General features: G+C 54.8%; 53 protein-coding genes, 1 tRNA gene and 1 other RNA gene. 28 read left to right on the top strand and 27 right to left on the bottom strand.

Going from position 1 to position 57,178, the window contains the following annotated elements:
* Nucleotides 1–475: 475 nt before the first annotated feature.
* Nucleotides 476–1,408, bottom strand: a complete 933-nt coding sequence (locus tag QHG98_07185; GenBank protein MDH7597500.1) for a mechanosensitive ion channel — start codon at nucleotides 1,406–1,408, stop codon at nucleotides 476–478.
* Between the two features lie 124 nt (nucleotides 1,409–1,532).
* On the opposite strand from QHG98_07185, the gene QHG98_07180 reads away from it, so the two are divergent.
* Together QHG98_07180 and guaA are read left to right on the top strand one after the other, a co-directional pair.
* On the top strand, nucleotides 1,533–1,679 hold the full coding sequence (locus QHG98_07180; GenBank protein MDH7597499.1) for a hypothetical protein: 147 nt from the start codon (nucleotides 1,533–1,535) through the stop codon (nucleotides 1,677–1,679).
* 212 nt (nucleotides 1,680–1,891) lie between these two features.
* A complete protein-coding gene (gene guaA / locus QHG98_07175; GenBank protein MDH7597498.1) occupies nucleotides 1,892–2,800 on the top strand; it encodes a glutamine-hydrolyzing GMP synthase in 909 nt (302 codons plus the stop codon).
* Nucleotides 2,801–2,915: 115 nt separating this feature from the next.
* Here guaA and QHG98_07170 read toward each other — a convergent pair whose 3' ends face one another.
* Together QHG98_07170 and QHG98_07165 are read right to left on the bottom strand one after the other, a co-directional pair.
* Complete coding sequence (locus QHG98_07170) at nucleotides 2,916–3,557, bottom strand: MBL fold metallo-hydrolase (GenBank protein MDH7597497.1); 642 nt, start codon at nucleotides 3,555–3,557, stop codon at nucleotides 2,916–2,918.
* A 104-nt stretch (nucleotides 3,558–3,661) separates the two neighbouring features.
* Entirely contained in the window at nucleotides 3,662–4,198 is a 537-nt protein-coding gene (locus QHG98_07165) for a hypothetical protein (GenBank protein ID MDH7597496.1), read from the bottom strand.
* Nucleotides 4,199–4,604: 406 nt separating this feature from the next.
* Here QHG98_07165 and QHG98_07160 point away from each other — a divergent pair, with 406 nt between their 5' ends.
* Nucleotides 4,605–6,401: a PINc/VapC family ATPase gene (locus QHG98_07160; GenBank protein MDH7597495.1), complete on the top strand. Its 1,797-nt coding sequence runs from the start codon at nucleotides 4,605–4,607 to the stop codon at nucleotides 6,399–6,401.
* An 11-nt stretch (nucleotides 6,402–6,412) separates the two neighbouring features.
* The gene (locus QHG98_07155; protein MDH7597494.1) at nucleotides 6,413–6,949 is read left to right on the top strand and encodes a nitroreductase/quinone reductase family protein; all 537 of its coding nucleotides are present in this window, start codon (nucleotides 6,413–6,415) and stop codon (nucleotides 6,947–6,949) included.
* 212 nt (nucleotides 6,950–7,161) lie between these two features.
* Here the strand turns inward: QHG98_07155 and cofG are convergent, their stop codons facing one another.
* From cofG to QHG98_07130, 5 genes are all read right to left on the bottom strand, one after another.
* Nucleotides 7,162–8,169, bottom strand: a complete 1,008-nt coding sequence (gene cofG, locus QHG98_07150; GenBank protein MDH7597493.1) for a 7,8-didemethyl-8-hydroxy-5-deazariboflavin synthase subunit CofG — start codon at nucleotides 8,167–8,169, stop codon at nucleotides 7,162–7,164.
* The gene (locus tag QHG98_07145) at nucleotides 8,124–8,573 is read right to left on the bottom strand and encodes a UPF0179 family protein (GenBank protein MDH7597492.1); all 450 of its coding nucleotides are present in this window, start codon (nucleotides 8,571–8,573) and stop codon (nucleotides 8,124–8,126) included. The genes cofG and QHG98_07145 overlap by 46 nt, the downstream gene beginning before the upstream one ends.
* Nucleotides 8,574–8,603: 30 nt before the next feature.
* Nucleotides 8,604–9,668, bottom strand: a complete 1,065-nt coding sequence (locus tag QHG98_07140; GenBank protein MDH7597491.1) for an NAD(P)-dependent glycerol-1-phosphate dehydrogenase — start codon at nucleotides 9,666–9,668, stop codon at nucleotides 8,604–8,606.
* 16 nt (nucleotides 9,669–9,684) lie between these two features.
* Complete coding sequence (locus QHG98_07135) at nucleotides 9,685–10,440, bottom strand: ABC transporter ATP-binding protein (protein ID MDH7597490.1); 756 nt, start codon at nucleotides 10,438–10,440, stop codon at nucleotides 9,685–9,687.
* 300 nt (nucleotides 10,441–10,740) lie between these two features.
* The gene (locus QHG98_07130) at nucleotides 10,741–11,946 is read right to left on the bottom strand and encodes a DUF4139 domain-containing protein (GenBank protein MDH7597489.1); all 1,206 of its coding nucleotides are present in this window, start codon (nucleotides 11,944–11,946) and stop codon (nucleotides 10,741–10,743) included.
* A gap of 155 nt (nucleotides 11,947–12,101) precedes the next feature.
* On the opposite strand from QHG98_07130, the gene argS reads away from it, so the two are divergent.
* From argS to QHG98_07090, 8 genes are all read left to right on the top strand, one after another.
* Nucleotides 12,102–13,796, top strand: a complete 1,695-nt coding sequence (gene argS / locus QHG98_07125) for an arginine--tRNA ligase (protein ID MDH7597488.1) — start codon at nucleotides 12,102–12,104, stop codon at nucleotides 13,794–13,796.
* Between the two features lie 287 nt (nucleotides 13,797–14,083).
* Nucleotides 14,084–14,575: a hypothetical protein gene (locus QHG98_07120; protein ID MDH7597487.1), complete on the top strand. Its 492-nt coding sequence runs from the start codon at nucleotides 14,084–14,086 to the stop codon at nucleotides 14,573–14,575.
* Nucleotides 14,576–14,616: 41 nt separating this feature from the next.
* Entirely contained in the window at nucleotides 14,617–14,925 is a 309-nt protein-coding gene (locus QHG98_07115) for a DUF5611 family protein (protein ID MDH7597486.1), read from the top strand.
* A gap of 1,357 nt (nucleotides 14,926–16,282) precedes the next feature.
* Nucleotides 16,283–17,455 carry a glutamine amidotransferase family protein gene (locus tag QHG98_07110; protein MDH7597485.1) on the top strand — a complete coding sequence of 391 codons (1,173 nt, stop codon included), beginning with the start codon at nucleotides 16,283–16,285 and terminating at the stop codon, nucleotides 17,453–17,455.
* Nucleotides 17,433–18,929 (top strand): glutamate synthase-related protein, encoded by a 1,497-nt coding sequence (locus QHG98_07105; GenBank protein MDH7597484.1) that lies wholly within the window; start codon nucleotides 17,433–17,435, stop codon nucleotides 18,927–18,929. The genes QHG98_07110 and QHG98_07105 overlap by 23 nt, the downstream gene beginning before the upstream one ends.
* Nucleotides 18,930–18,972: 43 nt before the next feature.
* Nucleotides 18,973–19,746: a hypothetical protein gene (locus QHG98_07100; GenBank protein ID MDH7597483.1), complete on the top strand. Its 774-nt coding sequence runs from the start codon at nucleotides 18,973–18,975 to the stop codon at nucleotides 19,744–19,746.
* 119 nt (nucleotides 19,747–19,865) lie between these two features.
* Nucleotides 19,866–20,057: a hypothetical protein gene (locus tag QHG98_07095; protein ID MDH7597482.1), complete on the top strand. Its 192-nt coding sequence runs from the start codon at nucleotides 19,866–19,868 to the stop codon at nucleotides 20,055–20,057.
* A gap of 13 nt (nucleotides 20,058–20,070) precedes the next feature.
* On the top strand, nucleotides 20,071–20,367 hold the full coding sequence (locus QHG98_07090; GenBank protein ID MDH7597481.1) for a hypothetical protein: 297 nt from the start codon (nucleotides 20,071–20,073) through the stop codon (nucleotides 20,365–20,367).
* Nucleotides 20,368–20,901: 534 nt separating this feature from the next.
* Here the strand turns inward: QHG98_07090 and QHG98_07085 are convergent.
* The 6 genes from QHG98_07085 to QHG98_07060 form a co-directional block, all read right to left on the bottom strand.
* Complete coding sequence (locus QHG98_07085; protein MDH7597480.1) at nucleotides 20,902–21,315, bottom strand: DUF126 domain-containing protein; 414 nt, start codon at nucleotides 21,313–21,315, stop codon at nucleotides 20,902–20,904.
* Nucleotides 21,316–22,476, bottom strand: a complete 1,161-nt coding sequence (locus tag QHG98_07080; protein MDH7597479.1) for an aconitase X catalytic domain-containing protein — start codon at nucleotides 22,474–22,476, stop codon at nucleotides 21,316–21,318. It abuts the gene before it with no gap.
* 95 nt (nucleotides 22,477–22,571) lie between these two features.
* The gene (locus tag QHG98_07075; protein ID MDH7597478.1) at nucleotides 22,572–23,084 is read right to left on the bottom strand and encodes a nicotinamide-nucleotide adenylyltransferase; all 513 of its coding nucleotides are present in this window, start codon (nucleotides 23,082–23,084) and stop codon (nucleotides 22,572–22,574) included.
* Nucleotides 23,081–24,037: a 5,10-methylenetetrahydromethanopterin reductase gene (gene mer / locus QHG98_07070; GenBank protein ID MDH7597477.1), complete on the bottom strand. Its 957-nt coding sequence runs from the start codon at nucleotides 24,035–24,037 to the stop codon at nucleotides 23,081–23,083. Before mer ends, QHG98_07075 begins: the two co-directional genes overlap by 4 nt.
* Nucleotides 24,025–24,777, bottom strand: a complete 753-nt coding sequence (locus tag QHG98_07065; GenBank protein ID MDH7597476.1) for an SAM-dependent chlorinase/fluorinase — start codon at nucleotides 24,775–24,777, stop codon at nucleotides 24,025–24,027. Before QHG98_07065 ends, mer begins: the two co-directional genes overlap by 13 nt.
* A gap of 110 nt (nucleotides 24,778–24,887) precedes the next feature.
* A complete protein-coding gene (locus tag QHG98_07060; GenBank protein ID MDH7597475.1) occupies nucleotides 24,888–25,505 on the bottom strand; it encodes a DUF2284 domain-containing protein in 618 nt (205 codons plus the stop codon).
* Nucleotides 25,506–25,671: 166 nt separating this feature from the next.
* Between QHG98_07060 and QHG98_07055 the strand changes: the two genes are divergently transcribed.
* Nucleotides 25,672–27,036 (top strand): radical SAM protein, encoded by a 1,365-nt coding sequence (locus QHG98_07055; GenBank protein ID MDH7597474.1) that lies wholly within the window; start codon nucleotides 25,672–25,674, stop codon nucleotides 27,034–27,036.
* A 13-nt stretch (nucleotides 27,037–27,049) separates the two neighbouring features.
* Nucleotides 27,050–28,504 (top strand): radical SAM protein, encoded by a 1,455-nt coding sequence (locus tag QHG98_07050; protein MDH7597473.1) that lies wholly within the window; start codon nucleotides 27,050–27,052, stop codon nucleotides 28,502–28,504.
* Nucleotides 28,505–28,614: 110 nt separating this feature from the next.
* Here QHG98_07050 and QHG98_07045 read toward each other — a convergent pair whose 3' ends face one another.
* From QHG98_07045 to cfbC, 4 genes are all read right to left on the bottom strand, one after another.
* Nucleotides 28,615–29,832, bottom strand: a complete 1,218-nt coding sequence (locus QHG98_07045; GenBank protein MDH7597472.1) for an Nre family DNA repair protein — start codon at nucleotides 29,830–29,832, stop codon at nucleotides 28,615–28,617.
* A gap of 414 nt (nucleotides 29,833–30,246) precedes the next feature.
* Entirely contained in the window at nucleotides 30,247–31,266 is a 1,020-nt protein-coding gene (locus QHG98_07040; GenBank protein MDH7597471.1) for a deoxyhypusine synthase, read from the bottom strand.
* Between the two features lie 500 nt (nucleotides 31,267–31,766).
* Complete coding sequence (gene cfbB, locus QHG98_07035; GenBank protein MDH7597470.1) at nucleotides 31,767–33,167, bottom strand: Ni-sirohydrochlorin a,c-diamide synthase; 1,401 nt, start codon at nucleotides 33,165–33,167, stop codon at nucleotides 31,767–31,769.
* A 50-nt stretch (nucleotides 33,168–33,217) separates the two neighbouring features.
* Nucleotides 33,218–34,012, bottom strand: coding sequence for a Ni-sirohydrochlorin a,c-diamide reductive cyclase ATP-dependent reductase subunit (gene cfbC, locus QHG98_07030; GenBank protein ID MDH7597469.1), 795 nt, complete (start codon nucleotides 34,010–34,012; stop codon nucleotides 33,218–33,220).
* 60 nt (nucleotides 34,013–34,072) lie between these two features.
* Between cfbC and QHG98_07025 the strand changes: the two genes are divergently transcribed.
* On the top strand, nucleotides 34,073–36,697 hold the full coding sequence (locus QHG98_07025) for an S-layer protein domain-containing protein (GenBank protein MDH7597468.1): 2,625 nt from the start codon (nucleotides 34,073–34,075) through the stop codon (nucleotides 36,695–36,697).
* Here QHG98_07025 and QHG98_07020 read toward each other — a convergent pair.
* Nucleotides 36,684–38,555: a threonine--tRNA ligase gene (locus QHG98_07020; GenBank protein MDH7597467.1), complete on the bottom strand. Its 1,872-nt coding sequence runs from the start codon at nucleotides 38,553–38,555 to the stop codon at nucleotides 36,684–36,686. The two genes, QHG98_07025 and QHG98_07020, sit on opposite strands and share 14 nt — an antisense overlap.
* Nucleotides 38,556–38,941: 386 nt before the next feature.
* Between QHG98_07020 and rnpB the strand changes: the two genes are divergently transcribed.
* An RNA gene (gene rnpB / locus QHG98_07015) (RNase P RNA component) lies at nucleotides 38,942–39,242 on the top strand.
* Here rnpB and QHG98_07010 read toward each other — a convergent pair.
* The 6 genes from QHG98_07010 to QHG98_06985 all read right to left on the bottom strand — a co-directional run bounded on the left by QHG98_07010 (nucleotide 39,228) and on the right by QHG98_06985 (nucleotide 42,408).
* Nucleotides 39,228–39,944 (bottom strand): DUF99 family protein, encoded by a 717-nt coding sequence (locus QHG98_07010; protein MDH7597466.1) that lies wholly within the window; start codon nucleotides 39,942–39,944, stop codon nucleotides 39,228–39,230. The two genes, rnpB and QHG98_07010, sit on opposite strands and share 15 nt — an antisense overlap.
* Before the next feature lie 259 nt (nucleotides 39,945–40,203).
* The gene (gene ndk / locus QHG98_07005; GenBank protein ID MDH7597465.1) at nucleotides 40,204–40,653 is read right to left on the bottom strand and encodes a nucleoside-diphosphate kinase; all 450 of its coding nucleotides are present in this window, start codon (nucleotides 40,651–40,653) and stop codon (nucleotides 40,204–40,206) included.
* 3 nt (nucleotides 40,654–40,656) lie between these two features.
* Nucleotides 40,657–40,827, bottom strand: coding sequence for a 50S ribosomal protein L24e (locus QHG98_07000; protein MDH7597464.1), 171 nt, complete (start codon nucleotides 40,825–40,827; stop codon nucleotides 40,657–40,659).
* A 5-nt stretch (nucleotides 40,828–40,832) separates the two neighbouring features.
* Nucleotides 40,833–41,045, bottom strand: a complete 213-nt coding sequence (locus tag QHG98_06995; protein ID MDH7597463.1) for a 30S ribosomal protein S28e — start codon at nucleotides 41,043–41,045, stop codon at nucleotides 40,833–40,835.
* 10 nt (nucleotides 41,046–41,055) lie between these two features.
* A complete protein-coding gene (gene rpl7ae, locus QHG98_06990) occupies nucleotides 41,056–41,424 on the bottom strand; it encodes a 50S ribosomal protein L7Ae (protein MDH7597462.1) in 369 nt (122 codons plus the stop codon).
* Nucleotides 41,425–41,532: 108 nt separating this feature from the next.
* Nucleotides 41,533–42,408 (bottom strand): hypothetical protein, encoded by an 876-nt coding sequence (locus QHG98_06985; protein MDH7597461.1) that lies wholly within the window; start codon nucleotides 42,406–42,408, stop codon nucleotides 41,533–41,535.
* 108 nt (nucleotides 42,409–42,516) lie between these two features.
* Here QHG98_06985 and QHG98_06980 point away from each other — a divergent pair, with 108 nt between their 5' ends.
* The 7 genes from QHG98_06980 (at nucleotide 42,517) to QHG98_06950 (ending at nucleotide 47,445) form a co-directional block, all read left to right on the top strand.
* Complete coding sequence (locus QHG98_06980; protein ID MDH7597460.1) at nucleotides 42,517–42,978, top strand: hypothetical protein; 462 nt, start codon at nucleotides 42,517–42,519, stop codon at nucleotides 42,976–42,978.
* 197 nt (nucleotides 42,979–43,175) lie between these two features.
* Nucleotides 43,176–44,072, top strand: coding sequence for a cation diffusion facilitator family transporter (locus QHG98_06975; GenBank protein MDH7597459.1), 897 nt, complete (start codon nucleotides 43,176–43,178; stop codon nucleotides 44,070–44,072).
* A gap of 189 nt (nucleotides 44,073–44,261) precedes the next feature.
* Entirely contained in the window at nucleotides 44,262–44,816 is a 555-nt protein-coding gene (locus QHG98_06970; GenBank protein ID MDH7597458.1) for a TMEM165/GDT1 family protein, read from the top strand.
* A gap of 390 nt (nucleotides 44,817–45,206) precedes the next feature.
* Nucleotides 45,207–45,770 (top strand): DNRLRE domain-containing protein, encoded by a 564-nt coding sequence (locus QHG98_06965; protein ID MDH7597457.1) that lies wholly within the window; start codon nucleotides 45,207–45,209, stop codon nucleotides 45,768–45,770.
* A gap of 373 nt (nucleotides 45,771–46,143) precedes the next feature.
* Nucleotides 46,144–46,806 (top strand): metallophosphoesterase, encoded by a 663-nt coding sequence (locus tag QHG98_06960; protein ID MDH7597456.1) that lies wholly within the window; start codon nucleotides 46,144–46,146, stop codon nucleotides 46,804–46,806.
* A 52-nt stretch (nucleotides 46,807–46,858) separates the two neighbouring features.
* A complete protein-coding gene (locus QHG98_06955) occupies nucleotides 46,859–47,245 on the top strand; it encodes a CBS domain-containing protein (protein ID MDH7597455.1) in 387 nt (128 codons plus the stop codon).
* Between the two features lie 115 nt (nucleotides 47,246–47,360).
* A tRNA-Ser gene (locus QHG98_06950) sits at nucleotides 47,361–47,445 on the top strand.
* 334 nt (nucleotides 47,446–47,779) lie between these two features.
* Here QHG98_06950 and QHG98_06945 read toward each other — a convergent pair.
* Together QHG98_06945 and QHG98_06940 are read right to left on the bottom strand one after the other, a co-directional pair.
* Nucleotides 47,780–48,694: a UDP-2,3-diacylglucosamine diphosphatase gene (locus QHG98_06945; GenBank protein ID MDH7597454.1), complete on the bottom strand. Its 915-nt coding sequence runs from the start codon at nucleotides 48,692–48,694 to the stop codon at nucleotides 47,780–47,782.
* A 506-nt stretch (nucleotides 48,695–49,200) separates the two neighbouring features.
* Complete coding sequence (locus QHG98_06940; protein ID MDH7597453.1) at nucleotides 49,201–51,282, bottom strand: ATP-dependent DNA helicase; 2,082 nt, start codon at nucleotides 51,280–51,282, stop codon at nucleotides 49,201–49,203.
* A gap of 82 nt (nucleotides 51,283–51,364) precedes the next feature.
* Between QHG98_06940 and QHG98_06935 the strand changes: the two genes are divergently transcribed.
* The 5 genes from QHG98_06935 (at nucleotide 51,365) to QHG98_06915 (ending at nucleotide 56,970) form a co-directional block, all read left to right on the top strand.
* Nucleotides 51,365–52,519, top strand: coding sequence for an LL-diaminopimelate aminotransferase (locus QHG98_06935; GenBank protein ID MDH7597452.1), 1,155 nt, complete (start codon nucleotides 51,365–51,367; stop codon nucleotides 52,517–52,519).
* 11 nt (nucleotides 52,520–52,530) lie between these two features.
* The gene (gene leuS / locus QHG98_06930) at nucleotides 52,531–55,383 is read left to right on the top strand and encodes a leucine--tRNA ligase (protein MDH7597451.1); all 2,853 of its coding nucleotides are present in this window, start codon (nucleotides 52,531–52,533) and stop codon (nucleotides 55,381–55,383) included.
* An 89-nt stretch (nucleotides 55,384–55,472) separates the two neighbouring features.
* Nucleotides 55,473–55,964, top strand: coding sequence for an IS1595 family transposase (locus QHG98_06925; GenBank protein MDH7597450.1), 492 nt, complete (start codon nucleotides 55,473–55,475; stop codon nucleotides 55,962–55,964).
* On the top strand, nucleotides 55,927–56,400 hold the full coding sequence (locus QHG98_06920) for an IS1595 family transposase (protein ID MDH7597449.1): 474 nt from the start codon (nucleotides 55,927–55,929) through the stop codon (nucleotides 56,398–56,400). The genes QHG98_06925 and QHG98_06920 overlap by 38 nt, the downstream gene beginning before the upstream one ends.
* A 69-nt stretch (nucleotides 56,401–56,469) precedes the next feature.
* Nucleotides 56,470–56,970, top strand: coding sequence for a hypothetical protein (locus QHG98_06915; protein ID MDH7597448.1), 501 nt, complete (start codon nucleotides 56,470–56,472; stop codon nucleotides 56,968–56,970).
* Nucleotides 56,971–57,178 lie beyond the last annotated feature (208 nt).

The following is a 57,178-nucleotide window of genomic DNA, read 5'->3' as shown; positions in this document are numbered from 1 at the left end:
CGCCCACGTCCTGCACTGTACTGAGGTGCGCGAGCCCTCGGGAAATGCAGGTCGCTGCCAACTCTCAATAATAACAATTTTCTGATAATTCTGTCTGTCATGATCCTTTTTGTCACTTCATGTAAATCCATTTAAAAACTGATGATACGTTATACTTCGTAGATAATTTTATTTAATATATAATATTATATCAACTCATGAGGGATACTATAGTCGCCGGGGAAAGCTTGGGCCGTCCCCTTTTCCAGTGTCGGGCAACAAAATGTCACAATGATATAAAATTCGCTCTTATCCATTTGATGACTTGTCTGAAGGGGCAGAGGTCATGCTATGCGTTCGTTTCGACGAATGAATGCTTTCAGCGACCACATTGCATGCTTTGCAAGTTGCTACGCACATAAGAGCGATAAAATTTTATCAATATTATTACGCAGGCAGATCAATAGGTTGGGGGCTAAATGGGCGAGGGCAAATTCTAGCTTATACCCTCTCTCAAGAATATCTTCTTCGCCTCCTCCAGTATCTGACATCCTGTGTCGAACGCAAGATCCCTGTTGGGTGAGTTGAAGTACAGACGCAGCCTGTTGCCGTCCTTACTGCTCTCCACAAGAAGAACCTTGATCTCCATCTCCTTCAGAACGTGTGGCTGGCTCCTTGCAATCTCAAGAACTATCGACTTTGCTCGGTCTATCTTCGATGCATCCTGTATCAGGAAATCTACCGTCCATACCGACACCGGATCCCGCATGGACCAGTTCACTATGACCTCTGTGGAGATCACGCTGTTCGGAACCACAATCCTCCTTTTATCCCAGGTGCATATGACTGTGTGTCTCAGGGTGATATCCTCCACGTACCCATAGTCGTTGCGGAAGGTGACGTAATCGCCGACGCGTATCGGCTGGAAGACCGCTATGAACAGTCCCGATATCAGGTTTGAAAGAGCATCCTTTGCTGCGAAGCCTATCGCCAAGCCTGCCAGGCCGGCGCCGGCGAGCAACGCGACTGCTATCCTGTAAAGCTGCGGGATCTGGAGTATGACCAGAGCAATGCCGGCCAGGTAGATCGCCGCAACCACGATCCTTCTTATTATTATATGAAATGTCCTGGTCCGCTCCTCCTCGACATGCTCCGCTCTGAGTATGTTGTTCTTCAACATCCTGTCAGCAAAGCTCAAAAAGTACCTCTGAAGCATTTGATCCGCGATCTTTGCGGCGATCTGTGTTCCGATAAGAATTATAATTATTATTACAAGGTTTGTGATGAGAGCTATGGGATCTATCCTGCTCACGGCGCTGTAGAGCACTGTGAGGGAACTGTTGCTGCTCTGCGCTGCTATTGTTTCTATAGTGTCATTGACGACAGCAGCTGGGTAAACAGTGACATTCTCGAGCGTGTAGGTGACCATCGCTTCCAGATGCGAGAAGCATGAGATAAAAGTTATGCCATGGAGTTATAGGGAACCATGAGATGAAATATCAAGAGTTCACAGCAAGGCCGTCCGCTCACTGGCTGAGCCCCTTCAGCTGGGAATGGACAACGGCGCCAGGTGCGCGCTGATACCGATCGAGAACAAAATGCACTTCCTGGAGGTGTCTGCAGATATCGCCGAGCGGGTCGACCCAATCTTCTACGGCGATCCCGTGATCGCAGCAAGGAAGGCGATCGGGCTGAAATGATAGTGTACGTCTGCACTGCCAGCAGCATTTGACCTGGCTGGGTTTACTGCTGATCGCCGAATTGTGACCGTTCAGCTGTTCCAATAAGCTGTTCGGGCCAGCTCATTAGAGACTGCCAGTCATTCCATTCGGTCAATGGATGCGGTTCTCTGCATGCGCAACACCCTGAACCACCACAAGCCTATTATCCGGTGAGATCTCCTGCTATTAGTATGGATGTTCAGCGTTTTATCGACAACGCAATAGATGAGATAAGGCGTGAGGTGAAGGGCAGGGCGATAATAGCCCTCTCAGGCGGTGTCGACAGCTCTGTCTGTGCAGTTCTCGCTCACAGGGCTCTTGGGGAGAATCTGATACCGGTCTATGTCGACAGCGGTCTCATGAGGCGTTTCGAGTCGGAGCGGATCGTGGAGCTCTTCAGCCATCTCAATCTCATAAAAGTGGATGCATCAGAGAGATTTCTGAACGCGTTGAGGGGAGTGACAGATCCGGAGCAGAAGAGGAAGATCATAGGCGAGACGTTCATCAGGGTTTTCGAGGAGGTTGCATCCGAGGTCGGCGCAGAGTATCTGATCCAGGGCACGATCTATCCTGACAGGATCGAGTCCGAGGGCGGGATAAAGTCGCATCACAATGTGGGCGGGCTGCCTCTACACATCGAGTTCAAGGGCATAATCGAGCCGATGCGCGATCTCTATAAAGACGAGGTCAGGGAGGTCGCAAGGGCGCTTGGCTTGCCGATGGAGATAAGCGAGAGGATGCCGTATCCAGGGCCAGGTCTCGCGGTCAGAATCGTTGGTGAGATAACAAAGGAGAAGCTGGAGGTCGTGCGAACCGCAAACGCGATAGTCGAGGAGGAGATCTCTTCATTCAAACCGTGGCAGGCGTTCGCGGCTGTTATCGGAAAGGCCACAGGCGTCAAGGGTGATAACAGGATCTACGGCTGGGTCGTCGCAGTGAGGGCAGTGACGTCGAGAGATGCCATGACGGCTGATGTCCTCGAGCTCCCCTGGGATGCGCTCAGAAGGATATCCTCAAGGATAACAGGCGAGATACCCGGGGTATCCAGGGTGGTGTACGACATCACCCCGAAACCGCCAGGCACAATAGAGTTCGAGTGATACTCGCCGATCTGCTGCATCGTCTGAGAAGAATCCGGTAAACACAGGGTGCTCCGGCCAGAGCGCATAAAGCAAAGGCCGCAAAGAGGCTGAGCCCCATCATGCAGCACCCCTTCTACGAGACGTACTCCAGGAGCACGATCCTCTGCTGAGAAAGATCCTCTCTGGATACGTGAAGAAGCTTCTCAGGCCCGAGAACCTTCCGCCCTCTCGCTGCCTTCAGGAACTTGTCCACAGGGTCGAGATCGAACGCCAGAGCCGGCGTCCTGTAATGCATGGGGATCACGAGCTTCGGCCTGAGCTTGTCTATGACTGCAAGAGCACCGCGCGCGTCTATCGTGAATGTCCCCCCAACAGGGATGAGAAGAATGTCCACATCGCCTATCGCCCTCGCCTCGCTGTCACTGAGCACATGCCCCAGGTCGCCCAGGTGACACACCCTGATGTCATCCATGGTGAAGCAGAAGACCGTGTTCATGCCCCGCAATTTACCTCCTGCATCATCATGATATGTAGCAACGCCCTTTACCTCGATGCCAGCTGCTTTATAAATCCCAGGATGCTTTATCACAATCGGCGATCCCATCACCGCCTCCACGTTGTTGTGATCGAAATGATCGTGGCTCACTAGAACGACATCCGCTCTGATCGGCGGGAGCGTGTAGCCGACGCTCTCATCGGGGGGATCGGTCACGACGGTCCTTCCTATGGAATCGGTTATCTGAAAGCAGGAATGCCCGAACCATTTTATATCCATGCTCCATCACCCTCTGTACTGTCTATTCCGCGCACATCAGGCACGGTATCTCAACCTGCCATCTCAGCTCTTACAAAAAAATGTTTTGCAGTTCTGCCGGCAGCTCACATGCCGGTTGCGGCTGCCAGCGCCATGCTGCTCTCGCGCGAGCCGTTGCCCTCAACGAGCACAACGCTGCTGCTGTTGGTCCAGAGGTACAGGAACCTTATCGATGGGCCCCGGAGATCCCTAACCATGTCTCTTATCTCGAGGGCATCATGGCCGTTTATGGTGGCATTTGCGAACCTGTCGATACCTTTAATGGGCGGGTATTTGAACTCCTCCCTGCTCCTGTAGTTCTCATATGCTGCCCTTGCATATGCGTCGTCCTTCAGAGAGAGTATCGTGATCTTGGCATCGTAGTCCACGCCCATCTCTCCCCAGATGTATTTACCGATGGATACATCACTCACACTGCCGATGTCCCTCGCGCCGTAAAAGTCGTTTATCTCCTCGGATATGTTCACTCCTGTGGTGTTCGCATCGATCACGCCCAGCAGCCTGAATCCCGCGGGAAGATTCTCGGTGGGCACACTAACAGCATGCACCAGCCCTGATGCAATTAACAGAATTGAGATGACCGTTACGGATCTGGATATCATGGTCATAGCCATGGGTTATGGAGAGATAAAGGTTGCTATCTGCTCAAGGGACGTGTCCGAATAAGGATCAAATGTTTCTGACATGAAGAAGCAGTAAGGTCAAATTTCTGGATTCTGCTCTTATCTGGACAGGTCCTGCTCAAGCAGAGGATGATCTGCCGGGACAGTAGATGCCCCATCATGTAAGCATCATCCAGATCTTCATGCTTCATGTGATACCTCCGGCTCCTGCTGTCCTTCACATTCAAGCCCAAGCTGAGGTGCGAGGGAGGCTGGACGATCCATGCGCCGCATTTTGGGCCGCATGTGTGCAGAAAATATATATTTGAATTTCACCGATATAAAAGTGGAAAAGAATCTGATGGATACCATAAAAAGAAGGATGTTTCGGACGATGAAAGATTGTGTGGTACCTGATACAAGCGTCGTCATCGACGGCAGAATTTCGGCCAGGGTCAAGTCCGGCGCGCTCGCCGGCAGGAGAATCGTGATACCGGAGGCGGTTGTCGCTGAGCTCGAGGCTCAGGCAAACCACGGGCGCGAGATCGGGATAAAGGGGCTCGAGGAGCTGAGACGCCTCTCAGAGCTCGCAAAGGCCGGGAAGATAGAGCTTGAGTATGTGGGTGTGAGGCCTGATCTGGATCAGATCAAGCTCGCTGGTGGCGGCGAGATCGATGCCATGATCAGGGATGTCGCCCTGGAGCTGGGCGCGTCGTTTCTTACAAGCGATACGATTCAGTACAAGGTAGCTCAGGCCATGGGGCTGGATGTGGAGTACATAAGACCGGAGAGGGATGAGATAAAGAAGCTCAGCATAGAGAAGTTCTTCACAGAGGATACGCTCTCCGTTCACCTCAAGGAGGATGCGATCCCGATGGCCAAGCGCGGCGGGGTGGGCGCGTTCAAGCTTGTGAAGCTCGACGACAAGCCCATCAGAGAGAAGGACCTGCGCGAGATGGCCAGGGAGATCATCGAGCGCGCAAAGCTCGATCCTGAGGGTTACATAGAGATAGAGAAGAACGGGGCCACGGTTGTTCAGCTCGGACCCATGCGCATCGCAATAACCAGACCACCCTTTTCAGATGGTCTTGAGATAACAGCGGTCAGGCCTGTCGCAAAGGTCGATCTGGACTCGTACAAACACGCTGACGAGCTCAAGGCGAGGCTGAGCGAGGGCCAGAGGGGCATACTTATCGCAGGTCCTCCCGGCTCAGGCAAGTCAACGCTTGCAGCAGGCATAGCCGAGTACCTGCTGAAGTGCAACTACGTCGTCAAGACCATGGAGTCTCCCAGGGACCTCCAGGTGCCTCCTGAGGTGACGCAGTACGGCCCGCTCGAGGGATCGATGGAGGCCTCGTCGGAGATACTGCTCCTGGTCAGGCCCGATTACACGATCTACGACGAGGTCAGGAAGACCCAGGACTTCGTGGTCTTTGCGGACATGCGGCTCGCCGGGGTTGGAATGATAGGGGTGGTGCATGCCAACAAGCCGATAGATGCGCTCCAGAGGCTCCTCGGCAGGGTGGAGCTGGGCATGATCCCCCAGGTCGTGGATACCGTGGTCTTCATAGAGCGCGGCGAGGTCACCAAGCTTCTCGATGTGGAGTTTGTCGTCAAGGTGCCTACCGGCATGGTCGAGGCAGATCTCGCCAGACCTGTCGTTGTCGTGAGGGACTTCGAGACCGGGGCTGTGGAGTACGAGATGTACAGCTATGGCGACCAGATCGTGGTGATGCCTGTAACAAAGCCCGGAAAGAAGCCGGTATGGCGTCTCGCCTCCAAGGAGATCGAGAAGGAGCTAGCGCATCATGTCAGAGGCCCTTTTGAGGTCGAGATGATCTCCGACAGCAGCATGGTCGTCACGGTCCCTGAGTCCCAGATCCCCAGGGTCATCGGAAAGTCGGGGCGGAACATAGAGCAGATAGAGAGAGCACTTGGAATGCACATAGACATACGCGGACGCAGAGAGGAGCCGGATGTCATAACCCCCAGGGTGGAGGAGAGCGACAGGCATCTCATACTCTGGGTGGGGGCCGGCGCTGGAGCGAGTGCTGAGGTCTTCGTGGGAAGCGAGCCGGTGTTCACAGCTACGATCGGCAGGCGTGGGGACATAAGAATCGCAAAATCATCAGAGATCGCACGACTGATGCTGAACAGGCTCAAGAGAGGGGAGAGGGTCGAGGTCAGGCTGGTAGAGGGGTAGCCTGTGGACAGATGCACGCATGGATATACCGGCTTTTCTTCAGGCTCCTGAACAATCTCATCGTTGTGCCCGCCTTCAGGATCGGTCTGGGGCGCATCGTCTCAAATCCTGTGACAGGCCGGGTCATGGTGCTCATACTGAAGGGCAGAAGGACTGGAAGGACGCGGTACACGCCTGTGGGCTACGCCATCATGAACGGGAGAATCTACTGCTACCGTGGTGAGAGGTCGCAGGGCGCCTGGTACCTCAACCTCCTGGCAGAGCCCCATCTTGAGATCATGCTTCCGGACGGGAGGATCAGAGGTCACGCTGAGGAGGTCAGCGATGACGATGATAGATTCACAGCGCTGCGCCAGATACTGAAGAACGGTGGACTGAGCGGACTCATCTACGGCTTCAACCCGTGGACCGTTGAGGAGGGCGTGCTCAGGGAGAGGATGAGAGGGGTGACGGTCATCCGCATAACTCCAGAAATCTCATCGAGCTCGCAACAGGCGCTGAGATCCTCAGGAGTGGTTTCTGCAGAGCGACCTCATGAGAATTCCTAAATAAATGCTTTTTTGATATAAAACAGCATCTATACAACTGCTTAGCGAAATGGGAAGATCATAAAAGGGGTTAATAGGATTACCGCTCTTATGTATTCAGCAACTTGGAGGCCATGCAGGCCGGTTGCTGAATGCACTCATTCGCTCGCCACGAGCGCACAGCGTGACTGGTGCCTCTTCGGGCAAGTTATCAGATGGATAAAAGCGTAGGATTACTCCCATGTGTGCGTGTAAAACGATCCGGTTTTTCTCAGCCCCCTCTCGTCTGCGAGCTGCCTGACGAGCTCCTTCGTCCTGCTTCCGTACCATCCGAGCTTCACGTATCTCGGGTAGACCGGCAGCCTTTCCACGAGCACGATCCCCCTCAGCTCATCGATCTCAGGCCATCTCCTTTCCGGATTGATCCAGTCAGGGGTCACGGGGCTGATCCCACCGAGATCATCTGCTCCGGCCCTCAGGAGGGGAACCGGATCAACCAGGTTTGGGGGCACCTGAATTGATATCTCCGGCGGCAAAATCCTCCTGGCGATGTGCACCAGCTCCTCAAGATCCTCCACTGGGGGAGGCTGCATGCCCTCTGACTCCGTCCCGGGCTTGGGATCCAGCGGCTGGATTATGACCTCCTGTATGTGGCCATGCTCCCGGTGGAGCTCTGCGATTGCCTCAAGCGATCTCATCCTGTCCTCGGAACTCTCGCCTATTCCCACGAGTATGCCGGTGGTGAACGGTATCCTGAGCTCGCCTGCATCGGATATGGTCCTGACACGAACCTCCGGTCTCTTCCCCGGCGATCTCTCATGGATTTTAAGATGCGCTGTGCTCTCAAGCATCAGGCCCATGGATGCGTTGTAGGGCGCCAGAAGCTCCAGCTCCTCGCGGGTGAGTATGCCTGCATTCGTATGAGGAAGAAGATCCCTCTCCAGGGCGAGCTCGCAGAGTTCGATGAGATACTCCAGGAGTTCCAGCCGGTTGCCGCGCACCTCCCAGGGCCTGTCTCCCATCGTGAAGAGCGCCTCTGAGCAGCCCGCCCTCTGCGCTCTGTCCATCAACCTCAGGGCATCGCTTCTCGATATCACCCTGGCGCGATCCGGATCCCGTCTGAAAGAGCAGTAACCACATGCGTTCCTGCAGAGGTCGGTGACCGGTATGAAGACATTTCTCGAGAAGGTCGCCCTCAGCGCCTCAGCTCGACGAGCTTCAGCGTGTATCCCCTCGCGCACTCCTCCGGTGCCTCTCCAACGACCTCCACTATTGTGCATCTGTCGCCCCTCTTGAGCCCGGCGGGGTGGCATATGTCGTACATCCTGCAATCGGTCACATCACAATCGATCGGCTCGTAGATTATCTTCGATCCTGCAAACGATTTGCGTGCATCCATGGCCGCGATCGTGGGGCTCTCTGTAACCTCAACAGCGCGCACACCCTCCTCATGCAGCGGGCAGTCATGGACCAGCTCCCCCTTTATTCCCAGTATCCTGTACCTCCTTCCGGGCTCGAGGTTCATGCATGTGTTTCTGAGCTTGCAGCTCTCGCACTCCGGCGTGGGTCCGTTGAATATGAACTCCATGCCGATCGTTGCGAGCTTTGTTCCTATCAGGGTGATCTGAGTTGTCGGCTCAGCCATATTTTAACCTCCTGAATAATATTCATATTATCATATCACCTTCGTTGTCTCTGCAGCCGCCCTTGCTGCATCTGATGTCAGCCCACTGCCGAGTATCGTGTACCTCTCGGGCCTGATCGTGTGCGCCTGGGTCAGGGCCTCAACCACCACATCCTCCGGTATCTTCAGCTCCTGCGCTGATGTTGGCGCGCCAAGGACCTGGAGCGTCTCCCGGATCATCCTCCAGTCCCCGCCGTGCAGGTACATCATTATGATAGTCCCAATGCCACAGAGCTCGCCGTGGAGTCCGCGTCCTGGGGCGATTCTGTTCAGGGCGTGCGCAAACATGTGCTCCGAGCCGCTTGCAGGTCTTGATGATCCAGCTATGCTCATCGCAACACCGCTGGATATCAGCGCCTGGACCACAATCTTCGCAGAGGGCTCATGTCCTGGCTTGATGCCCGGAGCCATATCGACGACCATGCTCGCGGTCATGCTCGAGAGTGCAGCTGCATACTCGCTGTAGTCCTCACACCTGAGCCTCTTCGCGAGCTTCCAGTCGAGGATCGCCGTGTAGTTCGATATTATATCCCCACATCCAGCTGACATCAGCCTCGGAGGGGCTCTGGATATTATCCCCGTGTCGGCTACGATCGCAAGAGGCGCGCGTGTGGGAATCGACTTCGTCTCGCCGTCCATGTTGAGCGATGCCATCGCTGAGGCGATCCCATCGTGAGACGCAGCCGTTGGTACGCTGAGATACGGTATGTCGAGATGGAATGCGGCGAGCTTTGCTATGTCTATCGATCTGCCGCCGCCCGCGCCTATCAGGAAATCCGCCTTAAAGTCCAGGGCGGATGACTTCACCCGATCGACCTCTGCTGGCCTGGAGTCCCTTGTTATCACAACCTCTGCCTCAAAGCCGCGCTCTGTCAGACATGCTGCGAGATTGTCTCCAGCCACTGATCGGGTCTGTGGACCTGTTATGACAAGCGCCCTGCCGGAGAGGCGGAGATCCAGGCAGACATCTCCGATATCCGCCAGAGCTCCAGCGCCTGCAACGACTCTTCTGGGCAGCTCCATCCAGCTCGCACTTCTGCTTCTCATTCTCCGCATCCACTCGCAGTTCTCTTCAGATTTTGATCTCGGTTCTGAGATCCTGAAGTATCTTATCCCTGATCCTGTTGACCTCGAGGCTGGTCCTCTTCCTCGGCCTGGGCAGATCTATGCCTATGATCTCCTTCACCCTGCCCGGCCTCGCGGAGAAGACGATGATCCTGTCACCGAGGTATATCGCCTCGTCGACGCTGTGCGTGACGAATATGATCGTCTTTCTCTCCTGCTCCCATATCCTGAGGAGCTCTGACTGCATCACATTTCTGGTCTGCGCATCCAGCGCTCCGAACGGCTCGTCCATGAGCAGTGCCTTGGGATTGTTGACAAGAGCCCTCGCAATCGCGACCCTCTGCTTCATGCCTCCGGAGAGCTCATGTGGGTACCTGCTCTCAAACCGTTCCAGCCCGACCATCTTCAGGTACTCTCTTGCGAGCCGGTAGCGCTCCTCCTTGGGAACCCCCCGGATCTCGGGGCCGAATGCAACATTGTCCAGAACTGTGCGCCACGGAAATAGCGAGTACTCCTGGAAGACCATGCCCCTCTCAGGCCCAGGACCTCTTATGGGGGCTCCATCGAGCAGCACACTTCCAGACGATGGGAACTCGAGACCTGCGATTATCCTGAGCAGGGTTGTCTTGCCGCATCCAGAGGGGCCTATGAAGCATACGAACTCGCCCTCATCCACAGACATGCTTATGTCTCGAAGTACTTCCATGGTCTTTCCATCGACATCGAAGACCTTTGATACCGATCTGACCTCCAGCAGGGACATTCGCTCAGGTGTTCCTCCAGCATACCGTATAGAGCTTTCCGTAGGGTGCACAGCTGGGATGCAGATGTTGAACAGGAACTGTATTGAATCCAGCTACAGACCGGGTTCCTCAGCATGATTCCGGCGCATGATACAGCACACTAGACCGCAGCTGATCCATCACCCATAAAACAACCGCAAAAAAAAAGATGGGTCATCCCCTGCGACGCTCACAGCTTGTCCTGGCGATGCCATCCGTCAGATCGTCAGCGGCAAAAGAGGATGGGGCGTCCCCTGTGACACTCACAGAGGGTGAGCCCATCACCTGTCGATGGTCTCCAACGTCACAACTCTGTATGAGTATCGTATCTTCATCTCCTCTCTCGGTGCCACCTTGAGGTTCCACTTGAGGAGAGTGGCAGTCATCTCTGATGGCTCCGGAGAGATATCGGTCACCTTCGCCTCCATCGGTATGACGTCCTTAACCTCGAGATCCATCTCTTTATCGGTGTTGGATTTTATCTCGAGCTGGTACGTCCAGTTCTCCGTGGTCACCTTTGCGGTGCCGTTTCCAGAGGAGACCACATTTTCAGTGATGTTGTAGTCCATGAGCTTCTTCGAGAGCTTGAGATCAGCAGATGGCCCCAGGCTCAGTGACACGTTGGCCCCTTTCGCGGTGTACGGCATGCTGAGGGTGGTCACATACTCCCCATCCCTGAACACCTGCGCGTTCCCATCTGGCCATGGATGATCGGCTGTGTTGTTCGCCCTTATCTCCTCCCTCGCAGGCCCGTCCGGATTGTAATATGCATCCCACGTGTAGACCCGCCAGGCAGGGGCCAGATCCTCGAAGAGAGGCAGCCCAATAGATTTCCCGGCGACAAGATCCGTCCTGTTCTCCAGAACGAATACGAAGAGCGTCTCGAGCTCGCCTGCTGGAGCACCTGCTGCGATATCATACAAGGAGAACTCCACGGGGAGCTCCTCAGCTTTGGCGGCTGTCGGGGCCGGGGCCCTCATCAGAATCGGGGTCTTCCTCTCCGGCATGGCCACGAGCCTGATCTGGACGTTCTTCAGGTCCTCCCTGAGATCGACGTTTATGAGGGCGTTTGCGGTCAGGAGCATCGAATCGTTGAGGAGGTGTATGTAGTAGTTTGGTGCCCAGTGTCCCCCATCTCTGACCAGGTAGCTCAACAGGAAGCTCTGCCTTGCAGTTGATGAGACGTTCATGGTGTACACAGGCATCTTATCGTAGACTATGCGCTCCAGCGAGGAGTTTGTGACAAGGAAGAGAACAGAGCTCGTATCAGCATTCTCCGGAAGGTCCACAACAAATTTGTGTACGCCCTCCGTCAGATCCATGCTGCCCGTCCTCTTTACGAACACAAGCCCGTCCTGATAGATCGTCACAGAGTCGACCGGCAGGCTTATCGCGGTTGTGGCCACGACCTCCTTCGCGCTATCCCCTGCGGTTGCGCAGGACGAGACTGTGAGAAGGAGCATGGCGAGAATTGTCCATGATCTCATATCGAATCCCCCATGGTACTGAGAATCTCCATCCAGATATAGACTTCCCCCAAAAGCACCGGCACTCTGAACAGGCGGAGGGGCGATTGCTGCCCACATCCACTCAGATGCCGCGACGGAATGCTTATATCCATTAGCATTGCTCTCCAAGATTCTTGCTAGATGGTGTTCACATGTTTCTGGATTTCATGAGCGAGGTCGAGGGGATACTGAAAGAGGGTCTCGATCGCTGCGGCCTGAGCATATCACTGGAGAACAGCCTTGATCTGAGCCCGCATGCAGATCTCTCCACGACGGTTGCGTTCAGGCTCTCGCCTGCGCTGAAGAAGAGCCCGAAGGATATTGCGGCAGAGATATACAGCGCCATGGGCTCCCCGTCCCGCTGGGTTGACCGCGCAGAGCTTGTGGGACCCTACATAAACTTCCACATGAGCCGCAGCTTCCTGGATCATGTTGTTGTGAGGGCCCAGGGCGAGGATGCCTGGAGGGGCAGGATGTCGGGCTCGGTCATCGTCGAGCACACATCCGCAAACCCCGATGGTCCGCTTCATGTCGGTCACATAAGAAACTCCGTGATAGGGGATACCATCGTCCGGATACTCCGCCGTGCCGGATACAGCGTCGAGGCACAGTACTACGTGAACGATATGGGAAGGCAGACCGCAATGGTGGTCTGGGGATGCGATCACCTCGCTCTTGATGGATCCAAGCCTGACCATGCGATAGCGCGTGTCTACATAGCAGCTCACAGGATCATGAACGAACGGCCCGAGCTCTCAGCAGAAGTGGACGAGCTCATGAGGCGCTACGAGTCCAGGGATCCTGAGACTGTGGAGAAGTTCCAGCGCGCCGCGAAGTATGCCATCTCAGGCATCGAGAGCACGCTACACAGGATGAACATCCATCACGACTCCTACAAGTGGGAGTCGGAGTTCGTATGGGATGGCTCTGTCGATAAGATTCTGGAGATGCTGGAGAGGACCGGAAGGACCGTGCTGAAGGATGGTGCTCTGCAGCTGGATCTGAGCGAGGAGGGCTTCGAGAAGAGCCTGGTTCTGAGAAGGGCGGACGGAACAACCCTCTACACAACAAGGGACCTCGCGTACCATAAATGGAAGGCGGAGAACTACGAGCGCGTCGTAGAGGTGCTTGGAGCAGACCACAAGCTGGTATCAGCTCAGCTCCGCACCGCGCTGCGGATTCTCGGTATAAAGGAGCCTGAGGTTGTCATATTCGAGTTTGTCTCTCTTCCGGATGGATCGATGTCAACACGCCGCGGGAAGTTCATCTCTGCTGATGAGCTGCTCGATGAGGTCGAGAAGCAGGCTTATCAGGAGGTCACGAAGAGAAGGCCAGAGATGGATGACGATTTCAGGAAGGAAGTGGCCGGAAAGGTGGCAGTTGGCGCTGTGAGATACGATATTGTGAGGGTATCCGCAGACAAGGCGACGATGTTCGACTGGAAGGCAGCTCTCGACTTCGAGAAGCTCTCCGCCCCGTTCATACAGTACTCGCATGCGAGGGCGTGCAGCATTCTAAAGAAAGCAGGCGACCTCGATGAGTTCGATCCCGGGCTTCTGAGAGATGATTACGAGATCGCCCTGATAAAGAAGATCGCAGAGTTCGATCTGGTCATAGACAGGGCTGCCAGGGAGCTCAAGCCGCATCAGCTCGCGACCTACGCGAGGGAGCTGGCGGAGAGGTTCAACCTCTTCTACCGGTACGATCCGGTGCTGGATGCAAAACCCAATGAGCTCCGGAACGCGCGGCTCGCGCTGGTGAGGGCAGCCAGGAACGCTCTGAGCGCAACCCTCGACACTCTCGGAATAGAGGCGCCTGAGAGCATGTGATACGGGATCCAGGATAGCGGAGAATCTTCAGGATCTCCTTTGCCGGTCGCATGCCAAGCACCGCGCACTCATGCGCTTCTAGGATCTGAGATCCCATGCGTTCCGGTGACAGTGCCCCCCCATCGTGTGCCTGATATGCGGGAGTCCGGGGAGGCAGGGCAACAGATTCATATTATTTTAATATTATAATTATCTGCCCGCGTTCTGATCCAGTCGGCCACTCGAAACATAATTTTAAAATACTTGGCGTGTTTATACTTTTTCAAGGCAATGAAGGGGATGAACTGATGAGGTTCTTTGTATCCAAGACCCATTCCGGGTGCAGATGTTTGACGAGGCTTGGCGTCCTGATCGTGCTTGTGGCATCTGTCCTGGCAGCCTGCGCGCATGCGCATCCGCTCTATTTTCCCTTGAGTGAGCACACCATGACCACAAAGGTGAGCCCGAGCGGCGTGCCGCAGTCGAGGACATACACGTTCACTCAGGATGATGTGGAGGCGGTGTGCTGGCTCAAGGTGTGGAGGGACCAGCGGGCGCATACTGTGGAGTGGAGATGGTATTCGCCTAACATGCGTGTGTACAGGAGAAGCTTCGGGGTGATACCCGCCATAGATGGACCTGCCGGCATGTGGAGCTCCTGCATATGGAGCGGCCTGCGGATAAAGGGAGAGGATGTGGCGGACCTCCCCGGGACGTGGAAGGTGGACGTGATCGTGGACTTCAGGAAGGTCCTGACAGAATACTTCACGATCGGAGGGAACCAGGCTCCCTGCTGTTAGACGGCAAGATCTAATTACCATAGGAGATCTTCCCTCAAAGCATGGAGTACACGTTCAAGAGAGGCTACACCGCCGACATGGACAGAATAGAGGGGATACTGAAGGAGATCTTCTCATCTGGAATCACCAGAGACGGCGAGAGGATCACGCTCAGCTATGGCGCCATGAAGAGCTGCCAGATCTGGATAGAGAATAAAAAGCTGAATGTGCTCACAGAGTCACTCCCCGGCGCCCCTGACGATATGATCATGGACACAAACCGCAGGTTCAGAAAGTTCCTCGAGAGGGCAACAGGATACACAACCAAGCAGCGTGTGCAGATGGCGAAGAGAGAGGCACAGGGGGAGTGAAAACAGACCCTTAGGCCGCCTGCATAGCTCCGGCCCGGCTTCTCCCCTTTGGACAGGCCGTGACAGAATGCGATGAACAATGTCGTTTTCCAGAAGGCGTCATTACTCACACATAATCGGTGTGCTGCAGCTCGATATGGCTGACGCTCTTATGTATTCAGCAACTTGAAGGACATGCAGGCCGGTTGCTGAATGCACTCATTCGCTCGCCAGGCCTTCGACTTCGTCGAAACTCTTCGACGCAGTCGAAGATAAGTCGAAACGGGCGAATAGCTTGACTGTTGCCTCTTCGGGCCAAGTTATCAGATGGATAAGAGCGATGGCTGAAACACCGCATGCGACAGCAGATATGTTGTCAGAATCAGGCTGCTATCTCTATAAGGGGTGTTTCTGCGGTCTGAGGGCAGGCTGGCTTTAATGCGGTTTTGGTTTCGTCCAAACCAGCACGTGAGATAAAACCCCCACGTCTTATTCATATAATATGCATAGCAGCACTGGTCCTGCTATGCATTCCTGGTGAATGAGTAAGTGCGTTCCATTGGTCATCGGTTAAGGATTTTATGTAAATATATTGATCATGAAATTTGACAAATTGAGATCTCCCCATAGTGGAGAGTTTGATTCAAATCGACCGCCTGTGGACTTGAGTCCTGATAGCAGTACTGAGGCGAGATGAGACTACTAAGTCCAATTCTACACATGTCGATCTTAACCGATGACGCATGAAGTGCGTTCAGCAACCACATTGCTCGACCCATAAGTTGCCAAACACATGAGAGCGAAATCCCCTGTAATGCCACCAGCCACCGAGACCCAAAAGCACTATTTGACGATCAGAAGCACATTTTCCTCAACGGACAGGTCCTGCCCACAAACAGCAAGCTATAAATACTGCCAGCATATCCTAGGCTCTGAGCGGGTAACCGTTCTGTTTTGTGATCCACACTGAACCCCCACTCTCCTACCCGCTCATACATCCCCTAACCTGGAGGAACAGAGTTCGTTGCTCCTTATCCGCTGCCAGACAGATCGCATCTTTTTGATCTGTTTAGATTGCAGAAGCTCCGCCACGCTGAATACCCATGATGCTCCTCAACCCCAATCCTCGCGCGTCCGTGAGTAGGATGCGATCTCCGGTGATGGCGCACACTGAACATGCTCAATATCGTGAGCGTACTTGAGGTACTGCTCAAGTGAAGCCGCCTGGCACAGTCGTTCATCCAGAAATCTACCAAGAGGTCGAGTTACCTCAACATATCGAGCATGTTCACCACACTGAAACCGCTCTGCGTTTTGTTCATAAAATTTATGAAATATTCTCAAATAGCTATAAAGCCCCTCCAGGCGCAGCTGATTGATGGATTTTGAGTCGCGAGAGGTTGTCATGTCTGTCAGGAGACAGAAGCTTTACAGCAAGGAGATCTCTGCCTGCTCCATCTTCGGGGCGATGAGCAGAGCTGGGGAGAGGTTCACCGGCGAGCGCGTTATCCAGGCGATGGCCGGCATGCATCACCGCGGCAACGGGCTTGGAGGGGGATTCGCAGCCTATGGCATATACCCGGAGTTCAGGGACTACTATGCATTCCATCTCATGTTCACAGGAGACTCCAGAGCTCAGAGGGAGGCGAAGAGAAGAGCTGAGGAGTTCCTCTTCCGGAGCTTTGATGTGGTGCATGATGAGGAGATTCCACACAGTGATGTCTGTGTAAGAGACCCGCCCCTTCTCTGGCGGTACTTTCTCTCGCCATCGAAGCACGGTGAGGATGTTCATCTCTCAGACGATGAGTATGTGGTGAGAAAGGTGATTCATGTCAATTCAGCAATCGATAACGCATACATCTTCTCATCGGGAAAGAACATGGGCTGCTTCAAGGGCGTTGGATATCCGGAGGAGATAGGGCGGTACTTCATGCTGGAGAGGCTCTACAGAGGGTATCTGTGGACTGCGCACGGGAGATTCCCGACTAACAGCCAGGCCTGGTGGGGAGGTGCGCATCCATTCGGGCTGCTCGATACAACTGTGGTCCACAACGGCGAGATCTCGTCGTACGGGACAAACCGGTGGTACCTGGAGATGCGCGGCTACAAGTGCACGCTCCACACCGACACAGAGGTCCTGGCATACGCCGCCGATCTTCTCATGAGACGACATGATCTCCCACTGGAGCTCGTGGCGAAGATCCTAGCTCCGCCGGTATGGGATTCCATAGACAGGATGGATGCAGCGGAGAGGAGATTGCTCACCGCTCTCAGAAGGGTCTATGCCCCGCTTCTCATGAACGGCCCGTTTGCGGTGATCGTGGCCCAGAGCGGAAGGATGATCGGCCTCACAGACAGGATAAGGCTCCGCCCGCTCACTGTGGCCACGAGGGGTGATATGTTCTACATCTCCTCAGAGGAGGCGTCTGTGAGGCGAATATCGCCAACCCTCGACTCTGTCTGGTCACCCAGAGGCGGGGAGCCGGTCGTCTGCGAGCTCGAGGGGATGTTTGAGAGGGGGCTGGAGCATGAGATCGCTGTTACTGCCTGAGTTCACCATCTCCAGAAGCGAAGAGTGTGATGTATGCAGGGCATGCGAGCACCAGTGCCCGTTCGGGGCGCACACATACGACGCATCAAATGATAAAATGCTATCAGACAGCCGCAGATGCGTTGGCTGCCAGAGGTGTGCTGTATTCTGCCCGAAGGGCGCGATAGAGATACGCCCAGCTCCCTCATTCTACAGACCGAATGCCTCATGGTCGCGCGAGAGGATCGAGGATATCAAGAGGCAGGCAGAGACCGGCGGGGTCATTCTGACAGGCTGCGGTAGCGATAAGCCGTTCAGGATCTACTGGGACCACATGCTTCTCAACGCCTCCCAGGTCACAAACCCCTCCATAGATCCTCTGAGGGAGCCGATGGAGCTCCGGACATTTCTGGGATCGAAGCCGGAGAGGATCTTGTTGAGTAGCGATACCGATACGGGCACAGATCCTTTCCTGATGCTGGAGACTCCGGTACTCTTCTCTGCGATGTCCTACGGTGCCATAAGCTACAATGCGTTTCAGGCGCTTGCGATCGCTGCATCCAGATCGGGCACCTTCTTCAACACTGGCGAGGGGGGAATGCCATCTGAAATGAGATCTAAGTTTAAAAAACACGCGATTGTACAGGTGGCATCGGGGCGGTTTGGAATAGATGCGGAGTACCTGAACTGTGCTGCTGCTGTTGAGATAAAGATAGGTCAGGGTGCGAAGCCTGGCATAGGCGGGCATCTCCCTGGCGAGAAGGTATCCCAGCATGTTGCTGCCACAAGGATGATCCCTGAGGGGACGGACGCGATATCGCCCGCGCCCCATCACGACATATACTCAATAGAGGATCTGGAGATGCTGATATCAGCAATAAAGGAGGTAACGAATTACGAGAAGCCGGTCATAGTAAAGGTGGCCGCGGTTCACAACATCAGCGCCATAGCATCCGGCATCGTGCGAGCAGGCGCGGATATTCTGGCGATCGATGGCGTGCGCGGCGGCACAGGAGCTGCGCCCAAGGTGATAAGGGACAACGTCGGGATACCCATAGAGCTCGCCATATCATCTGTGGATCGCCGGCTCAGGGATGAGGGAATTAGGGAGCGGTGCTCGATAATAGCCGGTGGTGGTATAAGATGCAGCGCTGATGTGGTGAAGGCGATCGCGCTTGGCGCTGATGCTGTCTACATCGGCACAGCTGCGCTCATCGCGATGGGATGCACGCTCTGCCAGAGATGCTACACAGGAAGATGCAGCTGGGGCATATGCACCCAGGATCCAGGACTGGTGAGGAGACTGAATGTCGAAGAGGCTGCGCAGAGGCTCGTAAACCTTCTCTCAGCATGGTCTCATGAGATCAAGGAGATGCTCGGCGGGATGGGGATCAACGCCATAGAGAGCCTTAGAGGAAACAGGGATCAGCTGAGGGGAATAGGACTGTACGAGTGGGAGCTTGATGTGCTTGGGATAAAAGGTGCAGGAGAGTGACCCGCACATGGATGAATTACAGATGGAGATCCCATGCATCCGCATGTTCAATGAAAGGATGATCGAGATAGACGCTTCGCATATGGAGACCAGGGAACTGAACAACCTTCTCAGGGAGATTATGCTCTCCGGATACGAGAAAGTTGTACTCAGAAACGTGTGCGGCCAGAGGTACATCGGCACACGGCTCTACTCACCACAGCGGCAGGTCATGACCATCGAGATATACGGCACTCCAGGAAACGACCTCGGGGCATTTCTCTTCGGTCACAGGATAGTGGTCCACGGCAACGCACAGGATGGTGTCGGGAACACGATGGAATCTGGAGAGATAGTGATCAACGGGCGGGCAGGCGATGTCACAGGAATGTCAATGCGCGGTGGCAGGATATTTGTAAAGGGTGATGTCGGCTACAGGGCAGCCCTTCACATGAAGGAGCATGATCAGAAGAGGCCTGTGATCGTCGTGGGCGGAACATCCCAGGACTTCCTCGGAGAGTACATGGCTGGCGGCGTCGTCATACTTCTGGGGCTATACGGAGCACATACTGCCAGCTTCATCGGGAGCGGAATGCATGGTGGTGCGATATACATAAGGGGAGAGATCGGAGAGGAGCAGGTCGACAGTCATGTTCTCATCTCCAGGCCAGACGATGCTGATACGGAGATCCTTGGCAGACACATCTCAGGGTTCATCGAGCGCTTCCCGGATCTCTCGCTCGATTTGGATCATATTCTTGAGTCCGAATGGACAAAGCTATCACCCAGATCGAGCCGGCCCTACGGGAAGCTTTATGCGTCAACTGCTCCGGACTGACGACAGGAATGGTTGATGGCCCGGTTCGCATGCGGTGGATTGCTGTTATGTGATCTCAGCGCTTACAGATTCACACAAAACTTTAAATCTGTCTGCTCAGAGCCTGAGTTGGTGGTTTTATGAACAGACACGAGGCAGAGCACCTTCTTGAGCACTGGATTGAGCACAACGAGAGCCACAGCAGGAGCTTCAGGGACCGAGCAAAACAGATAAATGAGATAAGCCCAGAGGCCGCTAAGGCGATCGAGGAGGCAGCATCTCTCATGGACAGATGCACTGAGTGCCTCAAGAGGGCCATGGAGGCCCTGTAAAATGGTGGTTTGAATGGAGCTTGCTTACTACTACGATATGGCTGGAAATGCTGTTATGAAAAAGGTTCTGGATCAGGACTTCTTCAAGAGGCTCGGTCCGATAGTTCGCGAGGCCAAGTCTGTGGGGTTCGACAAGGAAGGGTTCCTGCTTTACATCAAGGCTAGGGATGATCTGGTGGAGGGGGCCAGAAAGCTGCTAGCGGACACTCCTGCCACGCTGCTCGAGGGCGACGAGGCAGAGTCGGTGATAAATGCCTTCAGGGAGGAGCAGGAGTCGGCAGAGGCAGGGATGGGCACGCTATTCGGATGAAGCCAATCCCCCTGTTTTTTTGTATTCAGCATCGGTTTGATGATAGCGCTCAACCTGTGAAATCCCATTCGCTCTTATGTATTCAGCAACTTGAAGGACATGCAGGCCGGATGAATGCATTCGTTAGCTAGCTAGGACTTCGACTACGTCGAAGATAAGTCGAAACGAGCGCATAGCAGGATCGGAACATGCTCAATACGTCGAGCTAAACGCTCTTATGTGCGTAGCAACTTGCAGAGCATGCAATGTGGTCGATGAAAGCATTCATTCGTCGAAACGAACGCATAGCATGACCCCTGCTCCTTCGGGCAAGTCATCAAATGGATAAGAGCGGAGCTAAATTGCCATCTCGACGGATCTCTGGATGAACGACTCTGCCATAGCAGCTTCATTTGATCAGTAACTCAAGCACGCTCACCATATTGAGCAAATACCAGGATCAGTGCCTATGCAGACAGGTTATCAGATGGATAAGAGCGATCCCATTTGCAGACCTGGATGCTCACGAGCGGGTTGCCACAGTAAGAGCGCTTGTCACACATGGACCGATCCATCGGGAAGCACCACCAGCTCTCTTCCTGCATCGACCACGACCCAGGTGCCGTCTTTCACATCAAGGATCCACTCCGGGACCCTGTCGACAAGAGGTATGTCGCTTATAATGGCTCCGACAGCCACTATCGGTTCAGACCTCAGGTTTATCATCGCAGCCGGAGCCAGACCCCTCTTCCTGAGCTGGTAGATGACATATGACCCGACTGTGGAGCCCTTGCCTCCCGGAAATATGAGAACAGCTCCTGCGATTGATCTGCCGTAAAGCTCGTGGGATGGATCGACGACCATGCCTGTCTCAGGATTTACATTTCCCAGGAATGAGATCCGCTCTCTGGTGACGAGAGCCGGCCCGCCGGCGCAGCCGCCTGAGACGCGATGGCATTTTATCTCCACTCATGAGCCCCCGGTTGCTGCATCTATGCACTCCTCCAGCGATCCGAAGGACGCCTTTATGCCGCACATTCCAGGTATGTACGCCAGCGCCTTCCCCGAGTTCACCATCATGTGACTGAAGCGCTCGCTCGCAGGCGATACAACCATGCATGTGTCGCATATCACCCTGGCTCCTGTGGACTCGATTCTCCTGACAGTCTCAGGAGCTGATTCCGCGATCCTCCTGGATGTGCAGATCCAGAGCTCTTTGCTCACCCTTCTCCCCTCAAGGAGATCGGCGATCCTCTCCAGCTCATGCAGGGAGCAGTGCGGGCATCCCAGAGCGACGATGTCCACATCTGCATGCGAATCGTATACAGACATGATTTCCTCTTCATCCACAACGATATGCTCGCATGCAGATGGTTCGTACTGCGGAGGCTCCTGCGTTACATCCTTCACGTAATAGAGCGCGACCGATCCACTCGCGGCCATGGCAGCGCCCAGCGCCTTCAGATCGTCTCTGTCAGGCCTGGAGCGCATAACGAACAGCGGCACCCCATCCCCGACGATCCTTCCGACAAGAAACCCCAGCGCTCCGTACTCTCTCACATCCGTCTCAACACTTATCACATGCGTTGGGACGCGGTTCTCCTCGAGATGGTAGCCGTAGAGGGGTGTCTTCCCGACAAGCGCCGCTGCCAGCGCAGAGGGCCCGCCCTCGCGGTTGGTCATCGCGCCGATGACCGAGTTCGCGTACGATACAGCTGATGACTCTGACCATGCAATGTGATCCCCTCTGGAGGCTATGCTCTCGTACAGGAGGTATGGAGTGCATGTGCATTCAATCATGATGCCGAGCTTCCTGTAAGCATCGATGATCTCGAGCTGCTTCCTGGCGAAATCCTCGTCGATCGACATCTCCCTCCATCTCAGGAGATCCATCCCAGCCGGATTGAGTATGCTTGGCACAGCGACCCTTCCATCTAGATCTGAGATCCACTCAAGCCCCGCGTCTCCTATGGTCTTGTATGAGACGCCTGCTATCTGCGCGCTCTTTATCTCAACGAGCCGCTCAGCTCCATAGATATCTCCAAGCGCAACGAGGATCTCCATCGCGCGCCTGAGCGTATCCCCACGCTCGCCCTGGAGCAGCCGCTCTTCATCCCTGGTGAGATGCATCAGCCACCTGTTTTAATTCCGCTGGAAGGTCTATATTCTCATACGTTTGCGTGGATTGTGAGAGTATTGAAACACAAATAACCACTTGATGCAACCTACGCAAAGTCCTTCTTGCTTATGTTCCTCAGTCTCTCCACGCCCTTTATCTCATCAATCACCTTTGCCACAGCATCAGGAACGAGATGCTTCCAGTCCCCTCCTTCAATCATGAGCCTCCTTATCACAGTGCCGGAGTATATCTCCCTCCTGTACATCGGCGGCCTTCTCACCTCGATCCCGGCCTCCGTGAAGAGCTCCACAACCAGTGGATTGTTCGAGTACACCACCTCGAACGGCGGGGTCATGGACTTCACATGAGATACCCAGACGGCATTTCTGTTTATGTCCGGCAGGGGTATGATGTAGAACCATCTCCTCAGTTCCCGGAGGGCGCCATAGATCATGGCGATCCTCTCACCGGCTGTGAACGGGTCTGTCACTGTATGGCTGATCTGGGCTGTGCCGATGCCGACTATGATCTCGTCGACCTCCCGGGAGATCTGCTCCAGCACGAGGTGATGTCCCATGTGGTACGGCTGGAATCTGCCTATGTAGAAGCCACGCCTCATAGAATGTTCTTGCCGATCAGCCTTATCGAGCGCTCCTTGTCCGGACCGATTGGCGATCCAACAACTATCTGGTTGACTCCTGTTTTGAGCAGCTCATCCACCCTGGCCCGGCAGTCTTCAGGTGTCCCTGTCACGGAGAACACATCCAGCATCCTGTCCGTCACGCTGTTCATTGCACCTGCGAAATCGCCCTTCGATATGGCCTTTGATATCGCATCCCTCTCCTGGATGCTGATGCCGTGCCTCTCCAGAACAGCATCCGGCGAGCCTGCTGCTATGAATGCGACGACCTTCTTCGCCTCGGATGCAGCCTTTGACCTGTCCCTGTCGATGCTGAAGCTGGTGTACGCGCAGATCCTCACATCTTCAGGCTTCCTGCCTGCCCGCTGTATTCCGTTTCTTATCAGTGGTATGGCTGCCCTGAAGTCCTCCGGATGAGAGGCGTTTATGAGAACACCGTCCGCGATCTCTCCGGCAAGCTCGAGCATCTTCGGCCCTTGCGCTCCCATGTATATCGGTATGTTTCCCGCGGAGAAGGAGAGCTGAGCGTTCATGCCGCCCTGTGTGACCCTTTCCTTCCTGAGAAGAGCCCTGATCACTGATACGCTCTCCCGCACCCTGGTGAGCGGCTTCTCCCAGGCTATTCCCATGGCATCGAAAGTCGCCTTATCCCCGGGACCGATCCCGAGAATCGCCCTCCCGCCCGAGAGCTCGTTGATCGAGGCTATGCTGGAGGCGGTTATTACCGGGCTCCTCGTGTACGGGTTTGTCACACCGGTCCCCAGCCTGATCCTGTTCGTGAGCATTGATAGAACTGCAAGCGTTGAGTAAACGTCTCTGTTGTTGTAATGGTCTGTGATCCATACCGTCTCAAAGCCAACATCCTCTGCGAGTTTGGACAGATACCCTATCTTCAGCGCGGGATCTGATGGAACGAACTCTATTCCGAACAACTAATATCCTCCAGCACGATTCTGTCGCCGGTGGAGAGGCCGAAGAGCTCTGCGGCACTCCCACCGTTGACCGCTATTTCTGCAAACCCATGGCTCCCAAGAGTTATAAGAGATTCGTTCCATCCGGCCTCCCCATATGTCCGAACACGTCTGAGCCTGCGGCCCATGAGCCTCAAGTCACTATCAGGCAGACGTCTCATATTGAGAACCACGTTTCCGAAGTTATCCACGTAGATGACACTCGCCTCGATTCCGTTCGCGACGATCCTGGGGGATCCGAGATCGAGATCTTGGGGCTCAAAGGGCGTGCCGAGATCTTCGATGGGAGTGCCGCATATTATTTCCGCAGCAGCGCGCGCGAATACGTCCCTGCCGTGGAATGTCGGGGAGGCGTCTTCGGGCACATCAAGCATCCAGGCGACAGGCGATCCGAGTGCGCGGGCTGCAGGCATCAGAATCCCGTTGTCCGGGCCGAGAAATACGTGGCCCCCGCTCTCCACACAGATCGCCGCGCGCTTCGTGCCGACGCCCGGATCCACAATCGCGATGTGTATCGTGCCCGGTGGGAAATACCTGGAGGCGACCATGAGCGCGAACGCGCCGCTCATGACATCCTGCGGGGGTATGTCTGTGGCCATCTCCACGAACACAACATCCCCTGTCCTCTGAAGTATCACCCCCTTCATCTGTGAGAGATAGAAGGAGCCGAAGTCCGTGAGGAATGTTATCACCCTGCCCATCGATACCATCTCCGTCAGCTGATCCTGCCTGAAGACCGGAGTTTCAAACCCACGCTGTGAATAAAGGGCCGCTTGTCACACAGAGGATCATCTCGTACCGAGCTGCATGTTCAGTCCAGGAGCACCATCCCGAACAGGCTAAAGCGCTCCTGATAGGCTTTTAAAACCCTTAGATCGCAGCCGGCGTTTCTCAGAGTGGCAAAGACGTCTATGCCGCACGCCTCAAGCGACGGCCGCATCATATCCTTGTGCCTGCAGAGCACAGCGTCCGCTTTAACGGGCGCCTCGCCCCTGGCGATCTTCTCCTCCGCGATGCACGTCTCGCAGAAGGTGCAGGGCATCGCCCCCATACCAAACGCCTTGTAGCATCCCATAAGAAACGCCTGGCGCTCGAGCTCAAATATGGTCCTGTGGAGCGCTGTGAGCGAATCCCAGAGGTAATGGTGAAGCCTCCGCGGCTCGTATCCAGGAGTCGGCGTGGGTGAGAACCTTGCCAGCACCGCGAAATCATAATCTTCAAGCATCCTCCTGGTCTCCTCAGGTGTCGGGGCGTATGGCGGGCAGCAGAGATGCTTCCCGTACGCCCTGCACCCGTACCTGCACTTCCATCTGACCCACTCGCCCACGACCACGATTCCCGTGGAGATCAGCCTGATATCCGGATGGATCTCTTTGAGCTTGCTGAGCACTTCATCAAAATCGATCCTGAGGCCATGTCGGTCTGTCATGCGATCAATTATTGTTTTTCATGTATAAATCCCTTTGACACTCTGAGCCTCGAATCCTGATCTGGTCAGGAAAAGCGCCGGTTTCGCGGGATCTTCAGAGGTAAAGGAACATGGAGCATCGCACACATCGTAAAGGTTAAAGCCCTGGAAGGGTGACCTCGCCAGCATGGCCCCAAGGGTGCTCTTCACAACGGTCTACAAGAACGATGACGAGCCCTACGACTACATAGGCTCCAACTCGAGGAGCAGATGGTTCAGGTTCTACTGGCCCAGGATACAGTCATTCGGCCTCAGGTTTTTGAAGCAGAACATCCCCGAGCTGGAGATCCTGGAGTACCCGACATGGGATGAGTATCTTCGCAAGCTTGATGAGGGCTGGGATGTCGTTGGATTCTCGTTTTACCTCAACGAGACGCACGAGATCCTGGAGATGGTGGAGGCTGCGAGGGCCAGGGGAATCAATGAGCTGTGGGCCGGCAACTACGGCGCCCTGACCCCTGAGATACAGGACAGGTTCGACAGGGTCTTTGTGGGGTATGCAGAGCACCAGGTGGCCCCGTATTTTGGGAGAAGGATCGAGAAGGTGATACATCCCCCGCTGATTGAGTACCTCTCCACACCCTTCGGGCTGAAGCTGAACATCTACGGAATCCTCTTCACAACAAGGGGTTGTGGAGTGGGTTGCAAATTCTGCCAGACACCGTGCTTCGCGCCAAAGCCAACGCCGATACCACTTGAGAGCATCGAGAGGGTAGTGAACTACTACAAGAAGAACAACATCAACGTGGTGATAATAGAGGACGAGAACTTCGGGGCGAACAGGAGGCATGCGGACAGGGTCGTTGAGATTCTGGATGAGTACGACATGGTCTGGGGATGCATGGCCAGGGCTGATTACCTCAGGGAGAAGATAGATGAGTGGGTGGCGATGAGGCGACGCGTGGCCAGGCGTGATGGAAGCGCGCGGAGGATGGTGAGCGGCTTCGCAGGCGCTGCCATCGGAATCGAGAACCTCCACCAGGAGCGCCTGGATGATATAAAGAAGCGTGAGGGTGTTGACGAGATCGTGGAGACGATAAAGCTCCTCCAGAGCCATGGCATGGGCACCGTCGGATACTACATGATCGGATTCGAGGATGATACTGTGAGCTCGATAGATCAGGATATAAAGAGGGTCGCAGAGCTCAAGCTCGATATAACCCAGATATGCGTGCTCACGCCGCTGCCTCAGACGCAGCTCTGGAACGAGATCCAGGAGCGCTACGGCATATTCGATCATGATTACCATCACTTCGACGGAAAGCACCTTGTCTGGAACCATCCCCACATATCCCCGAAGGAGATGGAGGAGGTGCTCGATAGATCCCTCAAGCGCGTCTACCCCTGGACCGCCCCGCTGAGAACATCCGCGCGGGTTTGGAGGAATGCGTACCGGTATGCAGGTCTCCAGGGGCTGAAGGAGGTCTTCTCATACATAACAAGAGCGAACAGCTTCGACTTCGAGACGAACGTTCCAAGGCTTCTGGTATGATGTGGTGAGCCGGATGCGCGTTCTGCTCCTCGCCTCGCCGGTGGTGCAGCCGGACTTCGACAGGATCGCCAGGATACCTGACCTCGGCCTCGTCTCGCTCGCAGCTGCGGTTGACGATCTATGTGAGGTGCATGTCGCCGACCTCCACGGCATAAGGGATCCTGACGGGTTTGTGAGGAGGCATGCGAACCGCTACGATCTGATAGGGCTCACAGCGATGAGCTTTCAGTATGCGAGAGCCCTCGAGCTCGCCAGGATCGCGAAGGACGCAGGCGCAGAGGTTGTGATCGGCGGCTACCACCCCACGCTCTTCTACAGGGAGATCGGCTCCAGCAGCGATCTGATGCTTGTGGATTACATCGTCAGGGGTGAGGGGGAGATGACCTTCAGGGAGCTCGTGAGCGCTCTTATCAAAGGCAGCCCTCTCGATGATGTCCTGGGGCTCTCCTACAGATCCGGATCGGAGATGAAGCACAACCCTCCCAGACCCCTCCTTGCTCCGGAGGAGATCGAGATGCCCAACAGGGATGCCCGCCTGATCACAGATGGTTTCTACGCGTTTGATGTTCCGGTGGACTCGGTGGAGACGAGCAGGGGTTGCACACAGGGCTGCAAGTTCTGCTCGATAAACAGCATGTACGGCAGGAGCTTCCGCAAGTTTGAGATCAAGAGGGTGATAGAGGACATACAGGATGCGGAGGAGCACGGCGCTGGCTCGATATTCTTCCCAGATGATAACATCACTTTGGATGTCAAGAGACTCGAGGCGATTTGCGATGCCATCATCGATGCAGGTCTGACGCATCTGCGGTACAAGACACAGGCATCCGCATCAGGCATCGCCTCCAGTGAGAGGCTCGTTAAAAAGATGGGCGAGGCGGGTTTCGATGGCGTCTTCCTCGGCGTTGAGAGCGCCAGCAAGAGGAACCTCCAGTTTTTCGGAAAGGGGAGAATGTCGGATCATGCAGAGCGTGCTGTGAGGTATCTCCACGATAACGACATCATAGTGTCCACAGGTCTTATCGGTGGAAATCCGGATGACACAGCAGAGGACATTTGGGCGAACTTCCATCTCGCAAGACAGCTCAAAGTCGATTTTCCGATATTTTATATCAACACACCCTACCCCAAGACCCCGATGCGCGAGGAGCTGGAGCGGATGGGGCTGATAACGAACAACGACTTCAGGCTCTACGATGGTCTTCACGCCAATGTTCGCACGAAGCATCTGAGCGCCGCGGAGGTACAGTACATCACTTGGGAGATGAACGCCAGGTACTACAACTGGGAGTGGTTCAAGTACAACAAGGTCAAGAGGCTGTATCCGAGATGGTTCGCGAGGGAGGCACTGCGGCTGGCTCCGATGTACGCGAAAAGAAAGCTCGAGCTCCTGCTGAGGATAAAGAGCAGAAAAGATCTATTCCTGGAAGATCTGGCGCGCGGGGAGCTGTGCAAGGGCGTTGCATGAAGAGCAGAGAACGCATCCTTGGCCCTGCTCGATGGGTTTCCGCTCATCCGGGGTCACCGAAATCGCTCATCCCCCAGCTCGCATGGCCAACCTCACGCTCCTCCAGATCATCACGTGGGGTTGTGCTCTCTCCCCGATACACATTCTTTTCCCTGCGCCGGGAAGAAGGATAAGAGTGTGGTCTGGCGGGAGAATGCATTTGAGTAACGCCTCCAATCGCTCGACTTTGACCTCATCCTGCTCTCCGCTGACCTGATCGCCTCATCCAGGCTCTCGAACCTCATGGGGCGCGATGAGAGGGCTGCTCTTGCTGCATCTCTCACGACCCACACTCCCAGCGGTGCCCAGTATTCCTCCGTGATCTCCCTGAGCGCCAGGACCCCCGCCTGTCTTTTAATCCGGAGAAGATGCTCAAGCACAGGCAGGCGTGCAGCGTAATACCCGCCGGCAAGCGTGCTGTACGATCGTCTGCCTGTACTTCCTTCGCGATCAGATCCTATCCAGAGACGCTCAGGGGACCATGCGGATCCGGGATGCCATATCTCTATGAGCTCAAAAGAATACGCCCCGGGCATGAGGAGTATCTCGAAGTGGTTTCCCAGGATGCCCCCTGAGTAGAGCTCGTATCCAACCATCTCAGGCATATCAAGGACGCGGCTGCGCAGGGCGTTTCCAATGATGTCATCTGATGCTGTTATCGCCCACCTTGTGGGAACGAGCCTGCGGTCATGCCCCAGCAGGCCCATGGAGAGGAGGCGTGAGATGTGATCGATGCTGATCGAGGAGCTGTAGAGCTCACAGACTGCAGAGGATGCCCTGACATCTGTATCGCCCACCAGCTGGTCGACCTTCCTGGGAACAGACGGGTTGCCTGTGATATCCATGTCCTCGATCCTGCCGCCCGGACCCATGGGAGAGAGGACGCCATCGAAGAGCATTCTTCCCTCAGGGGGTTTGACGAAAGAGACCTCGGTCTCCACAGGCTTGCTGGACATTGCTATATGCTGGGCGCTCTCAAGAAGTCTTCCCGGTTTTTTTGCATCGTGGACGTGTATCTCGAGCTCTGACCTGATCATCCTGGTTCTCATAGAGATTATTCTGAAGATATCAAGCGCCGGCTGCCCAGGTGAGGCACCTACTGGCACCAGTGGACCGGCTCTCACAACCGGATATCCGTGCCTTCCGACGAAGACCTCAGGCGGTGATTCCCCCGAGAGACGATTCCCTATTCTTGGCAGGGCTGCAAGCTCCTCGAGCTTAATCAGCAGCGGACACACAGGCCGGCCGCAGAGGCCGCGCCCCTTGCATGTTATGCATCTTACCGCCATGAAAGCATTTGATGGAGGGTTGACCCCATGTATTCGATTCTGTACGGGACCAGCACCTCGAACGATTTCATCCTTTTGTCGCGACCTTCTATCGCACGCGCTGTTCGTTGTGTGGAACCAGCTGGTCAGCACATGTGAGACAGTGCACAAAGCGATGCGGGGGCTTACAACGCTGTCTCAGAACTTCATCCGCAATGCGAGAGGAGGCACTTCCATCTGGTTCCAGGGTCTCCATGCCGGTCGATGGCCCCGCCACTTTATGACTGCTCTGAGCTGGCACATTCAAATGAGTCAGATAACAGCTCTGTGTGTGGAGCAGCGGCTGGACACCGCAGGCAGATGGCATTGCCATTCTCAGATCTTGGGTCTGATGCGATCTGAATCTCCGGAATACTGATCGTTTCGAAATTTGCACTACGACCTCTCGTAGACGAGATCGAGCTCGGATCCCCTCCATGTGAACCTTGGCACCGAGTGTCTTCTCGCCACACGCTCTCTCAGTGCGTGAACCACAAGGGGCACCGTGATCGTGGCATCTGAGAATACCTGCGCCATCCTCGCCTCTTTATCCACCTTCCCCCAGGATACAGCCTCGCTGAACGTGCATCCTGAGAGCCCCCCAAAGTGCGGCGTATCTGTGGTGTACTGTATCGCATAGGAGTGCCCGCCCCTGTAGGTCCCCATGAGCTCTGATATGACCTTCGTCTGCTGTATGAAGTTCTTGGGCACTCCGCCGCCTATGAAGACCACCCCGGTCTCTGCGGACTTCTCGGATATCTGCGTTATCTCGTCCACATCCCTTATCTGATCCACGATGACCCTGTGGCCGTTGCGCCAGGCTATGACCATACCTATCCCTATGGAGCTGTCAGAGAGAGCCGGTACAAATATCGGAACTCCAGCACGGTACGCAGCCCCGAGGATCGTCGTCTCCGGCAGATCCCTCCCCAGAAGCTCCATCATCTCCCTGGATGAGTATGTGATATCGGTCCTGAGGCTCATCACAAGATCTGATATGTACTTATCCGCCCTGTGCAGCTCGACCTCGGACACGAAGACATCAAAGATCCTGTCAATCTTGCATTCGTTCAGGTAAGCATCGTCAGCGCATGCACTCCCCCTGTAGTGCCTTATGCCAAGACCTTCACAGAGATCGTGGAAGAGGTTCGCGCCCGTGCTCACCAGACAGTCCACATATCTTCTGGATATGAGATATGCGATCATCTCCTGTAGCCCGGCGGGGACCATCGCACCTGCAAGTCCCAGAAATATCGTCACATCTCTGCTCAACATGTTCTCCCAGACGCGCAGGGACTGGCCGAGCTGCCCTGCCTGGAACCCCATACGGGCCATATCAGAAACCAGATCGCCTATGCTCCTGTCGACCACCGGAATCGTTGTTCTGTGCTGCATTTCTGACTCGGGATAGCTCATGGCACAATGGGAGGTATCTTAACATTTTTAAAGGTTGTCTCCCGGTCGACGGTCAGGATCCTGGAAGGATCAGGATGTTCGGAGAGGCTTCAGGATCGTGCCAGAACTTCGGTCCTGTACGATCATTGAGATGAGCAGCATCAGACCAGCCGGGATTCAGGAGGCGTTATGTCCGGGCACGCTTATTCCTGACAGAACATCCGGTTATTTGAGACCACGAAGCATAAATTCAACCGCATGGGTCATCGGTTAAGGGTTTTATGTACATATATTGATCATGAAATTTGACAAATTGAGATCTCCCCATCGTGGAGAGTCTGATTAAAATCGACCACCTGTGGACTTGAGTCCTGATAGCAGTACTGAGTGGGGATAAGACTATTAAGTCCAATTCTACACATGTTGATCTTAACCGATGACGCATAAATTCAACCGTATATGTAATCACGGGATCCCAGAGATATGTTGAGGGAAGCATGGGAATACCACGAACCAGAACTTCAACCGTATCTGTACTCACGGCACGCATCCAGGAAGACATCTGGGAAGCCCCTGTATGATGCGGAATGGATGTGCGAGTAGCTTGCGATCATTCTTCCATCAACAATTCCATCCATGCCGCTGGATATGCCGGTGCCGCGGTTCAGCTTTATGGCGTAGCTCACATCGCCATCCACCACGAGCTCAGAGTGGTGAAACTCGTGGCCCATGAACTCATCCCCACTCCTGCCGATGCATGTGTCGGTGACGAAGGCGCCGCTCACGTAGCTCACGATCCTCCTGCTGCCCCTTCGCGCGAGTGCTGGAACCACTCCGACCATCTGATATGAGTTCTGATTTGATACCCCTCCATCCTGGGGCCACTCCAGCTCCCTGCACATGTACATCAGGCCACCGCACTCTGCGTACACAGGCATGCCATCGGCCTGCGCATCTCTTATGGAGCTCATCATCGAGCGGTTCCTCGAGAGATCCTCTGCATACAGCTCCGGGTACCCGCCGCCTATGTACAGGCCATCCACATTCGGGATCCCGGAGTCGCGTATCGGGCTGAACGGCACGACCTCAGCGCCCGCAAGCTCGATCAGCTCCAGGTTGTCTCTGTAGTAGAAGTTGAATGCCTCATCCTGCGCAACGCCCACTTTCAGGCCGGCACCGCGCTCGTTTCTGAGATAGAGATCAGGCTCCGCCTCCTGGAGATCCTCTGCCTCCTCAGCCATCTCGATCAATCTATTTATGTCAAGACTCATCTCGACGATCTCTCTTATCCTGGCGACCCTCTCATCGAATCCATGATGTCTCAGTCTCCCCTCTGTCACAGGAACCAATCCAAGATGACGCATTGCGAGGTGCATATCATCGTTTCTCTGGATGGAGCCCACGACCGGAACTCCAGCGTAGTGCTCGATCTCCCTTGTCGCTTTATCAGCATGCCTCTCTCCACCGAGCTTGTTCAGTATGACTCCCCTGATCTGGACATCCCTATCGTAGTCCATGTAGCCCTTCACAAGAGCGGCTGCGCTCCTTGTTATCGATCTCGCATCCACAACCAGGATCACGGGCGCGCGGAGCATCTTCGCGATCTGCGCTGTGGAGCCAGCGTCTCCCTCGTATCCCTCGTAGAGGCCGCGAACCCCCTCGATCACAGCAATATCAGCATTTCTGGCTGCATGACTGAATATCTCCAGCACCCTGCTCTCGCTCATCAGATAACCATCGAGGTTCCTGCAGAACCGTCCTGTGATCCATGTGTGGTAGCTCGGATCTATGTAGTCCATGGCAACCTTGAATGCCTGCACCTTCAGGCCCCTGCGAACAAGCGCTGAGAGCAGTCCTGCGACTATCGTGGTCTTGCCGCTTGAGCTTCTGTCCCCGGATATGACAATTCTCGGAATGTGCATGCTCTCACCTCCACGAGAGTTTGAGAGATCATCTCCTCCTGGGGAGTGGTTCACATCCTCGTTATCTCACGCAGCCTATCGTCGTCGAGCGGCTCTGGCACCGATGCATCGCTGCAGCTGAGAACATGCTCTGCCAGGGCGCGATAAACACCTGCAATGCTGCTCTCAGGCTCGCCCTCTATCACAGTGACGCCTCTCCGCTCGCACCTCTGGACCACCGGATCTTTTGGTATGAACGCGACCATCCTGCTCCCTATCGCCCTGGCAAACTCATCGACGATCTCCCTCTCGCCTTCGACCACTCTGGAGTTGCAGACAACACCCCCCAGCTTTGCTCCCAGCCGCTTCAGGCCCCTGCATATGTTGTTTGCCGCGTACACAGGCATGTACTCTCCGGATGTTATAATGTACGCCTCAGTCACAAGACCCTTTCTTATGGGGGCTGAGAATCCGCCACATACGATATCCCCAGGGACGTCGTACAGCACAAGATCGACCTCATCCATTATCCTGGAGACCTTCCTGAGGAAATCTATTGCCACAATTATTCCCCTTCCTGCGCATCCGACGCCCGGCTCAGGGCCGCCGACCTCTATGCATCTCACTCCCCTGTACCCTGTGAAGACGACATCCTCCTCACGGATCTCCTTCCCCTCCCTGATCATGTCCATCATTGTGGGAATTCTTCTTCCGATGAGATTGATCGAGGAGTCGCTCTTCGGATCGCATCCGACGACCAGGACCCGAACCCCGCGGTCGGCGCATGCAGCAGCCACGTTTGATGCTATGCAGGACTTTCCGATACCTCCCTTGCCGTAGATGGCAACATGCTTAATAGGTGACATGACAGACTCCGCTTAGCTCATGGAGAGGTAGATATAAGGAGTTATCCAGAGGTCTGGCAAATGGGATCATCGAGACACATTGGCCTTGTTATCAGCATCACGCTGCTCACGATAGGAGTATCTGCTGGTCAGATTCCATCTGAGATCGCCGAGATCAGGGGCCATGTTGCAACCGCAGAGGGAGTGTGGAACGCAGAGGATTTCGGATGGTTCGTCTACGACCTGAATGAGGGCATGGGGAGCGAATCCCTTTACATCACCCCCTCAGGAAGAACGATCGAGGAAGGGAGGCTGATATACTCGTGCCGCGCTGTGGCGAAGCGCTTCGAGTACGAAAACTGGGGAGAGTACCTCTGGATAGGGTTCCTGGGGAAGCGGTACCTCGCAGGGTATCCTGAGGGGCCGGTCACAGAGGAGATAAGCTCCCTGGAGAAGGGAGAGCTCCGCGAGATTCTGATAGATTCAGATGATCGCTACACGATTTCATCTGAGAAGCCCCTGATTCTGGGTGATGGTTACAGTGTGGCGCTGAGCAGCGTCTCGGATGACGGAATAAAGGCGTTCATAGAGCTGCTCAGGGACGGCTCAAAGGTGGATCGCGCGGTCGTCGAGGAGGGCAGCACGTATGTCTGGAAGCACCCGGAGAGCGACATCCCTCTGATAATGCTTCACATCCGCTCGGGAATGCACGGCAGAGATGAGGACAGGGTGGACATCGACGGTCTGTTCCAGGTCAGCACCTCCCCGGCTGTGGTCCTCACAGACAGCACCAGGGTGGGACTGCTGAAGGTGAATGATATATCCGGGGATCGCATTGAGCTCAGGAACAGCGATGATATCGCCCTCAGCCCCGACAGTCTTGTCCAAATCGCCGGAGGGCTCGCGCTCAGGGTGATGGACAGCCCCACCCTGAGATACTATCCGGTCGGCATCTACACAGAGTACGGGAGGTACATGATAAGAGGGGCTGTCTTCCATGAAGGCGATCTGAGGGTTCAGAAAATCATCGAGGACATCCCTGCTTATGTCAATGCTGTATGGGATTACAGGAACTACGCCGGATTCTACTTTGACGACAAGGACATGATCGGAAGCGAGACGTTCGTCATGAACAGCAGCTCCAGGCGGGTCATCCCGAGGTTCGGGCCGATAGTGCCTGTGGAGATGAACGGAACCCGGGTCGGCTCCATGAGGGGGATGCTGTACTACACGTACATCCAGCCGAAACGCTTCGAGCGCGAGTCGTGGGGAGAGTATTACGTCCTGAGCCTGTTCGGAGAGCTCTGGTTTGCAGGATATGGCAGAAACACGAGCTCCGAGATCGGAGATAAGAGCATGTTCGACTACGAGCGCCTCGGCAGGGTTCTGATAGACACTGACGCTCAGGACATAGCAACATCCGGGAACATATACTTCTTCAGAGACGGGTACTCGCTTCTAATAAGAGACGTGGGAAAGGACAGGATCTTCGTGAGCCTTCTCAAGAACAACAGGATCGTGGACAACAGCACCATCAACTCGAACTCGACGTATGTTTACAAGAAGGACGTGTTCGATATCAAGGATCTCCCGGTGCTTGCGGTTCATGTCGGAGAGATATTCAGGGATGGGGAGAGACAGATCGCGGTCATAGATGGCGTCTTCCAGATCTCCGATCAGATCTACCTCCCGATCGAGGGCGGCTCCAAGATAGGCGACATGGTGATCTTCACCACTCCAAAGGGCATTTACATGGTGAATGACGAGTCGAAGTCGCTGGGGAAGGGATCGTCTGTCGAGATCTGGCCGGAGTATCCGGGTGTGACAAGGGGCCTGTATCTCGCGGTTGCGGACAACGATACGCTCAGATACTTCCCATACACAGTGGCGTACGTCGTCCCCATGCCGAGGATAATCCAGCTCGGAGTTCCGCCTGATGCAGCACCGCCTGTCGCATTCAACGCCACAGTGAAGGCCGGAGAGATGAGAGGCATGCTCGCAGAGGTCATAGACCCTCTCGGAAGGACCGTGTCGCTTAAGGAGATACCCATGGGCAGGGGTTCAGGAGATACCTGGAGGTTTGAGTGGACCTGGAACGGCACTGTGCCTGTGATGAATGACATGGTTGTGCCGGATGCAGACATCGCCCCGACGAATGCCATTCTTTACATCAACGATTCCCATTCCGCGAACGTGGGCGTCCTATTCGACCAGGCCGGCAGGATTGAGAGGATCCTCGGAGCCGATGGGAGGATCTACTACTCCAGGGGCCAGAGCATGTCATTTGCTTCCGGGAGCAGGCTCGCGTTCTTCCTGTGGAACAACAGCACGGTCGTCGGCCAGAGAAACCAGACGCTGGTTGGTGACATAAACGCGCTGGAGCCACATATCGAGCGGGTTCCGGCAGCTCCAGGCAGATACACGCTCCAGCTCAGGGTCCAGAACATCATGGGCGAGACGGTGACGAGGTCCACGTTCAACCTCTCATCCCCTATTTACGGCACCCTTCCCCGGTTATCCCCTGCGCAGGGAAATAGGAGCAGTGTTGATTCAAATGACAGCATGAGCTCGGATCTCCATGGTGAGGAGAAGAGCGACGCAAAAAAGAGCAGGACAGCATCTCCAGGGGCTGGAGCTGCTGCATTTATGGTGGCCATCATCTCATCAGCTCTGATGAGAATGCGTGGAGGCCTCAGACGAACTTAGGCCGCTCGGAGAGCCTCACCGGCAGTGGCAGCCTCCTCCAGGGCTTGCCTGTGGTCTCGCTCTGAAGTCTGGCGCGGAGCTCCTCAACGCTCATCCTGATCTTCTGGTTTCCGGATGCTGAGCCCTCTCTCACGGTCACTGTCAGAAGCCCTGTGGAGAGCTCATCGTCTCCTATGACAGCAACGTAGGGTATCCACTCTCTGCCAGCGTCCCTGATCTTCTTCCCCACAGTCTCATCCCTGTCGTCCACATCGACCCTGAAGTTCAGCTGTTCAGCGACCTCCATCGCTCTGGCGTGATGACGCTCCGCCACGGGTATGATGCGAACCTGGGTTGGCGAGAGCCAGGTGGGAAGCATGGGGACGCCGCCGTTTGCAGCGATCATCGCCTGCTTCTCGAGAAGCGCGTACATCAGACGCTCTATCGCGCCTGATGGAGAGCAGTGGAGGAGTATCGGTCTCTGTCTGTTTCCGTCTGCATCAACGTAGCCGATATCGTACCTCTCTGCGTTCTCGACATCGATCTGCACCGTTGACAGAGCGCTCGCCTTGTCGAGCGCGTCCACGAAGTTGAACTCGAACTTGAGCACGAAGTAGAAGAAGCGCTCGTCCCACATCTCTATGAGCACTGGCTTGTCCACGATATCGACGAGCCCCTCTATGAACGCCCTGTTGTTCTCATAGAAATCCTTCGTGAACCTTATCGCGACCTCATAATCCTTCAGATCCAGACCTGCATCCCTGAGCACTGATATGCTGGCCTCGTACTGCTTCCTGAACTCCTCCATCGCGGAGCTCATATCCCTGCAGAACGTGTGCATATCGGGCATTGTGAATGCCCTCAGCCTGCGGAGCCCGACGAGCTCGCCGCGCTGCTCCCGCCTGAAGCTGTAGCGTGTGAGCTCGAACATCCTTAGCGGCAGTGACCTGTAGGAGACGGTCATATCATGCCCCATCAGGAACTGGCCGAAGCAGGCGGCAAATCTGAGAAAGAGGTGCTTCTTGTCAGCCTCTATTGTGTACTGCCTTGCCGGGAACCTGTCCAGGTACTTCTTCAGCGTTGGGTGGTCCATGTCGTACATCACCGGCGTCTCGACCTCCATCGCGCCCATCTCGAGCGCCCTGTCGGTGACGTAGCTCTCCAGGAGCGATTTCACAAGGCGGCCCTTCGGATAGTACCTCATGTTTCCAGGATCTGAGCCTGGCTCATAGTCCACGAGCTCCAGACGCCGCATGAGCTCAACATGTGGCGGGATCCTGTCGACCGCCCGGCTCTTCTCTATCTCGTATCTCACAAACTTCTCGAGCCGCTCGTGCCCGCTGAAATCAAACTCCTCCGGAGGGACCATCTCACCGCCCTTCTTCATGATGCGCCAGTGCGATATCGCCTTCGCCTCGGATTTTAGGGCCTGGGAGACGACCTCTCCCTCGCCGAGCCTTATCGATCTTGATAGCTCTGAGAGCGGATGCCCCTTGCATCTTATCGTGAATGATTTGTACCATCCGAAGGGGGCGCGTGCGACCTCGAAGCTGCTCTTCAGCGCAGATTCGAGATCCCTGAGAACGCGCACAGCCGTCTCCGGCGAGGAGAGAGCTGGGCTCAGATGTGCATAGGGGTAGAGCATTATCCTCTCCGCATTGACCCTCTTTGCCACATCCCCGATCTCTCCGGCAGCCTGTGCCACAACAGCATCTGGGTCGTCCTCATCGAACTTCTCAACCGCGATGAATGCGCAGAGTGCCTCCTCAAGCCTGCCCGACTTCGCCTCCTCAGGCACCTCCTCTGCGAACTTTGTTGGCTTCTTCGCCTCGAACTCTATGAAGTCTGAATGTATCAGAAGTAATTGCAATAGTATCACCCGATACGGATGGGAGGATGGCCTGTCACTAAGTAAACCTTTCGATGGCCATGCAAGATCACGCCCACGCGGCAGCACACAAAGGTGTGGCTCCGCGCTGTGTTCACCACATCCCGAATGTATATGGTCAACGCCAGAGTGGTATCATGATTTTGAAACCCTGCAAACCGCCGGGCACGTAAGGTCAAAGTCTTGGGATCCACCACACAGAGAGGCGATCGAAAAACTATATCTAGCCTGGAATTGACTGTATTTACTCTGGATCTCGTGGCCGGAGATCGCAGGACAGCAGTCGTCCCGGGTTGAGTGACTTCATGCGGAGCCCGCTCATATGCGGACTTGTCTGTGAGAAAGGGTCCCTCGTTCCGGGACGCAAAAACGGGCGCGAGAGAGGAAGGGCGGCTGCCGCTGGCCGGCATCGGCCGGTGTGGAAAGTCCCCCCACCTCTGGACACACAGGCATCGCGATGATGCGGGGCGAGAGCTCCGGCTCTGGCACAGAAACGGGACTGCGCCGTGATAATGCGATGATGCCGAAAGGCGGAGGTCTCACGGAATGCAGCTGAAACGGCGAAACCCTGTGGGTGCAAGCCAAAATAGGGCAGCTCTGGGGGTGTCCAGCCCCTTGCCCGGGTATGGCGCTAAGCTGAATGCCGCCGAAACAGAAGGGGGCTTACTCTCCTGACTCGCGCCCAATTCTCATTGCGGCTCTTGCGACGAGCCTTGCAACCCTTACAGGCTCAGGTATTCTTCCCTCAAGTGTGAATCTGTTCAGCACAGACCTGGCCTCTTTCAGAGACAGGCCATGTGCTCTCACAAAAAGGTCGTATCCTGTTTTAAGCCTGAGAGCGCTCCGCTCGCCCAGCGCCCTGTATCTCCTGAGCCGCTCAGCATCTCCAGGGAAGTACTCCTCTATGTACCTCTCAAGCCCCTCGGACTCCTCATATGTGACACTGATCACCGGCAGGCCGGTCTCTCTCTGTATCCTCTCCGGGTCTATAATGTTGAACCAGCTGACCACATTTCCGCTCAGCATTAGAATATTGATATCTTCTCTGTTGAGCTTTCTGTATATCGAGAGCACCCCTTCAGTCGCGTCCATCCCGCCCACGGTGATCTCCGCAAGCGCGACGCCGTCGATGCGCAGATCACCGCGCATCACAATGCCTGACAGCTTGGACACAGGGTCGGAACGCACGAAGCTCTCTGCGATCCCCAGCACCCTTATCCCGGGCTTGTTGACGCGTATGGCCCTCTCGCCACCGTGAGGATATGAATCTCCTTCGCTTCGGCTCTCCGGCATGCATATAGAGCGCTGACCCATCTCGCAATCCCATGAGGTCTTCCGGCCATGCAGATCGCAGTCGAGATCCCCATTGTTCTGGCTCATCCGATTCCTCCACACAGGCGGCCATCGAATCGCGTGTTCTCATAAATTTCATCTCTGCGAGCAGAAATAATTCTCGCTCCAGCCAGAGACTGGCTCAAAATAGCTGTTTCAAAAGAGCCAGACGCCTCGATGGTTCGGACGTGCTTATGATGCCAAGATCGACTCGCTTGATGAAGTCGACTGATGATGCCGGTTTTGAGATGGCTTCACAGAAACCTCGAGGGAGATGCACTGAGATAAAAATGAGTCTGAGCCCAGCTCACTCATAAAGCCAGGGCTCATCGATGCGTCTGTACTCGAATATCTCCGAGTCGCTGAAGTGGAGGGCTATCTCGCGGGCTGCAGACTCCGGAGAGTCCGAGCCGTGAATCACGTTGCGACCGGTCTCTATTCCGAAGTCTCCCCTGATCGTGCCGGGAGCCGCCTCGGCAGGGTTGGTCGCGCCGTTCATCTTCCTCATGGCAGATATAACGCCCTTCCCCTCGACGACCATCTGCACAGACGGGCCGGAGGTTATGAAATCGACGAGGTCTCTGTAGAAGGGCTTTCCCGCGTGCTCTGCGTAGTGCTTCTCAGCACGCGCCCGGTCCATGACCGACAGGCGCATCGCCACTATCTTGAAGCCCTTATCCTCGATCCGCTGGATTATCCTGCCAACAAGCCCTCTCTGCACGCCATCCGGCTTGATCATGACAAATGTGCGCTCCAGCCTCTATGCCCCCTTTCGAGCCCACTTTATCTTTCTGGGCACGCGGCCAAGCTTCATGTTCTTCTCACACTTGGACGAGCAGAAGTAATACACAGTCCCATCCTTCTTTGCGTACAGCTTCCCCGTGCCAGGAGTGATCCTGCTGTTGCAGAATGAGCATTTTCTCTCTTCCATGGGGATCACCTGCCTGTCAGCTTCTTGGCCTCGCGCGCGGTCTCCAGAAGCATCAGGACGTCGCCAACCCTCACAGGCCCCATGCAGTTCCTGGTTATGATCCTGCCCTTGTTCGAGCCCTCCAGTATCCTGCACTTGATCTGGGTGGCCTCTCCATGCATTCCGGTGACCCCGATGACCTCTATGACCTCAGCGGGGACGCCGTTCTCCTCAGCCACTATTTATCACCTACTTCAGAGCCTGGAGTTTCTGGATTATCTCCTCCAACAGCTCCTTTCCCTTTCCCGGCTCTATTATCGCCGCTGCCGCACTCTTCACGCTCAGACCGGCAGCCGCCCCCACGTCACTCTGCTTCTTAACGTACACGTAGGGGGTGTTCTTCTCCTCGCAGAGCGGGGGCAGGTGCGCCACTATCTCTGGCGGCTCCACGTCCTCTCCGATTATCACGAGCTTCGCAACCCCTCGCTCCACGGCCTTTGTAGCTTCATTCGTTCCCTTCTTTATCCTTCCGGTATCTCGAGCCAGCTCAAGCGCCTCAAGCGACTTGGATGCCAGCTCAGGTGGAACATCAAACCTCACATATATCGGTCTAGCCATATCACACATCTCCTTCAGGGCAGCAGCCCATCATCATTCATCGTGGAAAATTGCCTCACTCGAATGAACAGATCCAGCTACATCTCCGTATCTAAAAAGCTTACGCTGTCAGGGCGCGAGCAGATCTGCGATCACGCCCTTCAGCTCCTCTGGTGATACAGTTCCGTCAAGTCGCAAAATGCTGCCATCGCGCGAGATGCTCATCTTGTATTTGGTGGCGAGCGTCTGTATCCTTGTCAGCGTGTTCCCCTGGGGAGACATGAACCTGCAGCTCACATAAATGCCGTTCTCCCTCTGGGAGATGCCTGCGTAGAACTCATCGTACCCGCCGCCTAGCGGGGCGTTCTCGACGCCACCGACGCCTGCGATCTGAAGATCCGCTACCTCATCGTACGCCAGGGTCAGTCGATCCGTCGGAAATCCGCCAAGGATCACGTCGAGGATCTGCTTCAGTGCGCTCTCAGGGCCGAACAGCGTCGGCCTCCCGAAAACCCTTCCCAGATCCCCGGTCGCCGGTATGATCATGAAATCGCTGTAGGGTATCACAAGCCCCTGGTAGTTGTAGCTGAATGGCATGACCCAGTGGAACTCAGCCCACGTGTTGTTGAAGAATACCGATGCCCCTCGCTTGATCTCTGTGGGGTACATCTTATCTCTGTAGATCAGCCCTGCAGCAGGTGGATAGATCTCGGGAATCACAGAGGCTGCAGCATCTGTTATGTTCTGAGATGCCTCGAGATCGATCCAGTATGCGAATGTTGTGCTCTCAGGGCACATCTCAAGCAGGTCCTGCATGCTGGAGAAGCTCATGTCCACCAGATTTCCCCTGACTCCGAAGGCGGAGAGCGGTGCGGTCTCAACCGATTCAGGCCCAGACCGGGTCTCCACATCACCGCTCCGCAGAACAAACCCCGCAAACGCGGAGAGCACCATCACAGCGCCCACGAATATCGCAAATGCCTTGGCAAACTCCTTCTGATTCATTCAGCCCCCAGTACCCGGCGATGTTATTTAATCTTTGGGATATTATCGAGGAGGCGGTGTTCCGGACGATGCAAAAGAGATAACTACAATCACATCAGAGTGAATTCCATGAGAATACTGGGAGTCTGTCTTCTGCTCCTTGCGCTGCTCTTTATCACTTCTGTAAGTGCGCAGGTTGAGTATGCACCCGGCGAGAGAAGGGCGGAGGCGCTCTTCAATATGGGCATTGGACGGCCCTGGCTCATAAGTGAGCATGCCCCTTGGCTCTACGGATGCACCACGATGCCGGCCCGCGGCTTCAGCTACAGATTCTATGATCCATCTGGAGGGCTGGCTGCAGAGTATCGCGACAGTAGGTACAGCTCTTTGAAGAGCATCTCTCTCCGGGAGGGGACTGTTCTGGGATATGTTACGGTAGATAGCGGCATGCTGAGCATGCTCGATGCCGACACCCAGAACCCAATTGGAGTGGTCAAAATCCACACAAGGAGAGGCGCATATCCTGTAATCGCCATGGTGGACAGGGACGGATATCTGAGAGGGATTTACATAGATCTGCGTTATTCATGAGCCATCTGACCGGCAAGGAGTGACGCTTTGCGCGTCATTCTCTCGATTTACATAGATCTGTATTCATGAGCCATCTGAGCCTCATACACAACATCATACACATTGCCAAGCTCATACACATTGCCAAGCCGTCCGGCAGGCCTGCATCTGATAATGAACATTCAGGCTCAGAGCCTGGGGAGCTCTGAGCATCCTCCATGCGGACACACGAGATCGGAGTTATTGAGCGGCGCTTTGCGCTGGCCATGATCCTCACGGTATCCATACTGATAGCGGAGCTTGCAGGGAGCTGGTGGACCGGCAGCCTGGCGCTGCTCTCGGATGCTGCGCACGTATTCCTCGACCTCTTCGCGCTTGGTCTGAGCTGGTTCGCGATCAGGATCTCAGCGCTTCCAGCCAGCGAGCGGTACAGCTACGGCTTCCACCGCTTCGAGGTTGTTGCGGCGCTTGCCAACGGGCTCACCCTGGGGTTCGTGGCCCTGGTCATTCTCATCGAGGCGTACAGGAGGTTCATGGAGCCGGAGCCTGTGAAGGGTCTGGATCTGCTTCTCATCGCGAGCTTCGGCCTCATCGTGAACCTCTTCGTCGCATTCGTTCTGAGCAGGGACGGCCATGGGGAGGATCTGAACCTCAGATCCGCGATCCTTCACGTCCTTGGAGATGCTGCAGCATCTCTTGGCGTGATCGCAGCAGCTGTTGTGATCTGGAGGACCGGCTGGTACACCGCGGATTCGATCATCAGCGTGTTCATCTCTGTTCTGATATTTGCCGGCTCCTACAGGCTCCTCAAAGACTCGTTCCGCCTGATAATGGAGGGCGTCCCCGAGTGCATAAGAACCGATGAGGTCGTGAAACAGATCTCCACAGCGCCCGGGGTGATTCAGGTCCACGATCTTCACATATGGGGCGTATGCTCCTCGAACATCGTGCTAAGCGCACATGTTGTGGTCTCTCCGGAGTCAGACCATCAGAGGACGCTCAACGAGATACGGCAGCGGCTCAGGTCCATCTTCGGGATAGAGCACGCTACGATACAGCTCGAGAACGAGTACTGCGGCCAGGGCAGGGTTGCATCCCAGAAGCATGTGAACTGACGGCAGAGCCGCCATGATCAAATGCTCTCCTTTGAGTAAGAAGCACCCGCCGAACCAGTTCTCTGCAATCATCCTCGCTGGACGCACATTCCTGTACAGACCACAAAAAATGATCTTGGCTGCCCTGCATGGTAGAAGGCGTTGGTTCAGAGAGAAATCGCTATAAATAAGATGGACAACCGCTGATGGATGCTTGCGGATCTTCTCATCCCCTTTATCACCATCGCCATTGCGGAATTCGGTGATAAAACACAGCTCTCTGTTCTCCTGCTGTCCACCAGGACAGGCAGACATCTGACGCTGCTCACAGGAGTGATGTCGGCCTTTCTCATCGTCGACGGGTTCGCAATACTTCTCGGCGCATGGATAACAGAAGTCGTTCCTGCGAACATTCTGAAGATCATCTCTGCGGCGATCTTCCTGCTTTTCGGGATAACCACGCTGAGGGATCTCGATGGAGATGGAGAGGAGGGCAGGAGGTTTGATGACAGCCCGTTCCTGTCAGGCTTTCTGGTCATATTTCTGGCTGAGTGGGGGGATAAGACACAGATCGCATCCGCGATATTCGCCACACAGTACAACCCGTGGATGGTTCTCGGCGGCACCATGCTCGCCCTCTTCATGCTCTCACTGAGCGCCATATACCTTGGGAGGTTCATACTGAGGTACATAAAACGGCGGACAATCTCCCTGGCAGCGGGGCTGATCTTCGTGGCAATGGGCGTGTTGCTTCTCCTGCTTTAGCAGGGAACCCGTCAAATGCCAGATGCCATCGGCAGTTGATATTTGTGTACTGATAACTGAGAAACAGATGCACTACCTCTGTCGCCTTGATGCTGCAGCTTTAAGACGACCCTGCTCTCCAGGCAATCGTTGAGTCAGACGCATCCGCTGAGAGATCGATACGAAATCGGTATTTGCAGATTCGCAGGTGTGTTCATCATCCGAGACCGCGATCCACATCCTGCATTGATGGTGGAACAACCGGAAATCAGGCAGAGTGAATGCATCAATATGTATCGATGTCATCTGTGGTCTGAGTAATTGCAGTGATCGTGTGGATCTCATGTAGGTCCGAGATGAACACAAATCTTTTTTAATTTATGCGGATCATCAGGGCATGAGGTGTTTGGTTTGAAGCTCGTCTATGCAATGCTGATGCTTTTCCTGCTGCTGGGGTCGGCCTTTGCGGGCACCTTCACGGCAGGTCTCGATGCTGATACATATGTGGACAGAGACAGCCCGGATGAGACGTTCGGGGATGCGACCACGCTGTGGGTAGCATCACACGCAGGGGAGCCGGTGAAGATCGCATACATCGGATTCATCAATGCGTTTGGCAATCAGGGTATATCCTCCCCGGATCAGGTCTCCACGGCAACACTGAAACTGACGGTCTCAGAAGTGGAGAAAGCTGGTGTCATAAAGGTGTACTTTGTCCATGGATATATCAGCCCTGAGCTCACATGGGAGGATGCCCCTGAGGCTGTGGAGAATGTATCCGCAGAAATCGAGATCGACTCCCCTGGTGAGTACACACTTGATGCCACCGACATAGTCAAGGAGGCGGTGAGGACATGCACAGAGGGATGCCCCTACGGTCTGAAGATCGTCGCTGAAGGGGACGCGTCGATCGGTCTGGCCTCATCTGAGGCATCGAGAGGCTCAACAGAGCTCAAGTATGTCGCCGGAATGTAGCTCATTTGGAGCCACACCTTTTTTTTGTGGAAATACTGGAGTATTCCTATTAACCCCCCTTTTCACGATTTGCCCATGTCGCTAAGTAATTGTATAGATGCTGTTTTATATCAAAAAAAAACTGGTTCTTAGGAATTCTCACAGCATTCATCGGGCCGCGCACAGAATGCCTTTCAGATCATCCCAAAATTGCATCAATAATCGACAGGGGCAACATATCCGGGTTCGGGAACTGTGTATCGAGGGTCTCTGGCTGTTTGAGGATGTTCCGCCCTGATCTCGGGGCATCAGGCACACCCGGATGACGAGAGAAACCTCCAAATCATACCAGTATCATGATCTACTGTGATGTATTCCGCGATGGAGGTTTCTTATGCGGCTGATCTGCATAGCCGATGTTCATGATGCATCCTGTCGACTGGGGTTTCTGAAAGGATGCTCTGCGGATCTGATGGTGATAGCAGGAGATCTTCACGATGACGGGAGACCGGAGGATGCTGCATCAGTTCTTGATGAGCTCTCCCGCTTTCCGCAGATGAAGCTAATAGTCCCTGGCAACATGGATCCCAGGACATTTGCTGAGGATCTCTGGCGCAGCCACGGTCTCATACCGATCCACCGATCCTCATTTGTGCTGGGGAATGTGGGGTTTGTGGGCATGGGCGGCATGGTGGCGAGGAACCCAAGGAGGATTGGCGACCCGACAAGGTACTACCACAGCGATGAGGATCTCTACCGCACACTTACCGATCTGCTTCGACCCCTCCGCGATCTCGAGCGGCGGGTGGTGGTGGTGCATCAGCCGCCGAGAGGTGTGAGGGATCGTCTGTACAACGGAGAGCTGTCTGGAAGCGTTGGTCTGCGCCGGGTGATCGAGGAGCATCAGCCGGATCTGGTTATATGCGGCCACATCCACGAGGATCGGGGTGCCTCGAGGCTCGGAGATACGCTGGTGGTTAATGTTGGAGAGGCGCGCATGGGATACGCTGCTCTGATAGATCTTGATAGTCTGGCTGTGGAATGGCTGATGGCATAATAGATTCAGTATTTATAGGCGTATTACCATACCGCACTTCGAAGTGGGTGAGATGCCTGCCAGGGTTATGGATTTGATGAGCTATCCGGTGCTCACAGTGCCGCCGAATGCGAAGGTCATAGATGCGATAAGACTGATGGCCAGCGGGCCGAAGGGCTGCGTGATCGTCGCAGAGGGCGGGCTCCTGAAGGAGGTAAAGGGCATAGTCACAACAAGTCGCATATTCAAAAAGGTCTTTGCAGCCGGATTGGACCCTGAGAAGGTCTGCGTGGCAGACATAATGACGCCAGCTCCGCTTATCACGATCTCTCCAGAAGCCACAACCAGAGAGGCGGCTGAGCTCATGGTGCGCCACAACATACGCCGCCTCCCAGTGGTCCAGGACGGCGCGCTTGTCGGTATCATCACCAGCAAGGACCTCCTGCGGTGCGTGAAGTGATAAACGATAGCTATTTATGGTAAGGTGGAGACGCATACTCTTGCGCTTCTGCCATGCGCAGAGCTGGTGCGCGAGATGTGGCGTGATGATGCACTGCTGCCATGATTTCATCTGTGTCGAGGTAGCCTAGCCAGGTAGGGCGCAGGTTTGCTAAACCTGTTCCCCTTCGGGGATCGAGGGTTCGAATCCCTCCCTCGGCGCTAAATTTTAAAGTCGCAATGCAGGAGCCCTTCGGCCCAAGGTGGTAAGGGGCCACACTCTTATCAAACTGATAGCCTGCAGGAGAAGCACCAGCCTGCTATGCGCTCGTTTCGACTTATCTTCGACTGCGTCGAAGGCCCAGAGAGCGAACGGGTGCTTCCAGCAACCAGATTGAATTTCCTCCGGGTTGATAAGCAAGAGGGATTGAGCCACACCCCACACTCAGCCCACTACATACAGCCCACTAAGATCTCGGGCAGAGTATGAATTGGAGCACTTCCTGCAAAAGAATCAGCATCGTGCTGTACGATATCCTATCTGAGGGATGGCACCTCAAACATCCATTCTCATCATCGGCTCCTGCCTGCCGAATCCTCGCAGCCGGATCTCATCATCTGTGAGTATTAGATACGTGTTATCACCACCATCTGCGAGCGAGCCTGCGTTTGCGACCAGGAGATCCCCGTCCTTTCTGTAGATGGCAGCCTGGTGCGTATCTCCATAGATGAAACAATCGACCCTCCCTGGATGTCGCTCTCTGATGAACCTCAGGATGGCATCGTACTGAGACTCAACAGGGCTGTATCTCAGTGTCCTGAGCACTCCAGATCTCACCCTCTCAAATATGCCCGTGACCCTCCAGAGCGACTCCTCGATCTCCACAGCCTCCCCCAGATAGCAGGACCTGTAGATGCTCTCATATGCATATGCCATCATCCTCTCGAGATCCGCCGGGAGCACAGGCTCTCCCGATAGCCTGCGTATGCCCTCGAATATCTGCACAGGCAGCGATTTGATGCCATCCAGATGATGGCCGTGTGTGAAAAGAAGGCGTCTGCCCCCCATCACCATCTCATACGTGGGATAATGGAATGTCATCTTGAGTCCAGCAAGATTCATCGACCATCTCAGGTTGGGAAGGTAAACTGTGAACGGCTCGCCCCTCGCGGCCCTCTCGAGAAGAGAGAGCTCCTGGCGTATGATCGTCATGTGGTGATCGTGATTGCCCACCACATAGCTCACTCTCACGCCCAGCTCGTCCAGCCGCCTGAAGAAATAGCTGGCATCGCGAATGGCGCTCTCCATCCGGACCCTCCAGAGATCGAGGATATCGCCGAGAAGCACAACCTCATCGATGCCATCTCCGTACCTCCAGAGCTCCCATATGAGGTAATCAACATTATCGCGCCTTGAAAGAGCAGAGCATGTTGAGCCGAAATGTGTATCAGAGATCACAGCAACTGACATCAGAGTTACACCCCTTCAACTACCCCCACTTCAGTGTTAATACATAATTATGATTCAAACCCAGTAATACTTTAACTTATTGGTGATCCGCTGGGTATTTGCTCAATATCGTGAGCGTACTTGAGTTACCAATCAAGTGAAGCCGCTATGGCACAGTCGTTTATCTAGAAATCTGTCAAGAGGGCAATTTAGCGAGCATGTTCGTCGCCGGGAGACGCCCCGCACCCTCATGCATCTGATGAAGCGGATCTCTGCTCTCTCATGTGTAAGCCGTCTCCATTGGTCATCGGTTAAGGATTTTATGTAAATATATTGATCATGAAATTTGACAAATTGAGATCTCCCCATAGTGGAGAGTTTGATTCAAATCGACCGCCCTGTGGACTTGAGTCGTGATAGCAGTACTGAGGCGAAATATGACTATTAAGTCCAATTCTACACATGTCGATCTTAACCGGTGACGCATGGATCTATCTGTGGATGAATATTCCGTGGCGAGTTCAGGATCATGCCCGGACATCAGATTCCCTCAGCTGTGATATGACCCTTTCCGCAATCTTCGGGCCGAGGATCTCTGAAAGTGTGGTTTTATCAGCTGCTTTTAGATCCTCCAGGCTCCTGTAGCCTGCCTGGTAGAGCTTCCGCGCCCTGACCCTGCCTATGCCCTTGAGCTCCAGGAGTTGTAAGAGATCATCGCCTGCGCCGTAGTGTATCCTGAGCGCCAGCCTCTCGGCCAGATACGTGACTCCCAGATCCATATGCTTCGATATCCTGTGCAGAGCGCTCATGAGCCACTCCGCGGTCTCAGCTATCCTCATGACATCTCCCGGGCCGATGTTGTACCTGTCCGCGATCCTGTCCTCATGAACCTCATTTATCCAGTCCATGAGCATGGAGGCGGTCTTCACCTCTCTGAGGAGCCAGTCGAGATTCTCCTCGCTCCCGAGCTCTGATGAGTGCTCGGAGATGAAATCCTCGAGCCAGTTATCGCTCTGCTGAACGAACAGCAGCTCCATGTCAGGAGTCATCGTTATCACATGTATGAGCGTGAGCTCAGAGGGCCTGCGGACACCCCTGATTCCCTGGATCATCATCACGGCGCTCAGCGGATCCAGATACAGTCTGGATACAAGAGAGCCGAGGGGTGTTGGCCTTAGATCCTCCTCGATCATATCGCTCCTCACAAGAAACCCGAGAACAGAATCTATGGTCTCTCCCAGGTGCGATGGATCCTGCTGGCGGGCGTAGAATGTGGACGCCATGAGCCTGCTAAGGGAGTCGGTCGAATCCGCGAATCCGGAAGCAATTGCTGCAAGTACATGCGTGCGAAGCGCTCTCTCGCTGGCCAGCTTCGACCATATCTCCTCAGGCTCGCCCATTATGTAGCGATCCATGAGCTTGTGGAGCTCGTCCTCGCTTCTGGCCATGATGAGCGACTCACCATAGGGATCAAGTCCCGGCCTGCCAGCCCTTCCTGCCATCTGTCTGTACTCCATGACCGGAATCGGGCGGGTTCCGAGACCCGCTTCGTATCTCTTGTAACTCCTTATGAGAACCCTGCGCGCCGGTAAGTTCAGTCCGGCCGCGAGGGTGGGAGTGCATGCTATGACCTTTATGATATTCTGCCTGAACCCGAGCTCTATCAGTCGCCTCTGATCAGGAAGGAGACCCGCATGATGGAACGCTGCCCCATGCCTCAGGCATTTGGAGAGCCTCTTCGAGGTCTCTCCCTCGCCGCTCAGCCTCTCGGCAATCTCGATCGTCTCCCCGGATTCCGGGAGAACTCCGGCGAGCTTCTGAGCCATCGACTCAGCATTCCTCCTGGTGCTCTCGAATATCAGCATCTGGCCGCCCTGATCAACTGTATCCAGAACCAGGTTCAGCACAGGATCCCTGTTCCGGTTCTCGAGCTGTATCTCCCCATCCGGAAAGACCAGCCTGTCCTCCAGCAGCACACCCTCCCGGAGCCGTACGGGCCGCCAGTCGCTCGAGACGATCTCCCCTTTTATCCAGTCCGCGATCTCCCTTCCGTTGGCTATCGTCGCGCTGAGCCCGATCACCTGCATCTCAGGATTGAGATGCATGAGCTTCGTCATCGTCATCTCCAGCGTTGGCCCTCTGTTTGCTGAGTCCAGGAGGTGAATCTCGTCCACAACAAGAACGCCGATCCTGCGCACCCAGGAGGCTCCGTTCCGTATCAGAGAGTCCGCCTTCTCGGATGTCGCTATGATTATGTCGTTCCTGCCCAGTCGCTCGTCCCTTTTCTCAAAATCTCCGGTGCTGATCCCTATCCTCAGGCCGAGCCTGGAGAACCTGCTGAAGCTATCGAACTTCTCCGAGGCCAGAGCGCGCAGCGGGACTATGTAGAGAGCCCTTTTTCCTGAGAGCGCGCCCCTGAGCATCGCAAGCTCCGCGAGAAGCGTCTTTCCAGCTGCAGTCGGCACTGATATGATCATGTTCCTGCCGTCGAGAAGCCCGCGCTCTATCGCATCGGCCTGAGGCGGATACAGCTCCTCTATCCCCAGGGCCTCGTAAAGCTCTATGACGCTCTCAGGCAGCCATCTGGTCAGATCTCTGATCGTGAGCATGAATCCCCTTACCCTTATATACTAAACAGCGCTACTAGATGCGGCAGCATCTGGATCCTCCAGCATCTTCGGAGAGATATGAATGTACGCTGATCGGATAAAATCCCTTCCTCCCTATCTGTTCGCAGAGATCGATGGAATCAAGAGGAGAGCGAGAGAGAGGGGCGTTGACGTCATAGATCTGAGCGTGGGCGACCCGGACATCCCAACGCCTGAGCATATCGTTAGAGAGATGTGTGAGGCTGTGAAGAGACCTGCAAACCATCAGTACCCATCTTACGAGGGAAAGATCGAGTTCAGAGAGGCAGTGGCTGAGTGGTATAGAGATCTCTTCGGTGTTGAGCTGGATCCCTCCACCGAGATACTGACACTCATAGGATCGAAGGAGGGGCTCGCGCATGCTCCGCTGGCGTTCGTAAACCCCGGTGACAGGGTCCTTGTCCCGGATCCCGCGTATACAGTTTACAGCACCGCGGTGATGTTTGCTGGTGGCATCCCTGAGAGGATGCCTCTCCTTAAGAAGAACTCATTTCTCCCTGATCTCAGAAGCATAAGGGCGAGGCTGGAGGATGACCCGAACTGGAGGCCCAGGATGATCTTTCTGAACTATCCGAACAATCCGACCGGCGCGGTAGCTGGATCTGATTTCTTCCGGGAGCTTGTGGACCTCGCCCGTGAGTACGGGATTCTGGTGATGCACGACAACCCCTACTCTGAGATATACTTCGACGGGCGGCCTCCCAGCATACTCCAGGCGCCCGGAGCTAAGGATGTGGCTGTTGAGTTTCATTCGCTTTCCAAGACGTACAACATGACCGGCTGGCGCATAGGCATGGTCTCGGGAAGCTCCAGGATCATCGAGGGCATCGGCAGGGTCAAGTCGAACATAGACTCCGGTAACTTCGGCGCGGTCCAGGACGCGGGAATAGCTGCGCTCAGAAGCCCGTCGGAGATCGTTGATGGGTTGAGGTCTGTATACAGGGAGAGGATTGAGATCCTCTACTCAGCGCTCTCTGATATCGGACTTGAGCTCTCGAAGCCGAAGGCGACTTTCTACCTCTGGGCGTGGACCGGCGGGGACTCCAGGGAGTACGCCAAGATGCTTCTCGAGAGGACTGGGATAGTCGTGACACCTGGCGTTGGATTCGGCGAGCATGGCGAAGGTTACATAAGGCTCTCTGTGACCCAGCCGACAGAGAGGATAGAGATGGCGGCTGAAAGGCTGAGGAATCTCTGAGAGGAGGCTGTATGTTGCGTAAAGAGTATTCAGCGCATGAGATCGAGGCGAAGTGGCAGAAGATATGGGAGGAGGAGGGCGTATTTCACGCGGAGCCGGATTCGAGAAAGAAGTTCTTCCTGACGATACCATACCCATACCTGAACGGCAACCTTCACGCTGGACATACACGCACCTTTACGATAGGCGATGCCATAGCGCGTTACCACAGAATGCTGGGCGAGAACGTTCTCTTCCCGATGGCATTCCACGCGACAGGTACCCCGATAGTCGGGCTCAGCGAGCTGATCGCGAATCGTGATCCCCTGATATGGGATGTATACACCAGGCTGCACGGCATACCGGAGGAGGAGCTGGAGAAGCTCACAACTCCCGAGGCGATAGTCGATTACTTCAGGAAGCAGGCGAAGCTCGCCATGAGGAGCATAGGCTACTCCATAGACTGGAGGAGGGAGTTCACAACAACAGACCCAGCGTACAACAGGTTCATCGAGTGGCAGTTCGGAATACTCAGGGAGAAGGGATACGTCACCAAGGGCTCGCATCCTGTGAGATGGTGTCCCAACGATCAGAATCCCGTAGAGGATCACGATATACTGAGGGGAGAGGACGCGACGATACTTGACTTCACCCTGATAAAGTTCAGGATCGATGACAGGGTGCTCCCCTGTGCCACCCTCCGCCCTGAGACCGTCTTCGGAGTGACGAACCTCTGGGTTAATCCAGATGTCGTTCATTACGTGGCAAAGGTGAATGATGAGATATGGATAGTGAGCCCACAGGCGTATCACAAGCTCACATTCACTGACAGATCCGTTGAGAAGATCGGCGAGATCTCGGGGGAGGAGCTGATCGGGAAGAAGGCCAGGAATCCTGTAACCGGAGATGAGATCATCATCCTGCCAGCCACCTTCGTCGATCCCGACAGTGGCTCCGGAATAGTCATGTCCGTCCCCGCTCACGCGCCTCTGGATTACCTCGCGCTCAGGGATCTCTACGATGCGGATCTGAGCAGGTATGGCATAACAGAGGATATTCGCAATATAAAATTCATCTCCCTGATATCCGTGCCGGAGTATGGAGAGTTCCCGGCGGTGGATGCCGTTAACGAGCTGGGTGTGAAGGATCAGAACGATCCGAAAGCTGAGGAGGCGACGAAGCTCGTCTACCGCAGGGAGTTTCACAATGGCGTGCTGAAGGAGATCACCGGAAGATACGCCGGAACTCCGGTGCACAGGATAAAGGACGTCCTGCTCCAGGATCTCATAGATCAGGGTGTTGCAGAGATCTTTTACGAGTTCAGCGAGACTCCGGTTATCTGCAGGTGCGGGGCGAGATGTGTCGTCAAGATGGTCCGCGATCAGTGGTTCCTGGAGTACTCTGATCCCGTATGGAAGTCCAGGGTGCTGGAGTGTCTTGCCGGCATGCGGATCATTCCCGAGGATATGCGCGCGGAGTTCATCAACAAGATCGACTGGCTCAAGGACAAGGCGTGCGCAAGGCGAAAAGGTCTGGGGACCAGGCTTCCCTGGGACAGGGAGTGGCTGATCGAGTCGCTGGCTGACAGCACCATCTACATGGCTTTCTACATCCTGGCGAAGTATGTGAATGCGGGCATGAAGACAGACCGGCTGGTCCCGCAGTTCTTCGATCACATCTTCCTCGGAAAGGGCTCGCCTGAGGAGGTCGCAGCCCTCACAGGAGTGGACGTTGAGACTGTCAGACAGATACGCGAGGACTTCGAGTACTGGTATCCCGTGGATCTCAGAACCTCCGGAAAGGATCTGGTGGCAAACCACCTGCTCTTCTTCCTGTACCACCACGTGGCGATATTTCCGGAGAGCCTCTGGCCCAGGGCGATAGCCGTGAACGGGTTCGTCTCTCTGGAGGGCCAGAAGATGTCGAAGTCAAGAGGGCCGATACTCACGCTCAAGCAGGCTGTGGCAGAGAACGGAGCTGACGTCACCAGGCTGTACATACTTGCGAATGCAGAGTACACCCAGGATGCGGACTGGAGAAACGACGGCGCTCAGGCGACGCGCGGGCAGGTCGAGAGGTTCTACGCGCTCGCCAGGGAGATCATCGAGAGGAATGACATAGATGAGAGCGCGGAGCTGACACTGATCGACAGGTGGATGTTATCAAGACTGCAGCGCAGGATAATCGAGACGACAGATGCGCTGAACAACATCCAGACGAGAAGGGCGCTTCAGAGCGCGTTCTACCACATGCTCAACGATTTGAGGTGGTACGAGAGGAGAGGTGGAAGGAATCAGCTCCGCAGGATACTGAATGTGTGGGTCAGACTGATGGCACCGTTCACCCCTCACATCTGCGAGGAGATCTGGCAGAACATCGGCGAGGGATACGTCTCAAGGGCACCCTGGCCAGTTCCGGATACATCGCTCATAGATGAGCAGGCAGAGCGGGCAGAGGCCTACCTGGAGCAGACGCAGAGGGACATAGAGGAGATCATAAGGGTGACGAAGACAAAGCCCGGAAGGATCGTGCTTTACACAACCCCTGTATGGAAGAAGGAGATGCTCCGGCTGGCTCTTGAGGTCTCGAAGGGCGGGAGGCTTGACATGAGCGCTCTGATGAAATCCGCGATGAGCCATCCCGAGATCCAGAGCCACAAGAAGGATGCCCCAAAGTACGGTGGTAAGCTTGCGAAGTCGGCGCACGCGCTGAGCGGGGATGTGCTCGCACTGGACGAATTCGAGATTATTTCAAGGGAGAGGGTGTATCTCTCCCGGGCGTTCGGCTGCCCAGTTGAGGTCTACTCCGCGGACGATCCGCAGTACGACCCGAAGGGCAGGGCCCAGAATGCAGAGCCTGGAAGGCCTGCGATATACATAGAGTGACCGGCCGGCGGAGGCCGGGTCTCTTTTTCCATCGGCGCTCATCACCTCATAACAACTTATTTATTCTTGATTGACGATGTAAGTTTTGTATGAACATAGAATCCGTGCCGGGTGAGGAAGAGTGTTACAAGCTGTTGCGTGAGATGAGATGGCCTGCTTGCGCCAGATGTGTGTATTGTGGTTCTGAGCATGTTGTGAGGACCGGTAGATGGCGTGATACACCAAATCAGCGATACCACTGCAGGAGTTGCGATAAGTGGTTCAACGACAAGACAGGAACAATATTTCAGGATACGAGGTTGCCTTTACGGGTGTGGTTCTTCGTTGCGTTTATGTTGCAATTCAAGGTGAGCATTCTCGAGATCTCGAAGACAGTTGGTATCAATTACAAGAGTGCATACCATATGGTCAAGCTGTTGAGATCCACTGTCTATGGCAAAAACATCGGAGATAAGCTTCGTGGAGTCGTTGAGATGGATGAGGCATATGTCAAAGCAGGTTCAAAAGGCATGGAAGTAATAGAGAGAACCGAGGAAACGTGGCTTGAAAACAAAGGGAAGAGGCACTTACGACACGGATAAGGTTCAAGTCATAGCAATCGTTGAAAGAGGCGGCGGACTGAGCATTCGACCGCATCGTAACGTCAAAAGTAAAGTCGTGTTGAAGCGGTATCTGAGGGATGTTGACCCGGATACAATCGTCTACACCGACGACTACGTCAGCTATAACATTCTGCCAGATGATATGCATGAAAGTGTGAACCATTCTATCGGCGAGTACAGCAAGGGTGGTGGAGTGCATATCAACACTGTGGAGGCGGAATTCTCTATCTATCGACCATGGATGGCAACGTTCAGAGGCGTATCCAAGAAGAACCTCTATCTGTACACAGCACACTACCAGTTCATCAGGCTGAACCGCGAGATGAACCCTGTTGGCAGAATGCTCGCTATGGTGAAACTCTTGCGCATCCTCTGGCTGGACACAATGTTCTGCCATAAGTTCTTTATAAACTGAAGATGCAAGGTATAAGTCGCTAGATCGATAAACCGAAAACTTTATGATTAATTAGCATAATCATTTGTTATGAAATGTAGAACAGTTTTAATGGGTTTGGTTATTTGTCTTTTGTTTGTATCGTCTGCATATAGCGCAAGCCTTGCCTTCAAGAGTATACCACTTAGTTCAGATATTCTTGCTGTTGGCAACGAGGCTGGAAGGGTTAATTATTATACCTCACCGTTCAACCTTCCAAACAGGGTACCTAACACAGATGTTCTCCTTGTGTTAATGGCTTACGAGGTTAATGATGAATACAACTTCTTTACTCTCAATGTACCTGATAGTGAAAGACGTGTAATTAACGATGCCCATTACAGAGACGCGAGGGGTTCGAGATATTATGCAGGAAAGCTTCTTCCTTCTGGAGGTTCTTGGGCAACGCAGATAGTCCCTCTTAGGCAGAGTTTGCTGAGAACCCAGGGCAATATTCTTGGGATACACACGAGGACAGATAGCGGTAGTGCTAGTGGGAATACAGACGACATAAAGGTTACCAGAATGTACTTGATTTATTACGTGACCTGAGGTACCAAGGATGGACTGGGATGGATAATATCTGATATTTTTTATCTTGACATTGTCATCTCCTACTATTTAGAGGATGATGCGGCAGATCTTCGATGATGCGATTCTCTGGCAGAGACTCTTGCTTTATGCTGGCCTTTATGATTTCCAGGATTGTGCGATCATCGATCATTCTTCTCGGGATTATGACCTCGAGTATCTCCTTGAC

The organism is Methanothrix sp. (assembly GCA_029907715.1).
Classification (GTDB): domain Archaea; phylum Halobacteriota; class Methanosarcinia; order Methanotrichales; family Methanotrichaceae; genus Methanothrix_B.
Note: the sequence above shows the minus strand (reverse complement) of the source record. Positions and strands in the feature narration are given on the sequence as shown.

Bases quoted from the DNA above. Each gene is read 5' to 3' on its own strand.
- rpl7ae (MDH7597462.1), bottom strand. From the start codon at position 41,424: ATGGCTAGACCGATATATGTGAGGTTTGATGTTCCACCTGAGCTGGCA.
- QHG98_07100 (MDH7597483.1), top strand. From the start codon at position 18,973: ATGTTCAATGAAAGGATGATCGAGATAGACGCTTCGCATATGGAGACC.
- QHG98_07115 (MDH7597486.1), top strand. From the start codon at position 14,617: ATGGAGTACACGTTCAAGAGAGGCTACACCGCCGACATGGACAGAATA.
- QHG98_07130 (MDH7597489.1), bottom strand. From the start codon at position 11,946: ATGAGATCATGGACAATTCTCGCCATGCTCCTTCTCACAGTCTCGTCC.
- QHG98_07080 (MDH7597479.1), bottom strand. From the start codon at position 22,476: ATGCATCTCACCAGGGATGAAGAGCGGCTGCTCCAGGGCGAGCGTGGG.
- QHG98_06925 (MDH7597450.1), top strand. From the start codon at position 55,473: ATGAACATAGAATCCGTGCCGGGTGAGGAAGAGTGTTACAAGCTGTTG.
- QHG98_07120 (MDH7597487.1), top strand. From the start codon at position 14,084: ATGAGGTTCTTTGTATCCAAGACCCATTCCGGGTGCAGATGTTTGACG.
- QHG98_06960 (MDH7597456.1), top strand. From the start codon at position 46,144: ATGCGGCTGATCTGCATAGCCGATGTTCATGATGCATCCTGTCGACTG.
- QHG98_07000 (MDH7597464.1), bottom strand. From the start codon at position 40,827: ATGGAAGAGAGAAAATGCTCATTCTGCAACAGCAGGATCACTCCTGGC.
- QHG98_07105 (MDH7597484.1), top strand. From the start codon at position 17,433: ATGAGATCGCTGTTACTGCCTGAGTTCACCATCTCCAGAAGCGAAGAG.
- QHG98_07025 (MDH7597468.1), top strand. From the start codon at position 34,073: ATGGGATCATCGAGACACATTGGCCTTGTTATCAGCATCACGCTGCTC.
- QHG98_06980 (MDH7597460.1), top strand. From the start codon at position 42,517: ATGAGAATACTGGGAGTCTGTCTTCTGCTCCTTGCGCTGCTCTTTATC.
- QHG98_07010 (MDH7597466.1), bottom strand. From the start codon at position 39,944: ATGAGCCAGAACAATGGGGATCTCGACTGCGATCTGCATGGCCGGAAG.
- QHG98_07065 (MDH7597476.1), bottom strand. From the start codon at position 24,777: ATGGGCAGGGTGATAACATTCCTCACGGACTTCGGCTCCTTCTATCTC.
- QHG98_07050 (MDH7597473.1), top strand. From the start codon at position 27,050: ATGCGCGTTCTGCTCCTCGCCTCGCCGGTGGTGCAGCCGGACTTCGAC.
- QHG98_07090 (MDH7597481.1), top strand. From the start codon at position 20,071: ATGGAGCTTGCTTACTACTACGATATGGCTGGAAATGCTGTTATGAAA.
- QHG98_07135 (MDH7597490.1), bottom strand. From the start codon at position 10,440: ATGTCCCTGCTGGAGGTCAGATCGGTATCAAAGGTCTTCGATGTCGAT.
- QHG98_06970 (MDH7597458.1), top strand. From the start codon at position 44,262: ATGCTTGCGGATCTTCTCATCCCCTTTATCACCATCGCCATTGCGGAA.
- QHG98_07165 (MDH7597496.1), bottom strand. From the start codon at position 4,198: ATGATATCCAGATCCGTAACGGTCATCTCAATTCTGTTAATTGCATCA.
- QHG98_07155 (MDH7597494.1), top strand. From the start codon at position 6,413: ATGCACGCATGGATATACCGGCTTTTCTTCAGGCTCCTGAACAATCTC.
- QHG98_07075 (MDH7597478.1), bottom strand. From the start codon at position 23,084: ATGAGGCGTGGCTTCTACATAGGCAGATTCCAGCCGTACCACATGGGA.
- QHG98_07060 (MDH7597475.1), bottom strand. From the start codon at position 25,505: ATGACAGACCGACATGGCCTCAGGATCGATTTTGATGAAGTGCTCAGC.
- leuS (MDH7597451.1), top strand. From the start codon at position 52,531: ATGTTGCGTAAAGAGTATTCAGCGCATGAGATCGAGGCGAAGTGGCAG.
- cfbC (MDH7597469.1), bottom strand. From the start codon at position 34,012: ATGTCACCTATTAAGCATGTTGCCATCTACGGCAAGGGAGGTATCGGA.
- QHG98_06915 (MDH7597448.1), top strand. From the start codon at position 56,470: ATGAAATGTAGAACAGTTTTAATGGGTTTGGTTATTTGTCTTTTGTTT.
- QHG98_07055 (MDH7597474.1), top strand. From the start codon at position 25,672: ATGGCCCCAAGGGTGCTCTTCACAACGGTCTACAAGAACGATGACGAG.
- cfbB (MDH7597470.1), bottom strand. From the start codon at position 33,167: ATGCACATTCCGAGAATTGTCATATCCGGGGACAGAAGCTCAAGCGGC.
- QHG98_07110 (MDH7597485.1), top strand. From the start codon at position 16,283: ATGGATTTTGAGTCGCGAGAGGTTGTCATGTCTGTCAGGAGACAGAAG.
- QHG98_06985 (MDH7597461.1), bottom strand. From the start codon at position 42,408: ATGAATCAGAAGGAGTTTGCCAAGGCATTTGCGATATTCGTGGGCGCT.
- QHG98_06945 (MDH7597454.1), bottom strand. From the start codon at position 48,694: ATGTCAGTTGCTGTGATCTCTGATACACATTTCGGCTCAACATGCTCT.
- QHG98_06940 (MDH7597453.1), bottom strand. From the start codon at position 51,282: ATGCTCACGATCAGAGATCTGACCAGATGGCTGCCTGAGAGCGTCATA.
- QHG98_07180 (MDH7597499.1), top strand. From the start codon at position 1,533: ATGGACAACGGCGCCAGGTGCGCGCTGATACCGATCGAGAACAAAATG.
- QHG98_07140 (MDH7597491.1), bottom strand. From the start codon at position 9,668: ATGCGGAGAATGAGAAGCAGAAGTGCGAGCTGGATGGAGCTGCCCAGA.
- QHG98_07045 (MDH7597472.1), bottom strand. From the start codon at position 29,832: ATGGCGGTAAGATGCATAACATGCAAGGGGCGCGGCCTCTGCGGCCGG.
- QHG98_06935 (MDH7597452.1), top strand. From the start codon at position 51,365: ATGTACGCTGATCGGATAAAATCCCTTCCTCCCTATCTGTTCGCAGAG.
- guaA (MDH7597498.1), top strand. From the start codon at position 1,892: ATGGATGTTCAGCGTTTTATCGACAACGCAATAGATGAGATAAGGCGT.
- QHG98_07185 (MDH7597500.1), bottom strand. From the start codon at position 1,408: ATGGTCACCTACACGCTCGAGAATGTCACTGTTTACCCAGCTGCTGTC.
- QHG98_07145 (MDH7597492.1), bottom strand. From the start codon at position 8,573: ATGGCTGAGCCGACAACTCAGATCACCCTGATAGGAACAAAGCTCGCA.
- QHG98_07095 (MDH7597482.1), top strand. From the start codon at position 19,866: ATGAACAGACACGAGGCAGAGCACCTTCTTGAGCACTGGATTGAGCAC.
- QHG98_07040 (MDH7597471.1), bottom strand. From the start codon at position 31,266: ATGAGCTATCCCGAGTCAGAAATGCAGCACAGAACAACGATTCCGGTG.
- QHG98_06975 (MDH7597459.1), top strand. From the start codon at position 43,176: ATGCGGACACACGAGATCGGAGTTATTGAGCGGCGCTTTGCGCTGGCC.
- QHG98_06955 (MDH7597455.1), top strand. From the start codon at position 46,859: ATGCCTGCCAGGGTTATGGATTTGATGAGCTATCCGGTGCTCACAGTG.
- QHG98_07170 (MDH7597497.1), bottom strand. From the start codon at position 3,557: ATGGATATAAAATGGTTCGGGCATTCCTGCTTTCAGATAACCGATTCC.